This window comes from Silanimonas algicola, assembly GCF_054777375.1.
Genome location: NZ_BAAHAS010000004.1, coordinates 1 through 53,032, shown reverse-complemented (window position 1 = coordinate 53,032; position 53,032 = coordinate 1). Strand labels below are relative to the sequence as shown.

Annotated in this window: 64 protein-coding genes (1 of these 64 cut by a window edge); 28 read left to right on the top strand and 36 right to left on the bottom strand. The window is 63.0% G+C overall.

Going from position 1 to position 53,032, the window contains the following annotated elements:
- Positions 1–938, bottom strand: the 5' portion of a protein-coding gene (locus ACYVAK_RS14575) for a tetratricopeptide repeat protein (protein WP_461062289.1). Its footprint begins 448 nt before the window's first position; 938 of the gene's 1,386 nt are visible here — the first part of the coding sequence; the start codon lies at positions 936–938; its stop codon lies off the left edge, out of view.
- A 57-nt stretch (positions 939–995) separates the two neighbouring features.
- Entirely contained in the window at positions 996–1,877 is an 882-nt protein-coding gene (locus tag ACYVAK_RS14570) for a DUF6694 family lipoprotein (protein ID WP_461062287.1), read from the bottom strand.
- Between the two features lie 270 nt (positions 1,878–2,147).
- Here ACYVAK_RS14570 and ACYVAK_RS14565 point away from each other — a divergent pair, with 270 nt between their 5' ends.
- From ACYVAK_RS14565 to ACYVAK_RS14550, 4 genes are all read left to right on the top strand, one after another.
- Complete coding sequence (locus ACYVAK_RS14565) at positions 2,148–2,336, top strand: hypothetical protein (protein WP_461062285.1); 189 nt, start codon at positions 2,148–2,150, stop codon at positions 2,334–2,336.
- Positions 2,337–2,459: 123 nt separating this feature from the next.
- A complete protein-coding gene (locus tag ACYVAK_RS14560; RefSeq protein ID WP_461062283.1) occupies positions 2,460–2,918 on the top strand; it encodes a hypothetical protein in 459 nt (152 codons plus the stop codon).
- Between the two features lie 599 nt (positions 2,919–3,517).
- Positions 3,518–3,937: a hypothetical protein gene (locus tag ACYVAK_RS14555; protein ID WP_461062282.1), complete on the top strand. Its 420-nt coding sequence runs from the start codon at positions 3,518–3,520 to the stop codon at positions 3,935–3,937.
- Between the two features lie 211 nt (positions 3,938–4,148).
- A complete protein-coding gene (locus ACYVAK_RS14550; protein ID WP_461062280.1) occupies positions 4,149–4,637 on the top strand; it encodes a hypothetical protein in 489 nt (162 codons plus the stop codon).
- A 12-nt stretch (positions 4,638–4,649) separates the two neighbouring features.
- Here the strand turns inward: ACYVAK_RS14550 and ACYVAK_RS14545 are convergent, their stop codons facing one another.
- The 5 genes from ACYVAK_RS14545 to ACYVAK_RS14525 form a co-directional block, all read right to left on the bottom strand.
- Positions 4,650–5,372, bottom strand: a complete 723-nt coding sequence (locus ACYVAK_RS14545; protein ID WP_461062278.1) for a hypothetical protein — start codon at positions 5,370–5,372, stop codon at positions 4,650–4,652.
- A gap of 99 nt (positions 5,373–5,471) precedes the next feature.
- Positions 5,472–5,774 carry a DUF6166 domain-containing protein gene (locus tag ACYVAK_RS14540; RefSeq protein ID WP_461062305.1) on the bottom strand — a complete coding sequence of 101 codons (303 nt, stop codon included), beginning with the start codon at positions 5,772–5,774 and terminating at the stop codon, positions 5,472–5,474.
- 151 nt (positions 5,775–5,925) lie between these two features.
- Positions 5,926–6,831, bottom strand: a complete 906-nt coding sequence (locus tag ACYVAK_RS14535; RefSeq protein WP_461062276.1) for a hypothetical protein — start codon at positions 6,829–6,831, stop codon at positions 5,926–5,928.
- A gap of 205 nt (positions 6,832–7,036) precedes the next feature.
- The gene (locus ACYVAK_RS14530) at positions 7,037–7,315 is read right to left on the bottom strand and encodes a hypothetical protein (RefSeq protein ID WP_461062274.1); all 279 of its coding nucleotides are present in this window, start codon (positions 7,313–7,315) and stop codon (positions 7,037–7,039) included.
- Between the two features lie 42 nt (positions 7,316–7,357).
- Complete coding sequence (locus tag ACYVAK_RS14525) at positions 7,358–7,528, bottom strand: hypothetical protein (protein WP_461062272.1); 171 nt, start codon at positions 7,526–7,528, stop codon at positions 7,358–7,360.
- 602 nt (positions 7,529–8,130) lie between these two features.
- Between ACYVAK_RS14525 and ACYVAK_RS14520 the strand changes: the two genes are divergently transcribed.
- From ACYVAK_RS14520 to ACYVAK_RS14460, 13 genes are all read left to right on the top strand, one after another.
- Positions 8,131–8,481 carry a hypothetical protein gene (locus ACYVAK_RS14520; protein WP_461062270.1) on the top strand — a complete coding sequence of 117 codons (351 nt, stop codon included), beginning with the start codon at positions 8,131–8,133 and terminating at the stop codon, positions 8,479–8,481.
- A 27-nt stretch (positions 8,482–8,508) separates the two neighbouring features.
- Complete coding sequence (locus ACYVAK_RS14515) at positions 8,509–9,372, top strand: DUF3560 domain-containing protein (RefSeq protein WP_461062268.1); 864 nt, start codon at positions 8,509–8,511, stop codon at positions 9,370–9,372.
- A 69-nt stretch (positions 9,373–9,441) separates the two neighbouring features.
- Positions 9,442–9,840 (top strand): plasmid mobilization protein, encoded by a 399-nt coding sequence (locus ACYVAK_RS14510; RefSeq protein ID WP_461062266.1) that lies wholly within the window; start codon positions 9,442–9,444, stop codon positions 9,838–9,840.
- Positions 9,840–10,040 carry a hypothetical protein gene (locus tag ACYVAK_RS14505; RefSeq protein ID WP_461062264.1) on the top strand — a complete coding sequence of 67 codons (201 nt, stop codon included), beginning with the start codon at positions 9,840–9,842 and terminating at the stop codon, positions 10,038–10,040. Before ACYVAK_RS14510 ends, ACYVAK_RS14505 begins: the two co-directional genes overlap by 1 nt.
- An 11-nt stretch (positions 10,041–10,051) precedes the next feature.
- Positions 10,052–10,813, top strand: coding sequence for a plasmid replication initiator TrfA (trfA, locus tag ACYVAK_RS14500; RefSeq protein WP_461062262.1), 762 nt, complete (start codon positions 10,052–10,054; stop codon positions 10,811–10,813).
- A 1,412-nt stretch (positions 10,814–12,225) separates the two neighbouring features.
- Entirely contained in the window at positions 12,226–12,513 is a 288-nt protein-coding gene (locus tag ACYVAK_RS14495; RefSeq protein ID WP_461062260.1) for a hypothetical protein, read from the top strand.
- Position 12,514: 1 nt separating this feature from the next.
- A complete protein-coding gene (locus ACYVAK_RS14490) occupies positions 12,515–12,709 on the top strand; it encodes a hypothetical protein (protein WP_461062258.1) in 195 nt (64 codons plus the stop codon).
- Positions 12,706–13,464: a ParA family protein gene (locus ACYVAK_RS14485; RefSeq protein ID WP_461062256.1), complete on the top strand. Its 759-nt coding sequence runs from the start codon at positions 12,706–12,708 to the stop codon at positions 13,462–13,464. The genes ACYVAK_RS14490 and ACYVAK_RS14485 overlap by 4 nt, the downstream gene beginning before the upstream one ends.
- A gap of 6 nt (positions 13,465–13,470) precedes the next feature.
- On the top strand, positions 13,471–14,415 hold the full coding sequence (locus ACYVAK_RS14480; protein ID WP_461062254.1) for a ParB/RepB/Spo0J family partition protein: 945 nt from the start codon (positions 13,471–13,473) through the stop codon (positions 14,413–14,415).
- A gap of 384 nt (positions 14,416–14,799) precedes the next feature.
- Positions 14,800–15,315: a hypothetical protein gene (locus ACYVAK_RS14475; protein WP_461062252.1), complete on the top strand. Its 516-nt coding sequence runs from the start codon at positions 14,800–14,802 to the stop codon at positions 15,313–15,315.
- Positions 15,312–16,322 carry a relaxase/mobilization nuclease domain-containing protein gene (locus ACYVAK_RS14470; protein ID WP_461062250.1) on the top strand — a complete coding sequence of 337 codons (1,011 nt, stop codon included), beginning with the start codon at positions 15,312–15,314 and terminating at the stop codon, positions 16,320–16,322. Before ACYVAK_RS14475 ends, ACYVAK_RS14470 begins: the two co-directional genes overlap by 4 nt.
- Complete coding sequence (locus ACYVAK_RS14465; protein ID WP_461062248.1) at positions 16,312–16,881, top strand: antitoxin Xre/MbcA/ParS toxin-binding domain-containing protein; 570 nt, start codon at positions 16,312–16,314, stop codon at positions 16,879–16,881. Before ACYVAK_RS14470 ends, ACYVAK_RS14465 begins: the two co-directional genes overlap by 11 nt.
- A gap of 173 nt (positions 16,882–17,054) precedes the next feature.
- The gene (locus tag ACYVAK_RS14460) at positions 17,055–20,576 is read left to right on the top strand and encodes a class I SAM-dependent DNA methyltransferase (RefSeq protein ID WP_461062246.1); all 3,522 of its coding nucleotides are present in this window, start codon (positions 17,055–17,057) and stop codon (positions 20,574–20,576) included.
- A gap of 15 nt (positions 20,577–20,591) precedes the next feature.
- Here the strand turns inward: ACYVAK_RS14460 and ACYVAK_RS14455 are convergent, their stop codons facing one another.
- The 28 genes from ACYVAK_RS14455 to ACYVAK_RS14320 form a co-directional block, all read right to left on the bottom strand.
- Complete coding sequence (locus ACYVAK_RS14455; protein WP_461062244.1) at positions 20,592–20,795, bottom strand: DUF1737 domain-containing protein; 204 nt, start codon at positions 20,793–20,795, stop codon at positions 20,592–20,594.
- Between the two features lie 13 nt (positions 20,796–20,808).
- Positions 20,809–22,146 carry a hypothetical protein gene (locus ACYVAK_RS14450; protein WP_461062242.1) on the bottom strand — a complete coding sequence of 446 codons (1,338 nt, stop codon included), beginning with the start codon at positions 22,144–22,146 and terminating at the stop codon, positions 20,809–20,811.
- Complete coding sequence (locus ACYVAK_RS14445) at positions 22,143–23,564, bottom strand: ATP-binding protein (RefSeq protein WP_461062240.1); 1,422 nt, start codon at positions 23,562–23,564, stop codon at positions 22,143–22,145. Before ACYVAK_RS14445 ends, ACYVAK_RS14450 begins: the two co-directional genes overlap by 4 nt.
- A 77-nt stretch (positions 23,565–23,641) precedes the next feature.
- Positions 23,642–24,784 (bottom strand): zeta toxin family protein, encoded by a 1,143-nt coding sequence (locus tag ACYVAK_RS14440; protein ID WP_461062238.1) that lies wholly within the window; start codon positions 24,782–24,784, stop codon positions 23,642–23,644.
- A complete protein-coding gene (locus ACYVAK_RS14435) occupies positions 24,771–25,025 on the bottom strand; it encodes a hypothetical protein (RefSeq protein WP_461062236.1) in 255 nt (84 codons plus the stop codon). Before ACYVAK_RS14435 ends, ACYVAK_RS14440 begins: the two co-directional genes overlap by 14 nt.
- A 68-nt stretch (positions 25,026–25,093) precedes the next feature.
- Positions 25,094–26,302, bottom strand: coding sequence for an LPD7 domain-containing protein (locus tag ACYVAK_RS14430; RefSeq protein ID WP_461062234.1), 1,209 nt, complete (start codon positions 26,300–26,302; stop codon positions 25,094–25,096).
- Between the two features lie 48 nt (positions 26,303–26,350).
- Positions 26,351–26,998: an LPD7 domain-containing protein gene (locus tag ACYVAK_RS14425; protein WP_461062232.1), complete on the bottom strand. Its 648-nt coding sequence runs from the start codon at positions 26,996–26,998 to the stop codon at positions 26,351–26,353.
- 74 nt (positions 26,999–27,072) lie between these two features.
- Positions 27,073–28,932, bottom strand: coding sequence for a type IV secretory system conjugative DNA transfer family protein (locus tag ACYVAK_RS14420; RefSeq protein WP_461062230.1), 1,860 nt, complete (start codon positions 28,930–28,932; stop codon positions 27,073–27,075).
- 16 nt (positions 28,933–28,948) lie between these two features.
- Positions 28,949–30,061: a P-type DNA transfer ATPase VirB11 gene (virB11, locus tag ACYVAK_RS14415; protein ID WP_461062228.1), complete on the bottom strand. Its 1,113-nt coding sequence runs from the start codon at positions 30,059–30,061 to the stop codon at positions 28,949–28,951.
- Positions 30,058–31,227, bottom strand: coding sequence for a type IV secretion system protein VirB10 (gene virB10 / locus ACYVAK_RS14410; RefSeq protein ID WP_461062226.1), 1,170 nt, complete (start codon positions 31,225–31,227; stop codon positions 30,058–30,060). The genes virB11 and virB10 overlap by 4 nt, the downstream gene beginning before the upstream one ends.
- Complete coding sequence (gene virB9, locus ACYVAK_RS14405) at positions 31,220–32,125, bottom strand: P-type conjugative transfer protein VirB9 (protein ID WP_461062224.1); 906 nt, start codon at positions 32,123–32,125, stop codon at positions 31,220–31,222. The genes virB10 and virB9 overlap by 8 nt, the downstream gene beginning before the upstream one ends.
- Positions 32,125–32,805 (bottom strand): VirB8 family type IV secretion system protein, encoded by a 681-nt coding sequence (locus tag ACYVAK_RS14400; RefSeq protein ID WP_461062222.1) that lies wholly within the window; start codon positions 32,803–32,805, stop codon positions 32,125–32,127. Before ACYVAK_RS14400 ends, virB9 begins: the two co-directional genes overlap by 1 nt.
- Before the next feature lie 137 nt (positions 32,806–32,942).
- The gene (locus ACYVAK_RS14395; RefSeq protein WP_461062220.1) at positions 32,943–34,085 is read right to left on the bottom strand and encodes a TrbL/VirB6 family protein; all 1,143 of its coding nucleotides are present in this window, start codon (positions 34,083–34,085) and stop codon (positions 32,943–32,945) included.
- A gap of 20 nt (positions 34,086–34,105) precedes the next feature.
- Positions 34,106–34,390 (bottom strand): hypothetical protein, encoded by a 285-nt coding sequence (locus ACYVAK_RS14390; RefSeq protein ID WP_461062218.1) that lies wholly within the window; start codon positions 34,388–34,390, stop codon positions 34,106–34,108.
- A gap of 50 nt (positions 34,391–34,440) precedes the next feature.
- Positions 34,441–35,163: a type IV secretion system protein gene (locus ACYVAK_RS14385; protein ID WP_461062216.1), complete on the bottom strand. Its 723-nt coding sequence runs from the start codon at positions 35,161–35,163 to the stop codon at positions 34,441–34,443.
- Entirely contained in the window at positions 35,160–37,553 is a 2,394-nt protein-coding gene (locus ACYVAK_RS14380; RefSeq protein ID WP_461062214.1) for a VirB4 family type IV secretion/conjugal transfer ATPase, read from the bottom strand. The genes ACYVAK_RS14385 and ACYVAK_RS14380 overlap by 4 nt, the downstream gene beginning before the upstream one ends.
- Positions 37,537–37,866, bottom strand: a complete 330-nt coding sequence (locus tag ACYVAK_RS14375) for a VirB3 family type IV secretion system protein (protein WP_461062212.1) — start codon at positions 37,864–37,866, stop codon at positions 37,537–37,539. The genes ACYVAK_RS14380 and ACYVAK_RS14375 overlap by 17 nt, the downstream gene beginning before the upstream one ends.
- A gap of 2 nt (positions 37,867–37,868) precedes the next feature.
- A complete protein-coding gene (locus ACYVAK_RS14370) occupies positions 37,869–38,174 on the bottom strand; it encodes a TrbC/VirB2 family protein (protein ID WP_461062210.1) in 306 nt (101 codons plus the stop codon).
- On the bottom strand, positions 38,171–38,479 hold the full coding sequence (locus ACYVAK_RS14365; protein WP_461062208.1) for a hypothetical protein: 309 nt from the start codon (positions 38,477–38,479) through the stop codon (positions 38,171–38,173). Before ACYVAK_RS14365 ends, ACYVAK_RS14370 begins: the two co-directional genes overlap by 4 nt.
- 674 nt (positions 38,480–39,153) lie before the next feature.
- Complete coding sequence (locus tag ACYVAK_RS14360; protein ID WP_461062206.1) at positions 39,154–39,678, bottom strand: M48 family metalloprotease; 525 nt, start codon at positions 39,676–39,678, stop codon at positions 39,154–39,156.
- An 88-nt stretch (positions 39,679–39,766) separates the two neighbouring features.
- Complete coding sequence (locus ACYVAK_RS14355; protein WP_461062204.1) at positions 39,767–40,195, bottom strand: hypothetical protein; 429 nt, start codon at positions 40,193–40,195, stop codon at positions 39,767–39,769.
- Positions 40,192–40,707 carry a TIR domain-containing protein gene (locus ACYVAK_RS14350; RefSeq protein WP_461062202.1) on the bottom strand — a complete coding sequence of 172 codons (516 nt, stop codon included), beginning with the start codon at positions 40,705–40,707 and terminating at the stop codon, positions 40,192–40,194. The genes ACYVAK_RS14355 and ACYVAK_RS14350 overlap by 4 nt, the downstream gene beginning before the upstream one ends.
- Positions 40,708–40,722: 15 nt before the next feature.
- Positions 40,723–41,202 (bottom strand): hypothetical protein, encoded by a 480-nt coding sequence (locus tag ACYVAK_RS14345; RefSeq protein WP_461062200.1) that lies wholly within the window; start codon positions 41,200–41,202, stop codon positions 40,723–40,725.
- Positions 41,203–41,225: 23 nt separating this feature from the next.
- Positions 41,226–41,939, bottom strand: a complete 714-nt coding sequence (locus ACYVAK_RS14340) for a hypothetical protein (protein WP_461062198.1) — start codon at positions 41,937–41,939, stop codon at positions 41,226–41,228.
- Positions 41,940–42,068: 129 nt separating this feature from the next.
- Complete coding sequence (locus tag ACYVAK_RS14335; RefSeq protein ID WP_461062196.1) at positions 42,069–43,298, bottom strand: DUF1173 family protein; 1,230 nt, start codon at positions 43,296–43,298, stop codon at positions 42,069–42,071.
- A gap of 51 nt (positions 43,299–43,349) precedes the next feature.
- Positions 43,350–43,769, bottom strand: coding sequence for a hypothetical protein (locus ACYVAK_RS14330; RefSeq protein ID WP_461062194.1), 420 nt, complete (start codon positions 43,767–43,769; stop codon positions 43,350–43,352).
- A gap of 63 nt (positions 43,770–43,832) precedes the next feature.
- Entirely contained in the window at positions 43,833–44,132 is a 300-nt protein-coding gene (locus ACYVAK_RS14325; RefSeq protein ID WP_461062192.1) for a hypothetical protein, read from the bottom strand.
- Positions 44,133–44,387: 255 nt separating this feature from the next.
- The gene (locus ACYVAK_RS14320; RefSeq protein ID WP_461062190.1) at positions 44,388–44,534 is read right to left on the bottom strand and encodes a hypothetical protein; all 147 of its coding nucleotides are present in this window, start codon (positions 44,532–44,534) and stop codon (positions 44,388–44,390) included.
- A gap of 929 nt (positions 44,535–45,463) precedes the next feature.
- On the opposite strand from ACYVAK_RS14320, the gene ACYVAK_RS14315 reads away from it, so the two are divergent.
- The 11 genes from ACYVAK_RS14315 (at position 45,464) to ACYVAK_RS14265 (ending at position 52,491) form a co-directional block, all read left to right on the top strand.
- Entirely contained in the window at positions 45,464–45,670 is a 207-nt protein-coding gene (locus tag ACYVAK_RS14315; RefSeq protein WP_461062188.1) for a hypothetical protein, read from the top strand.
- Positions 45,667–45,921 (top strand): hypothetical protein, encoded by a 255-nt coding sequence (locus ACYVAK_RS14310; RefSeq protein ID WP_461062186.1) that lies wholly within the window; start codon positions 45,667–45,669, stop codon positions 45,919–45,921. The genes ACYVAK_RS14315 and ACYVAK_RS14310 overlap by 4 nt, the downstream gene beginning before the upstream one ends.
- 28 nt (positions 45,922–45,949) lie before the next feature.
- On the top strand, positions 45,950–47,902 hold the full coding sequence (locus tag ACYVAK_RS14305; protein WP_461062184.1) for a ParB/RepB/Spo0J family partition protein: 1,953 nt from the start codon (positions 45,950–45,952) through the stop codon (positions 47,900–47,902).
- 54 nt (positions 47,903–47,956) lie between these two features.
- On the top strand, positions 47,957–48,265 hold the full coding sequence (locus tag ACYVAK_RS14300; RefSeq protein ID WP_461062182.1) for a carbon storage regulator: 309 nt from the start codon (positions 47,957–47,959) through the stop codon (positions 48,263–48,265).
- 39 nt (positions 48,266–48,304) lie between these two features.
- Positions 48,305–48,568: a hypothetical protein gene (locus tag ACYVAK_RS14295; protein ID WP_461062180.1), complete on the top strand. Its 264-nt coding sequence runs from the start codon at positions 48,305–48,307 to the stop codon at positions 48,566–48,568.
- An 84-nt stretch (positions 48,569–48,652) separates the two neighbouring features.
- Positions 48,653–48,862, top strand: coding sequence for a carbon storage regulator CsrA (gene csrA, locus ACYVAK_RS14290; protein WP_461062178.1), 210 nt, complete (start codon positions 48,653–48,655; stop codon positions 48,860–48,862).
- 4 nt (positions 48,863–48,866) lie between these two features.
- On the top strand, positions 48,867–49,283 hold the full coding sequence (locus ACYVAK_RS14285; RefSeq protein ID WP_461062176.1) for a hypothetical protein: 417 nt from the start codon (positions 48,867–48,869) through the stop codon (positions 49,281–49,283).
- A gap of 33 nt (positions 49,284–49,316) precedes the next feature.
- On the top strand, positions 49,317–49,748 hold the full coding sequence (locus tag ACYVAK_RS14280; RefSeq protein WP_461062174.1) for a hypothetical protein: 432 nt from the start codon (positions 49,317–49,319) through the stop codon (positions 49,746–49,748).
- Positions 49,749–49,812: 64 nt separating this feature from the next.
- A complete protein-coding gene (locus tag ACYVAK_RS14275) occupies positions 49,813–50,298 on the top strand; it encodes a hypothetical protein (RefSeq protein ID WP_461062172.1) in 486 nt (161 codons plus the stop codon).
- A 57-nt stretch (positions 50,299–50,355) separates the two neighbouring features.
- On the top strand, positions 50,356–51,699 hold the full coding sequence (locus ACYVAK_RS14270; RefSeq protein ID WP_461062170.1) for a DUF6035 family protein: 1,344 nt from the start codon (positions 50,356–50,358) through the stop codon (positions 51,697–51,699).
- A gap of 309 nt (positions 51,700–52,008) precedes the next feature.
- Positions 52,009–52,491 carry a JAB domain-containing protein gene (locus ACYVAK_RS14265; RefSeq protein WP_461062168.1) on the top strand — a complete coding sequence of 161 codons (483 nt, stop codon included), beginning with the start codon at positions 52,009–52,011 and terminating at the stop codon, positions 52,489–52,491.
- Between the two features lie 58 nt (positions 52,492–52,549).
- On the opposite strand, the gene ACYVAK_RS14260 is transcribed toward ACYVAK_RS14265, so the two are convergent.
- Positions 52,550–52,864 (bottom strand): hypothetical protein, encoded by a 315-nt coding sequence (locus ACYVAK_RS14260; RefSeq protein WP_461062166.1) that lies wholly within the window; start codon positions 52,862–52,864, stop codon positions 52,550–52,552.
- Positions 52,865–53,032 lie beyond the last annotated feature (168 nt).

Sequence of the window (53,032 nt, the reverse complement as noted above, 5' to 3'; positions counted from 1 at the left end):
TGCTCGCCATCTAGCCTGCTCGCTTCGACGATGCCTCCATCGTTCTGCGGAAAGTATTCGTATCGGCGGATGTTCTCTGGGGCGTTCCCGTTAGGCGTGGAAACGCGAGCAATCCTGCCCGCGACATACTCGTAGTTCTCGAAATTCCTGAGTGACACACGTCCCGAGCCATCTCTGGCAACTTCGATGGCTTCCCAACGCTTGAGCTTGCAGTCGCTGCTGTAGATGAAGCGATGCTCCATGCTGCCCGTTCCGAAGTCGGTTCGGAGCAGATAGCCGCCCTTGCTGAAGTAATGACTGTCGCCAGAGAAGCCGTTCTTAACGGCTCTCGCTGGCCCATTCAATTCATGCTGGCGGATTGATTCACGGACAAGCGTATCAAGCGGTGGACGAGCTTCCGCGTTAAGTGCGCACTTCAATGTGCCAATTAGCCCATCCATGTTCGGCCGCCCTTCGGCTGCCGCTTGCTGGGCTCGCGCAAGAGACTTGGCAAGGACTTGTTCCGTGAAGGACTCCGCATCGGCCATGAATGGAAACTCTGCAGAGTTGACCATTGCATAGGCATCTCCTTGCTCCGCTGCAGACTCGAAAAGTTCATATGCGCGCTGGAAGTTCGGGAATACCCCCTGCCCGTGAAGGAACATGAGTCCGAGTTCGTTCTTCGCTGACGAGTGCCCTGCATCGGCAGCGCGCTCGAAGTATGTGATGGCCTTTGCGGGGTCGGCTTGAATCCCGATGCCGCGGCGATAGACGAACCCCAGCGCGTAGGTCGCGCGAGCGTCGCCCTTTGCATCGAGCGCTTCAAAGATTGTACGTGCTTCCGCGTGTTTGCTGGCTTCGTGAAGCTGAACTGCTTCCTCGAAGGTTCCAGTTTCGGCAGCAGTTAATGCTGGGGTAGAAAGAGTGGCGAGTAGGATGAAGATTGCTTTCGCGTTCATGGTCGTCGATAGATTTCAGAAGAATGGATAGAGCGTTCGCGTCTTTGTGCTTTCGCCCTATCGCTCGTTCCCCTCGTACTTCTCGCGAAGCTGCGCAAGTCGCCGCGCGTCGTCCTCGGTGAAGTCCTGCGATGAGAAGACCGCCTCGCCGTCCGGCCCATCAAGGCGAGTGGTCACCACAGTGAAGACCGCGTCGCTCGGGGCATCGACCTCGCCCCACTTAGAGAACCGATTCGGGGCCAGATTCCAGCTCACCGTCTCGCCCGGCTCGACGCCGCCCGAAATCTGGTAGTTGAACTGTTCCTTGATCCACGGCACCGCACGGCCAGGACTCGCGACGGTGCCCTCGAAGTAGGCGCGTGAGACCGATACGTTGGTTCCATTTCTCACTGTCAGCTCGATGGCCGGCTCGTCACCGATGTAGCCGCGCTGCTTGTAGAAGCGGGAGCGGATGACTTCAAACTTCGCTAGCTCAGCTTTCGCCGCTTCGGCGGCCAAACGCTTCGCGGCGAGCTCTGCAATCTCATCGATCGCTTGCTGGCGTTCCTTGGCTTCACGTTCGGCCTTGATGCGCGCCGCTTCGGCGATCAGCTCTTGAGCGGTCTTGCCGTTCATGGCCAGCATCATGTCGCTGGCCATGGTCTCGGCGGTTGCCGTTCCGCTCATCATCGCGGAGAAGTCGATCCTGCTCATCATGAGCAGCTGCAGCGCTTCGTCGAACTGCTTGCGCTCGTCTTCGTCCAGGGACTCGCGTACCTCAACGAGCGACTTCTTGTAGGCGTCTTCCGACGAGCCGTCGACCTTCGGACTGCCGCACCCAGTAAGGGCCAAGGCAAGGGTCACCAATCCAGCGCTGAGCGCTCCTCTCATCACGTTCTCCCATTCCTTGAGTGGTGTGATGGCACGGGCCCACGCGGTGTCGGCGTCGATCCAGGCCAAGCCCAGTCTAGCCGGCGCTTCGGGGGAGGCGCGACAGGTCCGTACGCTACCCGGCGGTGTCTGGCGGAGGGGCCGCGTGTCGATGGCTGGCGGGAATGCCTGCGGGCTGCTTGGGGTGGCGGTTGCTGATTCGGGCCATTGAACACCCGCCTGGCTCGGACGCAACGGCGTTGCCGTCCTCCACTGCGTTGCGGCCTGCGGTGCGTCCGACCCCGATCGGCAGGTGTTTTGCTGCCCCGCGCAATCGCGCCCACCCCAAAGGAGCACATCATGTCCGCCAAGCACCTCAACGTCTTCACCGTCCGCCAGTACGAAGTCGCCGGCGAAAAGCGCAGCGAATGGACCAAGGTCGGCGTCGCCTTCCCGAATCGCGACGGCAAGGGTTTCAACCTCCAGCTGCACGCCCTGCCCCTCAGTGGCGAGCTCGTCGTCCGGGAGCCCCAGGCCGACGAGGAGTAAACCCCTCAACCAGGGCGCCCGCCGCGGCGGGCGCCCTGGGCTGTTGCATTAAGTGAGACGCCCACGCGTTATCCACACGTTTGTCTGCAACGGCGCCCATGGCCTCGCCGATAGACTGCGTGCATGCCGATCAAGAAGCTCATCCACGTCCTGCCGCGAGAGCCGGACCCGCATACGAAGCTCAAGATGCCGGACGGCAGTGAGTGCTGGGGCTACGTGGATATCACGAGGAAGCCGATGCCAAGCGGGCCAATCTACTTCCAGTACGGTTGGGTGAGTGCCAACGACAGAGGATGGGGGCTCAAGAAGATTTGGAAGAAGCGGCACGATCATCACGCCACTTACGAGGCGGCGCTGCTCGAAATTGGCCCCATGCTGCTCGCCGTTCTGTCGTCAGGTACGGGGGTGTGGTTCGAAGAACAGGGAAAGGTAGCTGCTGTGTCTAGTCGGAGTGGGACCGTGATCCTTCGTCTCCACCCCGAAGACGCTTCACTGAGTGACGACCACGACTGGTGGTATAGCGTCACCTCGTTCTTTCCGAGGACGAAATCGCACGGCCTGAAGGTTGGACAAATCCGATAGCTGAAAAGCGGAAGGCCCGCTTTCGCGGGCCTTCGAGCTTGTTGAGCTGCCTGTGACGAGGCCCTGCGTCTGCAGGACCAGGCACGTTTCGCGTGCCGGCACTCAGGGGGGAAGGTTGATTCGGGCAACCCGCGCCGAGATGACCACTCCGAGAGCCACTGCCGGAAAATTCCCGAATCCGACGTGGCAACGCCTTTGCGCATCCCCACCCAACGTTCGCAAATTACTACCGTGGGTAGCAGGGGTCAACATTCCCGGCGTGTGTATTCAGGGGGGTTTCACGGCGAATTCAAACGCGCGTTTGTGCGGCTCGGGTTTCCGGCGCTCTTTCCCGACGTGAAGGGCGACCGTTTTCTAGGGGGGGGCGCGTGGCCATCGATGGCCGGATCTCGGTCCACCTGGGCCTCGCCGCCGCTGATTCCGGGGCGCCGGCGCTAGGGCCGATGACCGTCACATCGGACCGTCATCTTCAAAGTGAGTCAAAACCCGCTCACGAGCGAGCATCAGGGCCTAACCCTTCCCCTGCGTGGGGGGGGTTGGCATCGGATCGAAGATCGATTCGACGGGATCATGGTGGAACTCCACCGCTCGAGGCCTCAATGAACATCAACCGCCAGACGCTTCGCTTGTACGACTGTCTCGACCTCGTGCTTCGAATCGAAATCGAATCGCGCCGCTCCATTCTTGACATGTCCTCGGCCCGCTTCCTGGCACTCGCACGTGAGGGGGAAGACGCGCTCTATGCTCGTGCTGACGCGGTTCGCGCCGGTGTCGCGACAGCTGAGAAGATCGCACGCGAAACGCGCGAGTTCCTGACATCCAGTGGCGCCGAGGCCTCGGAAGCGCTCGATGATCTCTGTACTCGTCTCGAAGACGCGCTCGATGATTTAGAGGACCGAGCTGTTTACGCGCCTTATCGCGCCCGTGAGAGCGTCACCGTGTTCCCCGTGGCTCAGTCACTATCGGATGCCGAGTGTGAAGCGGCATGGACCTCGGCCGAAAGTGGGGATCGGGATTAGCCCCGTCGATGTTCGGGCCGCCCCTTCGGGGCCGCCGCCCTGGGCGCTCCGCGCTCGAGCCCCTGCGGGTCTCGCCCCAGTGGGCCTGGTCGGCTTCGGCCTGCGCGCTCCGCTTGCCCTCCGGCATCATGGCCGGATGACGCGCCCCCCATCGTCACCCCCCTCCCCTCCCCCGCTTCTGTTCGGGCCCTACCACCCGCCGGCCTTCGACATGCACGGCTGGCTGGTCGACGAACGGCTTGGCCTCGTCCGGGTCAACGGCTGGACCCATGCGCCCATCGGTTGGCCACGACTCAAGCAACCGGGGCCGGCCGTTCCCGTCGTCACCGCCGAATTGGCCCGGGCCATCCGAACAGAGAGCGCGATCGCCGTGGCTCACTGGTGGGGCGTTTCGCGGGATCGCGTGCAGCGTTGGCGCCGCGAGCTTGACGTCGGGCAGTACACGGAGGGCACGAAGCGGCTCCTCAGGGACAACGTCGTGAGCGCGCCGGAGCCGCTGAAAGCTCAACGCCTTGAGGCACTCCAGCGGCCGGAAAGCCATGCCAAAGCCGGTGCCGCGCGGCGGGGGAAGCCGGCCAGCCCGGCGCTGCGCGCCGCGCTTCTCAAGGGGGCCAAGAAGCCCAAGTCGGCCGAGTGGGCGACCAAGGCGAACGCATGGATGCTCGAGGGCAAGCGCCGAAAGAAGATCGCCGGGTCCTGAGCGCCGCCGCGGTCAGGTCGGAAGCATGCACAGCACGCGTTGGTAGCGTTGCCCGTGAAGTTCGCTCTCGAGAAGCACCAGGCCATCAGTGCCGATTCGCACCGCGTGACTCGCCCCCGCGGCGCTCGCCACCTCGGAATCACCGGATAGCGCCGCAAGCGAGCAGCGCACAACGTAACGCTCAGCCTCGTCGTGCATCTTTCGGGCACCGTCGAGCACCATTCGCGACCAGAGCTCATTGCGGCGGCTTTCGGGAATGCGATCCGGCACGCGTTTGATCGCCTCGGCTCGAAAGGCCTCTAGCTCATTCGGAAAGTAGGCTTCGCTGATCGACGCTCGGCTCGAACCCGCGAGATGGAGATGGACCCGGACGATCGCAGCGGCCTGGGCACCCAGCCCTCGCAACCACGCCAAGCAACGTGCCCGAGCGATCAGCAGCGAAACAACATAGAGGGGCGCCTGAAACATGGCCCACACGATCAGGGCGACTCCGACGATCTCTGCCACCTTGCGGGCATCGCCCCTCAGCAGTTCCGACCCGAGCATGGCCGTCAGAAAGCCAGCCGTGGCGTAGCCCGCCATCCAGAGCAGGAACGTCGAATCGAAGGGGACGGTCTGCCTCGCGACAGCATGCGCACCCTCTTGCTCCACCGTCGCTGAAAAGGCGGCAAGCTGCGCCGCGTCCTTAGAACGCGGCGGGGACCACGTCACAAATCGAAAGACCATCCTAGACATTCACCACTCCTTATCCGCTGTCATCGATCGGCGAGACGCAAGCCGCCGTATGGAATCTTTCGCGAACACGACCAACGCAAAGCTGGGATTTCAGGAACCTCAACGGTGTCGGCTTGCGACGTGTGCCAAGAGCGTATCGACCGGCACATCGTGGGAATCATCTTCCGATAGGGAGCTGATGAACTGCAGTAGGGAGTCCTTCCGAAGAGCCAGTTCATCCTTGGGCAACTCCGGGAAGAAACGCGCGGCGAGGGCCCACGCAAGGCTCTGCGGTCCGCTACCGGCATACCCCCAAGCGAAGCCGCCCGGGTGCGGGAACAAGTCATAGCGGGCGGGAATGCCATCGCCTGGACCACGAGGGCCATCGTGCTTGTAGATGGCCACGCCCGTCCCTTCCACCATCCGCAAACAGATGTATCGATTCGCAGTGAGCATTTCAGTCTTCCGGGTCAACGGTCCGAGTGTGCCACTGGCGCCAGCCGTCCATCGTCAAATGCCGTGACGACCGATCGAGTCGATAACCGGCGTGGTTTGGTGAACACAAGAAGCAAGATCAGTCGCCGCGACGCAGGTCGCCAACCCGCTGCTTTAGCTCACCGTCAGAACGAGCGTAGAACGCCATGCCAACGGAAGGAGGCAGGCTCTCGTCCAACGACGAGCAGAAGATTTCGCCGGGACGCTGAGCGCGCAGCGTAGTGGGCCCTTGGGCTTTGCAAATGGCGATGTACTCGTCGTAGAACGTCTGTGCGGCCAAAGCGAACTCAGGGGTCAGCTCTGCATCGATGGCGCCGGAATACTTCCCGTGAGACGCCAAGACTTCCTTGAACGTGGCGATCTGGACGGGACCGAGCGTTTCCACATCGACCGCCATGTCCGGGCGAAGTCCCGGAACCCTGTCGGTCAGTGGCTGCAAGTCGCGGCCGCACGAGGCGAGGACTTTCGCGATCTTCTCTGCCCCACCCTCAAGCGTGAATTTGGCCCTATAGGACACATCCCGATAGTTGTCGGCCTCGAAGATCAACTGCCGTGACGAAGCGACCGCTCGCAAAAAGTCTGCGACCTCGCGCCATTCCACGAAAACGGATGCGCCTGTGGTCGAAACGCCCCACGAGCGCTCAGTCAGGGGGCCCTTATCGAACCGGTAGCGAACAGGCACCGGATCATCGCTGTTGAGGAATTCATCCAGATCGATGAACGCCTCAAGGTCACCGTCCGTGCAGCGTGCGAAGAGGAGCGGCGGATCACCGACACCCGTCTCGCGCTCCCCACGGTTCGTCGCAACGACAATCGACTCGTCGGTAAGTTCGTCCTTTCGCTCCGTCAATGTCCATGTTGAAGCGGTCTCTGCTTCTTTTGCAGAACCCTGTTCGTTCGTGGAGCTGTCGCTCGATTGCGCCTGATGATCGGGAGAGCTGCAGGCAGTGAGAAGCGCCAAAGCGCTAAGCACAAAGATTCGCATTGGTTAGATCCTGATAAGCACAGTACGAACCACAATCCGTCAACGGGTTCGCGAGAGGCGCAAGCCGAGGCTCGGGAGGATTACCTCAGGGCAGAACGACCAACGAACGGACGTGGAGAATGGGCGAGTCGCATCCATAGCTGGAGCGACAAAGGACGAACCGCCGCCCATTGGCAAGCGCATCGGCCGCGCCATCCTTCAACACTCAAGGAATGGCGGACCCGGAAAGCGGTGCACGGTCCATCGATGGATGCAGCTCGCCGGCGAGAATGGCCGAGATCGTGGCTGAGTCGTCGACGCGAAGCGCCTTTCGAGTTCGCTGTATTGATCGCAAATGGTCAGCCCAAGACTCCGTTGGCTCGCCAGCACGCTTCGCCTGCATGTACGACTGGAACACCTCTCCGTAACGCCCGGCCAAGATTTCGATGGCGCGCTCGAAATCGAGGCCTCGGTTGATCGGGGTGTTGTCGAGCGTTCGCGTCATCGAGGGGATGCTCCAGGCTTCCGGCTGACTCAAGGGAACTGCTTAGGAGCCCTTCGGCTTGGTCGGCGAGCTGCCCTTGGCTTTCGCCGCGGAGGCTTGCTCCCACTTACGGTTGCGGCGGGCGTCTTCGTCGACACGCGCTTGGCGCAGGGCTTCGCGTTCGCTCCGCTCCAGCTCGTCCTGTTCCATTTGGTACTCGGCATCGTCACCCATGACACCCTCTCCCTTCCGTAGCGTCGGGCGACATTGCCGCGACTCGGAAAATTGAACCACAACTCGCGCTTTACGTCTGGCCACGCGGTTTACGTAAGTGCCACACGGGCGCGGACAGCTTGTCCCCGCCGTCCACGGCCGGCGGTAGCCGCCGGCGAGTCGCGGGGCCGCCTAAAGGCCCCCAGCGAGCCGGGCAGCGGTGGGCGGAGGTGGGCAAGCCTTGGCGGGAGATCCAGAGGTACCGCTTCACGCCGGCGAGGCCGGCGAGAGCTTGCCGATCGTGCACAGGACGCCGAGGGCGTCGTCAGTGGCGTAGTGCCCCGCCCGCTTTGCGGGCGGTCGTGGTCTTCAGGCCTGCGGGCGTTGCTTCGCGCCGCCCGCTGTTGGCCACCGCGTTCCTTCCGTGGTGCCGGGGCTGTTGCTGCTTGCTGGTGCCTTGCCGATCGGCCAATTCCCTAGCGCGGGCTCGCTCGCGTTCAAGGGTTCGCTGTCGCCGGCTTCGCCGCCCTTGATCGCTCGCTATTCCGCCCGCGCAGCGGGGGCCTTACGGCGACGGCACTCAGCGAAGCATGGCCCCTAACAGCACACCACGGAGGTTTGCGATGTCCCACTCAGCAGCAGGTAGCAAGAGCAACGGCCTCAGGCCCCAAGAGCCGGCTCGAGCATCTAGCAAAGCATGGCCGGGCCGTCCTTCGGACGAGAGCGAAGCCCGAGCGGTCGAATGCGCGTGCATCGAGGCGCTGGCGTCTACCGAGGGCGATTTGCTCGGACTCGCTGCGGCAATGGGATTGAACCCTTTCGAGGCCATCGCCCTGCCCGCCGTCGTGGAGGTTGCGGCCAAGAAGTCCGAAACCAGCGTGCGCGCTGTGATCGCGAAAGGGCTGACCAATGCCGCACTTCGCCGAATCCTGCGCGATGCATGTCGCATCGCCGCCCCGACCCTCAAGCCCTGATTAACCCCCGAAGACCCGAGGACTGTTATGGACAGCAACGAGAACAGCAGCACCACCAGCAACGAGGAAGGCACGACCGGGCCGCGCGTGAGCGCTCGCCGTGAGGCCTACGCGGAGCACCAGGAAGCGCGGCGCGAGCGTCTGGAATCCCGCGCGGTCAATCTGAAAAGCTTGGCCAGCGCCTCTTTCGTGGCCTCGCGTCGGGCCGTCGCCCACATTCCATTCGGTCAGCCGATCCTCGTCGGTCACCACAGCGAGCGCCGGCATCGGCGCGACCTCGAGAACAGCGAGCGCGCCATGCGCCGCGCCTGCGAGCTGAGCGATGCCGCCAAGACGGCCGAGCGTCGAGCAGCGGCCGTCGGCGGCGGTGGCGTTTCCAGCGACGATCCCGAAGCCGTCCAGAAGCTCAAGGCGCAGCTTGCCAGCCTGAAAGCGACGCAGGAGCGGATGCGTGCCGCCAACGCGGCCATCCGTCGCGGCAAGGATGAACCCAAGCGCATCGCCTTGCTGGTCGAGCTGGGTTTCAGCGAGACGGAGGCCCGGACCCTGCTCACCCCGGACTTTTGCCAGCGGATCGGCTTTGCCTCGTACCAGCTGAGCAACAACAACGCGAACATCCGCCGGATCGAGCAGCGCATCGCGCAGCTTGAAGCTGCGTCCGAGCGCGAGGATGTGACCATCGAAGGGCGCGGTTACACCTACCGCGAGGACGTCGCGGATAACCGCGCGTGCTTCGCCTTCCCCGGCAAGCCGAGTGATGGCGTTCGCGACCTGTTGCGTCGCCACGCGTTCAAGTGGTCGCCGACCCGAGGCCTCTGGGTGCGTCAGCTCACCGGCTCGGCGCGGTGGGCGGCAAAGAGCGTCCGCGATGCGCTCGACGCCGCGGAGTGACCCCTTGAGGGCCCCGGCTTCGACTGTGGCCGGGGCGCCTGCAGCAGCGAAACCATCGTGATAACGTCCATGATAACGATCGCCGACGAACCCCCCCGCATGGCCTCCGCTGAGCGCATCACGTTCCTGGTCTCCCCCGAAGAAAAGCGGCGGCTCGCCCGTGAGGCGAAAAAGGCCCAAGTCACCGTCTCGGATCTGATCCGGGGACGCCTCTTCACCGGCCCCACCGATGACGAGGCCCAGGTGCGCGCTCTGTTGGCGGAAGTGCTCGCCTCTACGAAGCGCGCCCATGCCGCAGCCGACCGGATGCTCGAGCGCGCCGGTACGTTTGAGGCGAGGGCCCGCGAACGGGAGCAGGCCGCCCGTCGGGCGGCCGAGCGTGAGCTGTCCGGTCTTGATCCGATCGCGCTGGCCGCAGGGTTGGCGCTCACGCCGGCGGCAGCCCGCCGGCGGAAGGGTGGCCGCTGATGTCGATCGCTGCCGATGTGCTCAGCACCCTGAAGCAAGTGGTGCTGATGAACGACAAGATCGAGCGGCTGGAGAAGGCCGCCGACAAGCAGGAAGAAACCACCCTCGACCTCAGGGAGCGGGTCATCCGCCTTGAGGCCTTCATCGAAGTCGCCCGAGCTGCCGCCCAAGCCCGAGCCCTACCCCCTGCTGGCGGTTGACCGGAGCCCCCATGGATCAAGGCGTCCTTCCCTTCTGGACCGAGAACGTCCGCGCCGTACCCAAGGCGGCGGTCTATTCGGCACTGTTCGCGCCGCTGATGAAGGGCAGTCGGACGCACGTGAAGCGCCAAGAGCTCGCCGTCGTCGGCCGCTATCGCCTGATCTACAGCGGCGAGCGCTTGGATCAATCCGATCTCGACGTCTTCCTTTGGATGCTCCACCGCAACCGGAAGTCCCGTGCGGAAAAGCCCATCACGTTCAGCGCGAACGCGCTGATCCGTGACCTCGGCTTGGCGAAGAGCAAGGGCAATCGCGAGTGGCTGATCCAGGCCCTGACGCGCTTGCAGGCCTGCAGTGTCGAGGTGAAGTACGAGGCAAAAGCCTATTCAGGGGCCTTGGTCAGTTCGCTGATCCGAAACGAGGACACCGGCGAGTACACCGCAGTGCTCAATGCCCGGCTCGCTGAGCTGATGGACCCCGGCGAGTTCGGGGGATATGCCCAGGTGCATTTCGAGCAGCGCCGAAAGCTCAAGGGACGGGGGCTCGCTCGCTGGCTTCACGCTTTTGCCGCCGGTGCCAGCCACAAGCCCCTGACCTATCGTCTCGACGCTCTGCATGACTTGGCGGGCGGCGGCTACAGCCGCCTACGCGATTTCCGCGCCAAGCTCGATGCCGCCGCAGAGGAAGTGCGCGCCGCAGGGTGCCCCTTGGAGTTGTCGTGGTCGCAAGAAGGCGACAGCGTGACGCTCCAGATCATCCGGCCAACGCCCTAGGCCGGCGTTGCCGGGCTCTCTCGCCTAAAGCACGGTTTTGGGCCGCTGCACATTGCCTGCCTCGTTCGGCAGGACTTGGCGATCGGGGCGCGGCATTCCGTGCAAGGAACAAGACGCATCGTGAGCTCCTTTAGAGCCTGAGCAGAGGGTAGCGCCTCCCCTGCCCTGTCCAGGATGCCAGCACGCGCGCAGGGTTCTCCCATCCGGGATGGGGGGACGTAGCGGTCGCGCTTGGCGGCCCTCAACAGCCCTGTCAGGGGGGACGTAGCGGTCGCGCGAGGTGGCATTTCGGGCGAGGGTTGGTGGGGGGGACGTAGCGGTCGCACCGATCTGCCTGCCTTTTCCCGCCAAGGCATGGGGGGACGCAGCGGTCGCGCCCCCCGCCCTGCCCTACCTCGATTTAGGGGGCCCAGGGGACGTAGCGGTCGCGAAATGGCATGAAATTGCCCTTGAGGGACGCAGCGGTCGCGCCCAGACGCACGTCATCGCGTGGTCTGATTCGCCGCCGCTCTGCCCGAAACACGCAGCGCCGCACGGTTTCCGTCGAAACTGCAGGGGGACGTAGCGGTCGCGCCCTCGCGGCGCGGGTTATCCACAGAGGGGAGATCGAATCCGCTGGCATCCAAGACCCCGGGGGGGACGCAGCGGTCGCGCAGAGGGACGTAGCGGTCGCGCCCCTCCGAATCACGACCATGAGAGAGGGACGTAGCGGTCGCGGCGCTCGGGACGCAGCGGTCGCGCCAAGGGGACGTAGCGGTCGCGCAAAATGCTCGGAAAACCGCACCAGTGCTGCGTTTCAGCGACTTCCTTAGCTTTACTTAGGCTTATGACTTAACAGCACTCCACGGCACACATGGAACTAGCTGCAAGCTCGGAAAAGTCTTCCGGCTCTTAGGGGGGCTCCGCCCCCCTGCCGCCTCGGACCCGCCCAGGTTCACGCCGGGCACCGGCGCCGTTGGCGCCTCTCCCGGCGCTCACCTTTCCCGGCATACCCCCCGCGGCTGCTTCGCAGCCTTAACAGGCCTCGGCGCTACGCGCCGAGAGATTAGCTTGTCTACGCTGCGGGGCGCTGCGCGCCCCCTGTCCTCGCGCGGCTGATCGCCGCGCTCGCAGCGTCGACCCCCCAGTGGAGGGGCTGCGCCCCTCCCCCGGCGCGTACCGCGCCGGCTCCCCCTCCGCTTGGTTTAGCAAGAAGCGAAGTCGTCGACCTTCGACCCTTGATGGCGTTACCGGCTTCGGCAACTCCTCGACAGCGCTCCCAGCGCAAGAGCAAGCGGGGCTCCTGCCCCTTAACCGTGGGGCTGCGCCCCACACCCCAGGTGCGGAACTAATCGATCAGCGCTGAACACTTGAACACTTGCAATCATTTTCTATTTTGATAGTGTATTCATAACCCCCGAAGGAGCCCCCCGATGACGTTGTGGATCTTCTACAGCCCTGGTAACGACGAGCAGACCTTGGCGGCCTGCGAGACCGCACTGGAGGTCCTGAAAAGCCGAGGCGTGTCCCCCAGCGTGGCGGCCAACGCTTCGCTCGACATGGCCAGCTCCGAAGACACCGCCGGCATGGATGCCTACGTCCAGGACGCAGTCGCAGCGTGGTACGCCGCGGAAGATGCGGCCTTCCACAAGCTGTTCGAACTCACCGGGCAATGGCCCGAACAAGCGGCACTGATCTGGTCGACCGGAACCGGAGGCTGAAATGGCAACAAGCAAAGCGACCAAGACCCCGAAGCCGACGCGCAACGCGATCATGCGGCTGAGCGATGACGACCACACGCGGCTCAAGGTCTTGAGCGCGAAATCAGGCGTTTCGCTCCAGCGAATGATGGAAGAAGGGATGAACCTGTACCTGCGCGAGAAGGGAGAGAAGCCCTTGAAGGCCAGGACGAAATGAAGACCCTGACCGTTGCGAACCAGAAGGGTGGCGTGGGCAAGACGGCCGTGGCCGTCCACTTGGCGTTCTACTTCGCGGAGGCGAAGAAGCGCGTGCTTTTCATCGATCTCGATCCGCAGGGCAACGCGAGCAAGACGCTGAAAGCCCACCACTGCGGCCTGACCGCGTCGGCGTTGTTCACTGGAAAGGACGTCCCGGTCCCCTCCCCTAACGCAGACGGCTTCGCCGTTGTCGCCGCAGACGACGCTCTGCACAACCTCGAGCGTGCCGACCCGAACGTGGCAGTGAAGTCCTTCTTGGCCTTCCTTGGTGCCGCCGGATCGTCGTTCGATGTCGCGATTCTGGATACCTCCCCTACCCTCTCGATCCGCATGACGGCCGCCTTGATCGGGTCGGACTACGCGCTGGCTCCCGTTGAAATGGAGGCCTACTCCATTGACGGCATCACCAAGCTGCTGCAGTCGATCAAGGGCGTGACGGACAAGTACAACCAGAAGCTTCAGTTCCTCGGGATGCTGCCCAATCGTCTGAACGCGCACAGCCCGACGCAAAAAGCGAACCTGGCCGCACTGATCAAGGATTACTCGCGTTTCCTGTTGCCAGCGAAGGTGTCGCTGCGCACCTCGATCGGTGAAGCGCTGGGCGAAGGCCTTCCGGTGTGGAAGATGAAAAAGTCGTCGGCTAAGGAAGCCGGCATCGAGATGCGCGAGGCCATGAGCAAGGTGGCGCAGCGCATGGGCTTGGAAGCGAGGTAACCCCCCATGATTGATTTCAGCGGTCTAGACCAACTCGACAAGCTGCCGACCACCCCCGTGGTCGAAGGCAAAGCCAAGGAGATCCCCCTCTCCGACATCGACGAAGATCCGAACCAGCCGCGACGCGAGTTCGACCCCGAGGCCCATGCGGATATGGTCGCTTCGATTCAGAAGCGCGGCATCCTGCAGCCGGTCTCGGTTCGCCCTCATCCGACGCAGCCGAACCGGTACATCCTGAACTTCGGGGCCCGCCGCTATCGCGGCGCCAAGGCTGCGGGGCTGGAGACGATTCCGGCGTTCATCGACGAGAAGTGCGACGAGTACGACCAGGTCATCGAGAACGAGCAGCGCTCGAATCTCAGCCCGATGGAACTGGCGATGTTCATCCATTCCCGTATCCAACAGGGGCACAAGAAGGGCGACATCGCGAAGCGCTTGGGAAAGCGTGACCCCATGTTCGTGACGCGGCACCTCGCCCTGATCGACGCGCCTGGGGTGATCGAAGCGCTTTACCGTGAGGGACGGTGCCGCGACATCAGCACGCTCTATAACCTGCGCCGACTGATGGAGAGCCACACCGAGGAAGTAACGGCTTGGCTGGCCACCGAGATCGAGATCACCCGTTCCACTGTTTCTGCCATGGAGAAAGACCTTGGCAAGGGTGGCGCCCTGTCAGCGGACGCAGGGAACGGGGAGGGTAGTGGGGCAGGAGAGCCGTCAGGTACCTCCTCGGCGGTTCAGCCGGATTCCGGCCCGAAGGGTGAGCGGCGCGGCTCCTCCCTCAAGCCGACTCATGCTCTGGGCAAGGCGAAACTCATCGCGGAAGCGGGCGGGGTCCGTGGCTATCTCACTCCCGCGGGCGCAGGCACCGGAACGCTCACGCCCCTTGATGGGGGCGAGGGCATCGAGGTTGCCTTGGGCGAAGTCCGCCTGGTGGAGTGGGTGACTTAGCCCGATCTCACCCAAGACGCTGCACGAAGAACCCCGGCACGTCCGGGGTTTTTCTTTGGTCACGAATTAGCGCATGCGCTAATCGGAGCAGGGTGGGGGTGTGGGGCGCAGCCCCACGGTCAAGGGGCAGGAGCCCCGCTTGCTCTTGCGCTGGGAGCGCCGCGAGGGGTTAGGGCAGGGCCGAGACGCCCGGTGGTGGGGTCCGAGGACCCGCTCCCCACCTGCCGAACCGTGGGCGGCGTCAGCCGCCCAGCTCTTGTAGCCGCGAACCGCGGACTAGCGCATGCGCTAGGATTTGCAAGGTGTTTGGGACTAGTGCAGGATAGGGGTTATGGGACGATTTGTTACAACCGAGAACGCGCTACCGCGCTTTGAGCCTCCTGGATGACACGAAAAGCCCTACATGCCCTGATCGACTCCGCCGACTTCGAGCGCTTTGAGTCGCGAGCCTCGGCTGCGGGGCTGAGCGTCGCGGGGCTCGTCCGCCGACTCGCCTACGCCTTTCTGGACAACAATCCCGCGGCAGCGCTGGCGACGGAACGCCCCTCCGGAAAGAGTCGGGAGAGGAAAGTTCGACTGACGGTTGAGGAGATGGCAGCGCTGGAGCACCGCGCGACGGTTGAGGGGGTCAGTCCGGGCGCTTGGATCGTCCGTGTCCTGAGAGCGAACCTGTTGGCCAAGGCGCAGCCGACGCCAGCGGAGCTGGATGGCTTGCGAGCAGCGACAGAGCAGTTGGCCGCAGTGGGACGGAACCTCAACGCCGCCATCCACCGAATGCATCGCGAGGGGCGTGAGCAGGCTCTGCCTGTCCTGGAGCTGAGAGAGGCTGTGGCCAGCCTTAGAGAGGAGGCGGCAGCAGTCATCGTCGCGGCGACAAGCCGGTATCGGGGTGATCGATGACGACATGGAATGACGACTTCATGGGGCCTGCCGGGCTCGTCTTCAGGACGCCGGTGAAGCCGAAGCGGCGTAGATCGGCCGATGCCAGCGGGGGCAAGAAGCGGAAGCCGCCTGAGCGCGAAATGCTGGCCCGTGTGATCCGAACCGTTCGCCGCGTGCCGCAGGTGATGGTGAAGGTGTCTGGCAAAGCTGGAGGCTTGCGTCACGTTTCGGAGCACTTGGCCTACATCACCAGAAACGGAAAGCTCGTTGGAGAGAGGGGTGATGGGGAGGAACTGCGCGGAGCTGCTGCTGTTCGCGATCTGGCCAGGCAGTGGACCGAGGCTGGCCACGATCGACGTAACGCAAGGGACACCATCAACCTCGTTCTCTCAATGCCCAAGGGAAGTGATCGAACCATAGTTGCGGAGGCGGCGCGTGCGTTCGCCCGATCCCAGTTCGGGCAGACCAACGACTACTTGATGGCCGTGCACGACGACACAGACCAACCGCATGCGCACATCACCGTCAAGGCAAGGGGGTTTGACGGAGTCATGCTGGACCCCAAAAAAGACGATCTGCAGGCATGGCGAGAGGCGTTCGCGGAAGAGCTTCGAGCGCGAGGAATGGAGTGCGAGGCGACACCCCGCGCTTCTCGCGGTCAGGTGCTGAAGGGCGAAGCACAAGCGGTGAGGCACATGCGCGATCGAGGGGCAGAGTTGCGCGTGGACGCAGAGCGGATGCGGAAGGCTCTCGAGGTCGTGAACCGGGGTCTTGGGCGGCTCGAGCGCTTGGAGCCGTGGGAGGCCGCGGTGAAGCGACGCAACGCGGAAGTGCGTCGAGCTTGGCTTCAGATCGCAAAGGTCCTCGAAGGGCAGGGTGGCCCCGACTTCGTGGGTTTGGCCGACGAAATCAAGCGATTCGCGGCGGAGATGCCTGACGCGAAGACGCGAAATGAGCTTTTGGCCGAACGCGTGCGGGGCGTAATCGAGTCGAGTAAGGCTGGCGAGGCAACGCGTGGCGGTTGAGCTTGGCTCTGATGGCCCGTTGATGATCGAGGACGGTCATGACCCGCTGATCTACGTGCGTGCGGAGGCGGTCATCGCCAAGATTGTCGCGTCACTAGCTCGGCGTGATCCGGTTGAGCCTCGATCACTGTGGGTCGAGGCGTGTGATGAGCTCGGGGAAGACTTGGACCTTAGAGTGGCCGTCGTCACGCTGGGATTGCCGGCGAGCGTTCTGGGCGAGCTGGCACAGGCCATGGGGCTGAAGAAAGCCGTCCTGATCCGCGAGCTGGATGTAAGCCCGCGGATGGTCAGCAGTCGCGAACGGGAAGATAGGCGATTGCCGAAGAACGAAACGATCGCGGTGTTATCGCTTTACCGATGGGTCGGTGAAGTGGAAAGGTGGCGTTGCCGAGGTGTGTTGAAGGGGCACGTAGACAGCGCGGAATGGCTTGGGCGTTGGCTCAACTCTCCGCAAGCATCATTGAAGGGCAATGCGCCTAAAGCGTATCTCGACACATCCGAGGGGATGTCCGCAGTGGGGCATCTGCTCGCGAAATCGATCGATTCGAAGCACGATTAACTCGCCTGGTTGAGCGGCTTCTGGTCGCGTTCGGCGCCAAGGTGCGCGGTAGGTGCCGCCGCCTTTCTGTCGTCGGATACTCTGGCGTGCGATCCCTCAAGCGATGTCTTCGGCGCATGAGGAAGTAGGGCAGAGCACACCGAAGCAAGAACGCGAAGCGAGGAATCACAACGGTGTCGAATGAGCGCATGGATGCATCAGTTTTCATCGCGAAATGGAAGGATGTTCGCGCGTCGGAGCTGTCGACATCGCAGAGCTTCCTGATCGACCTGTGTGCGCTGCTTGGCGTTGAGACTCCGCACCCGACGCCGGCGATGGACTACATGTTTGAGCGTCCTGTGACGTTCATGCACGGCGATGGAAGCACGAGTGCAGGGCGCATTGATCTCTATCGCCGCGGGCATTTCGTGCTCGAGTCCAAGAAAATCAAAGCGGGCTCGCATACGAAGGGATTTGACGAAGCGATGCTGCGCGCTCGAAGCCAGGCTGAAGCCTACGCGCGAGCGATCCCTGGTGATGAGGGACGCCCACCATTTCTTCTCGTTGTCGACGTCGGACAGCGCATCGAGCTGTACGCAGAGTTTTCGAGGTCGGGCGGGACGTATACCCCGTATCCCGATCCTCGAGCACATCGAATTGCGCTGGAAGATCTAGCGCGTCAGGACATCCGCGAGAGGCTGAAGCGGATCTGGACAGACCCGATGTCGCTCGACCCGGCCCGCATGTCGGCGAAGGTGACGCGAGAGATCGCCGCGAAGCTGGCAGAGCTCGCGAAGAGCCTAGAGGGCGCTGGGCATCCTGCAGACGCAGTCGCACAGTTCTTGATGCGCTGCCTATTCACTATGTTCGCCGAGGACGTGCGACTTCTCCCGGAGGAGAGCTTTCGGAAGCTCCTCGTGCGGCATGCGGCTGAGCCAGAAGTCGCCATGCAGATGCTCGCGCAGTTGTGGCGTGACATGGATCAGGGTGGATTCTCTGCCGTACTGGCCGGGCGTGTGCTTCGGTTCAACGGGAAGCTATTCAAGCAGCCGGAGACGTTGCCGTTGAATGCCGAGCAGGTTGCTCTGCTCATCGAAGCAGCACGAGCGGACTGGAGGCACGTTGAACCAGCAATCTTCGGAACCCTGCTGGAGAGAGCGCTTAATCCGACTGAACGGCACAAGTTAGGAGCGCACTACACGCCCAGGTCGTATGTCGAGCGCCTGGTGATACCGACGGTCATCGAGCCGCTGCGCGAGGAATGGACAGACGCACAAGCCGCTGCGCTAACGTTGGCCGCTGAGGGTGATGTCCAATCGGCGGTCGATGAGATTCTGAAGTTTCACCATCGCTTGTGCACAGTACGAGTCTTGGACCCGGCATGCGGCAGTGCGAACTTCCTTTACGTGACGCTTGAACACCTAAAGCGTCTCGAAGGTGAAGTGCTGAATGCACTCGACGAGTTGGGGCACCGACAGACCGATCTTGCGCTCGGAAGTGAGCGTGCAGATGCGGCAGCAGGCGAGACCGTTGACCCCCATAACCTGTTAGGCATCGAAATCAACCCTCGTGCTGCTGCAATCGCGGAGGTGGTGCTGTGGATCGGCTATCTCCAGTGGCACTTCCGAACGCGGGGCGATGTAAGCCCCCCCATCCCGGTTATCCGCGATTTCCGGAACATCGAATGCCGCGATGCGTTGCTGGACTACGAACGCTTGCAGTCCGTTACAGATGAAGGTGGCGTGCCGCTGACGCGCTGGGACGGCAAGACAATGAAGCGCTCTCCCGTAACGGGGGAGGACATTCCGGATGACAGCGCACGAGTGCCAGTGGTGCGTTACATGGAGCCGCGAAAGGCGGAGTGGCCGTCAGCCGAGTTCATTGTTGGGAATCCGCCCTTTATCGGGAACAAGCGCATGCGTTCTGTGCTGGACGACGGCTACGTTGACGCACTGCGTGCAGTTTGGAGTGATGTCCCGGAATCGGCTGACTTTGTAATGTACTGGTGGCATCGAGCCGCCAGCTTGGTGCGAGATGGTGAGGTAAGGCGTTTTGGCTTCATCACTACAAACTCAATACGCCAGACTTTCAATCGTCGCGTTCTGGAAGGACACCTGTTCGACAAAACGCAACCGCTTTCCTTGGTCTTCGCAATTCCAGATCACCCCTGGGTTGATACCGCTGAAGGGGCGGCTGTGAGGATTGCAATGACGGCGGGAGAGAGTGGAGGACGCGACGGTCTGTTGCGCCACGTGACGTCAGAGGAAGGTTCCCAAGATGGTGAGATTGTCGTAGATCTCGCGGACCGCCGTGCGGTGATCAACAGCGACCTCACGTCAGGAGCGAATGTCGCAGGCGCGATCAGGCTAAAAGCCAACGCTTCGATCTGCGGGCAGGGAGTGAAGGTTGTCGGTGACGGGTTCTACGTTGACTCAAACAGTGAGCCAATGGGTCAAGGCATCAGTCGAATCATCAACGCTCGTGATGTTCTTGATGGGAGCTTGTCCGGAAGGCCCATCATCGATTTCTTTGAGCTGACCGAGGAGCAAGCGAGAAGTAGAAACCCTGCCGCGTACCAGCAAGTGCTGACCCGCGTAAAGCCACTGCGCGACCAGAACAAGCGGAAGTCGATCAGAGAGCTCTGGTGGCGATTCGCGTGGGAGCGGCCTGTGATCAGAAAAGCAGTAAGGGGCTTGAATCGATACTTCGTGACTCTGTCTACGGCAAAGCATGGCCTCTTCGTTGCTGTAGAGGGCCATCTTGTCTGGGATGGGGCTCTTTTTGCGATCGCGACTGACGACTGGCGCGTTCTCGGAGTCTTGTCGAGCACCATCCATCGCATTTGGGCTCTAGCGGCAGGTGGAACCTTAGAGGATCGCCCAACCTGGACGAATTCAACGTGCTTTGAGCCTTTTCCATTCCCCGATTGGGTGACCGCGGACAAGTTTGGCAGCGACATTGTCAGCAAAGGTGCTGAGTACCCGTCCGAAGCTGTTAGTCGCCTAGCGCAGAGCCTCGATCTTCACAGGAAGCGCCAGCAGGCCGCGCATCCGGGGCTAACCCTGACTGGCATCTACAACGTGCTCGAGAAGCTCCGAAGCGGAGACGTGCTGTCTGCAAAAGAGCGCAGCATTCACGACCAAGGACTGGTATCGGTGCTGCGGCAGATCCACGATGAACTCGACGAAGCAGTGATGCATGCGTACGGCTGGGGAGATTTGGTGCCGCTGCTGCGTGTCGTGAACGGCACCGACGCTCCCGCTGAGGGCCAGACCAAAGGAGACGCCAGACACCACATCGAAAGCTACGTCTTGGAGCGCTTGGTGGCGCTGAACGCAGAGCGAGCCGCGCGGGAGGCCCGTGGCGATGTTCTATGGCTTCGTCCTGAGTACCAGAACCCAAGTGCCGATAGCCGTCCGGAACAGACAGAGATCGATGCGACTAACGGCGGCCATGATTCCGAGAGCGAAGACGAGGGTGGTTTCTCAGTGAAGGTGGTTAAGCCTATGGCTTGGCCAAAAGAGCCGGTGGCGCAAGTGCGGGCGGTCGCTGAGGTCTTGGCCGATAGCCGGACTCCAATGACATTGGACGACATCGCCGCGCGCTTTACGGCACGAGGGCCCTGGAAGAAGCGACTGCCTCAGCTCCTCGCTATGGTCTCGGCGCTGGGTCGTGTCGAGGCCACGGATGATGGACGGTGGAGGAGCAAGACATAGAGCTCGCCACCAGATTCAGTCTTGCCACGTCGGGTGGCGGACGACGGCCTGAGACCAGCGCTGCCACCAAGGTTCCAACCTGTGGCCATCAGTGGGTACCACAGCATGAGCGACGCCTCCTGCTGTCTCCCAGCCATCGGCAAGGTGCTCGACCACGCGCCGCTGCAGGGCAATGGGGTCGTCAGCAGTCAGGATCTTGTAGTCGGGCAGGGTCGGCATGGCGGTTCTCGGGTTACTCCCGTTCGCCCATGCTCCACTGCCGCACTTGAGCCTGCGCTGACTGTTCGCGGAGCAGGGTGGGCGGGAGGTCGTCACCGCGTCGGATGGACTCCGCGATGCGCGCATCGAGGCTGGCTTGAGCCTGCGCTTGTGCAGCTGGGGGCAAGCGTTCGACGATGAACTTGGCCGCGGTGGCGCGGGCGGCGACAGCGTTGACCAATGAAAGATCGACGGCGGCGGTTGGGTCGTTCAGGAACGCTGAGGCCAAGCGCTCGCCGTGCGCGAGGGCGAGGCGTTTGCTCCGATCGACGATGCCAGCATCAAAGCGGGACGCAAAGGCGTGCAATTGCTCGGGGTCACGACGGAGCGCGTAATGCGCGGCTTCCAAAGCCTCGCGATCGCTCAGAACTGCTCGCGGGCCACCCGGCAGCGCTCTTCCTCGCTCGCGGCCATCCGCGTCGATGCCTGGTCCGCTTCGTCGAGCCACGTCAGGAATGCCTTGCTCGGGCGTGGGTTCGCTCCGGGCTTGGCGTCGACCGGCGTCGGTGACGGTTCCGGCGGCGATGTGCTGTTCGAGTCGGCGGTCGAGGCGGGTGCGGATTTCGTTGACATTGCCGAACTCCCGTAGCTTGTCGAGGTTATCCCAGCCGAGGAGGCGCTTGGGCTGGAAGGGGTCACTGAGGTCTCGAATGGAGAATTGCACCTGGTCTCCGAACGTCGACCGAATGGCGGCGAGTCCGTCAGCCTGACCGCCCTGGATGGCCGCCATGGTTTCAATGCTGGCGCCGCGACCGTACTCGTGGAACCGCCGAAGTGTGTTGTCCATGGCGCGCTCCGGTGGAACGTGGACAGCGACGACGTGAACCACTAGCCCGGCGTCTATAGCTGTTTGGATCTTCGCTATGCCCGTGGACGGTCTTGCGAGTTGCCCTTCGTAGACGACAGCGGCGTCTGCGGGGAGGGCAGGGAGCAGAGCTCCTGGGCGCGTTTGGAGTACGGAGGAGGTCTTGCCAGCCCCGGGCACGCCGGTCAGGAAGTACGCCGTGTCTTGTGCGCTCTCGCGAGTCGACGCCAGAGCCTCGCGGAACGCGGCCGATGCGAGGACGGCCGCGGCATTGTGGATGGGACCGTTGAATCGATTCCGACTGTCCGGATCACGAGCAAACACCGGGAACAGCTCTTTGGCAGAGTCGGCGCAGACATATCGGCCACCGAGGGTGTGGGGATGCTTTCGATAACGATCGAGGAATCCAGCGGGGTCACGCTCGAGGTCGACCGCTGCTTGAACAGCGGCCGCCTGGCGGTCGGGCTCAGGGTAGCTGTTGACGTGGATGACCTCGAGGCGGATCACCTCTCGTGGTCCTCGTCCCTGCCACGGATCGGCTCGATCATTGGCGGCTTGTCGCGATCGAGGAGTCGCCCGGCATTGACGATGCGATCAGCTGCTTCTGCTTTGAGGCGCTGCATGGTCTTGAAAACGTCGTTGAGATCGGTGCCCTTTTGCAGAAGCTCGGTGGCGTGCGTCTTGATCCGATCCTCAAAGGTCTGCATGACCTTGGCGAAGGTCGGGAACTCGACCTTGGCAGCGTCTTGGTCTTCGAGCCACCGATTCATGGCAGCGCGTGCAACGCTAGTCGCGCTAGGTGCCTTCGGGGCGAGATCTTCGAGTTCGTTCACTACAGCGGCTGCGACTTCCTCGTCCTCGATGACGTATTGACCGTGTCCGACCTTGGTCACGAGGTTCGCGTTTCGCAGCTTCGTTACCGCATCGTTGATGCTCTTGTTGTTGAGCGCGGTTCCGACGCGATCCATATAGTCCTGTTGTGCTTCCTTGCTGAACAGGGACTTCGCATCGGCAATGCGCTGGATAATGACCTTCTCGATCGGGCGTAGACGGGCAAGTTCTACTCGCACGTCGGCTGCGGCGCGAAGCTCACCAATCTGCATGTGCAGGTACTTGTCGACGTCTGCGCTGCGATCTGTGGCCATGGCCACCACCATCGACTTCAGCGGACCGGGCTTGCGCTCTAGCTCCTCAAAGGCAGCGAGGAGTTTGGTCTCATTGACGTCGACGCCGGCGGACTCACGAAGACGCTTCGCCATGAAATGCGCAATCCCGTCGTCCGGTGACGGGAAGTCCGGCATGGCGCCGTACTGGTAGAAAGCGGCCTTGCTGTCGTTGACCAAGCGTTGAATGCCGTCACGCGAGGAGCCGGTGAAGATCGGCTGGACTTTGCCGGAACGGGCCGCGGGACTTTGAAGGAAGGCACGGAGTGCGCTTGCTGTGTCTACCGCATTCTTGCCGGTGGCCAGCGCCTGTACCTCGTCGATCATCAGGACGATCGGCTTGTCAGTCGCCCTCGCCATGCGCTCGCCCCAATAGCTGATGGCCAGGGTGGGGTCAGTGGGCGCCTCTGGAGTAGGGCGATCCTTGAACGACAAGCTCTGGCCAGCGAGCCCCACGCTCGTTACTTCGGTACGGCCGATCCGTTGGAGAAACCCCTTCGGTTGCTCAAGGGTGAGGGTGGCCATTCGCAGCTGCTCCGCGAGTGCTGGACCAGGGTCTAGGCGACCCTTCCATAGGTCGACGAAAACAGGTACTCGGCCCATGGCTTGGGCCGCGTCTGCGATGTCGTTTGCGAGGAATGCGGTCTTTCCGGTGCGGCGCTGGCTGAAGAGGGTAATGGCCTCGGCTGGTCCGGGGCTCATCAGCTCGAGGTACTTGCGCGCCAGTTCGGGGCGGGGGTAGTGCCAAGGATCGGCGGACATGGCAGGCCTCACCAAAATGGGGGGGGGGAGGCTGGAAAGTTACCCTTTGTTACCTCGAAGTAACAAGGGGTAAAGGGTCACCGCTCGGCCGCTTCCGCGGTCCGGGATTGGGTGGGCGTCACTCGGAGATCGAGCTGGATGCCCGCACCGCTTCGGGCAGCGTCGGCCAAGCGCTCGGTGACGCGTGCTTCGGCCGCCAGGCGGCCGGCGTCCGGGGCGTTCTCGAAGGCCTTTAGCAGGACGGCGCGGGTGGCCACAAGCTGCTGCAGCTCTGGGCTTCTGGCCGCGAGAGCCGGCGGGGGCTTGGGGGCTGCGATGGCCGAGGCCAGCTCGGCACCATAGGACGCCGCCAGACGCTCGCTGGCTCGCTCGGCCGAGGCGGATGTGGCGAAGGCCTCGGCGTACTCCCGACGGGCTTCTGGAGTGCTCTGGAGAGCGTAATGAGCGCGGGCGCGCAGCTGACCAATCGCCTCAAGTTCCGCGGGCGGGGCATTGCGCTCGGCCGCCGCCTCGGCCGCATTGTCGAGCGCAGCGGCAATCTGCGCCTTCAAGGGGGCCGACAGAGTGCTCCGATGCGCCTTGAGAGCGTCGGACGCACCCGCCGGGCCGTCTCGCCCGGGCACGGAAGTGACCTCGGCCAGACCAACGTCCCGAACAGTAATGCGATCGACCGTTCGCGACGCCTCAATGCGCGTCATCGCCTCGGCGACGCCGCGGTACTCCGCGAGCGCGCCGACGGCGTCGCCGGCGCGGGCATCAACGCGCTCACGCCGCGAGGCCTCAACAACGACATGGCTGCGCGTCTGGCTGTAAAGCTCATTCACCGCGAGGGCTTCGACCCGCGTGCGATAGCCCGCCTTGTGGAGCGCGGCGGCCATGGCTTCGATGGCAGCCGGATCACGGCCCGTGGTCTGGATGATCAGATCGCGACGGTGGAAGGCGACACCGTCGGCGATGCGAGACGTTGAGCTAGCAGCTTGAAGAGCGGCTTCGGCGGGAGGCAGCTTGAGGTTATCGGCGTAGGAGCGGGCGATCATCGATTCACTGATGATCGCCGCACCGCGAAGTTCTTTCTGAAACTCCGCGGCGAGCGCGTGTGTCGCGGTTCCTGACTGCCCGAGGACGATGACAGCGCGGGGCGATTCTGTTGGCTGTGTCTGATGACGCAGCTGGTTGACGCGCATCGCCTCAAATGAGGCGGCGAACTCACGCGGGTCCATGGCGATGCTCCTCGATGATCTTCGACAGGGCGTCCTTGTTGGACGGGTCGAGATTGAGGAACTGACGCTGCAGGGCGCAGCCACGCTCGAACGCCGCAGCGACCGCGTTGGCGTCAGCGCCAGTGCGAATCAGCTCCATGTACTCGCCATCGTTGCGGGAAATCGCAGAGGAGAGGGCCTGAAACGCCGTTTCAAAGAGGGTTTTGTCCAGGACAGGATTCTGGTTGGTGATCGTGTTCATGGGGGGCTCCTGATTTGGGACGCTCAGGCTCGGCGCCGCTGCATGACGCCGAGCTGAGCCAAATGCGATTAGCGCTCTTGCGCCTCTCGAGCCATCTGGCGCTCCTGCGTCTTGGGCTCTCGCAGGCGGACCGAAGGCAGAGAAATGCCCGCCTCAAGATCACGGGCGATGTTGGCCCGCGAACGCTCGAGGAATGCCGCTGCGGCAGCTCGGCCCATGGATCGGGACGCGAAAGCCTCCATCGCCGCTTCGAGCGCGAATGCGCTCTTGAGGGTCGGATGGCGCTCTGCCGCGGCGACCCGCTGGGCTGGTGTTTTGGCATCTAGAAACGCAACTGCAGCAGGAGCCCTGGTGCGACGCTCGCCGTCGCGCTCAATGGCGTTCGGCTCCTTCGGAGCCTGCTTCTGAGCGGGGGCGCGCTCCGCCTGAAGGGCGCTGAGGCGTGCCTTGTCTTCGGGCGTGGGCGTGAATCCGCGGACGTCCATACCGCGAAGGCTGGCCTCCAACCACATGGCTCGACGGAACTCTTCGGTGCCGGTCAGCTTAATCGAAGACCAACCGCGAGCTTCGGCGACATCGACCAGGGCGCTGATGTCCGCGGGACGGAAGGTCTCCGCCACCTCGAGACGAGCGCCCTTGTCGCGGAACACGAACTGGGGCTGCTTATCCGCAGCCTGGTCCTTCGTGAAAAAGCGCGTGCCAACAGCGATGAACCGGGAATCGAAGCCTGGGGGGTAGGGCGCAACAACGGTGATCTTGTCCGTGGCTGATGCGCGTGACTCTTGAAGGTCAGGCTGCTCTCGGTCGACTCGAATGTTCGACGCCGCGATGGCGACCGACACCGGGGCTCGATCGACGACCTCCTCAATGGCATTGATCACGGGGTTCGCTGGACGATCGCTCCGGCCGTTGCGAAGGTCATCCATCGCCAGGTCGATCGCTCGGCGGGCGTCATCATCGCCCTTGTCCGCCTGTGAAATGAGTGTGGCGAACTGAGCCGCAGCAGCGGAGGCCTTGGACTGCGCAGATAGATCGAGCGCGAGTTGATCCGTAGCCTTGTCGAGGCTTTCGCGGGCTGTTTCGGCCGCGCTGATCGCCGACGCAATCTCGGCAGTCACGCGCGGATCGGCGTTCCCTACCTGATCTTGCAAACGGCGAGCGTCCGCTATCGCAGCTTCGTTCTCGCGACGCTCGGCTTGGATGGCTTGGGCGCGCAACACTGCGGCGCGGGCGAGTTCAATCTCTTCGGGCGTAAGCCCTTCAAACGGGGACTTCATGGCGGGGGGCTCCAAAGGCGAAAAGGGCCGCGAGGCGGCCCTTTTGGATCAACGCTCGGCGTCGCGCTCAGCGCTCTGCTGCTTGTCCGGGGCTTGACGAACATCGACGGAGATCTCCTTCCCGGTATGGAGGGAGACACTGATGTTGTCGCGAACCCGTGCGACGAACGCAGCGTGGGCCTTGCGGGAATCGATGTTCTGGTCGGCGTACTTGACCGCGGCCGCTTCGGCAGCGAAGGCTTGCGCCAGCTGCGGGAACGCCTTGGTCGCCGCCTTGCGATCCTTGTCGGTCGAAGCAGATTGGAACGCCTGAACGAGCGGATTTTCCTTGGCGGCGGCCCTGATGGCCCGGCCTTCAAGAATCTCGACGTCCTTCGCCGTCGGGTCGTAGCCGCGCGTTTGGATGCCGCGAGACTGCAGTTCGACATACGCCGACTGCTTGAACACCTTGTCGCCGGTCAGCTCGACTTCCTTCCAGCCGCGGAGCTCGGCGGTCTCCGCCATCGTGCGAACAACGAACGTCGTGATCGGCCGATAGGCATGAATGCGGTTGCCGCGATCAACCATTTCGAGGCGCTTGCTCTCGAGGTTGGCGGAGAAGTACGCGTTGTCCTGCTTGATGAAGTGTTTGGCTACGGACTCAGGCATCTCACGAGTGGGCAATTGGCCCTTCGGAGACGGGTCTTTGCGGATCATTTCATTGAGTGCGCGCCCGCCCGTATAGGGGGATTGGGTCGTGCTCGACATAGTGGGAAACCTCTCAAAGGTTGCTATGCACGTTTGGTTGTAAGCTGAGCAAACATGGCGTCAGCCAACGCCTCGGCATCTTCCTGGCTCAGGTCTCCGGTCGGGACCGTAATCCCCGAGAAATCCAAGTCGAAATCCGATAGGTCGCGAGTATAGAGCGAATCGATGTCGCTCACATCGACCGGGCGGGTCGTGACGGGTGGGGCCTGCGGAACGATGGACTCCACCTGGACCGGCTGCACCTCGGGAATCGGTGGTGGAGGCAGGATTCGACCCGTGAACCGGGGATCTTTGTAGTACCGAATCTTCTCGCCCTTGATCGGCTTCATCCCCCGTACCAGGACGATCACCTCGTCATCGGGCATTTCGAGCAGTTCTTGAGGCATGCGGAGAGCGCGGGCCGCCTCGCTGATGTTCATGCTGCGGGACCCGGAGCTGAAGCCGCTGGGCCTTGAGCGGGACACGCTTTTCACCGTCTTGTTGCCCAAGCGCTCGGACAGTTCCTTGGCGGTGGCCAAACTGCCGGGCGTATACGTGACCTCGATGCGGTGGTTCTCCTGAAAAGTGCGGGCAGCCTGCTCGCCGTATACCTCGTTCACCTGCGACCACGACTGGAACACGGGTAGCAGGTGCAGCCAGTAACCTCGAAGAAAGGCAATCGCGTCGACGATCACCTTCAGCTTGCCAAGCGAACGGAACTCGTCGAGAAGCAGCGCCACGTGGTACCTGATGGTCGGATCTTCATCAGGGCGGGTCCGGACGTTCACGTCGACCAACTGCTGGAAGAACAGGTTCAGCAACGGCGCTAGGCGCCCCAGGTTGTCCGGGCTTATTCCAAGATAGATCGTCATCCGCTTGCGGCGAAGATCGGCGAAATCGAAGTCGTTCCCAGACGTCGCGGCGTCGACGAAGGGATTGAAGTAGATCTCGAAAGCGCTGGTGAAGGTCTTGAGGATCGAGCCGCGAGTCTTGTCCGGCGTCCGCATGAAATCCTCGAGCATGCGAACGCAAGTGTCGCTATAGGGCGTGCCGGCGCGCTTAGCGTCATCGAAAAATTTCCGGAATCGCTCCGGGTCGCCGCCGTAGGCCTCGCGAGCCATTTGACCGAGGGTGCGGAGCTTCCCGGGCGTCTCGAACAAGTAGAGGCCGAGACCGAGGAAGAGGCTTCGAGCACTGGCGGCCCAGATCGGATCACCACTGTCCGGGTCCGGGAATAGGATGCTGGCGATCTTCTGGAGGTCGTCCACCCGGAATGCGGGATCATCGCGAACGTAGTGAAGAGCGTTCCATCGATGGGTGCGGCGGGTTGGGGAGGCGGGATCGAACAGGAAGACTTCGTGCCCGTGCGCTGCTCGGAAGCCGGCGGTGAGCTCGAAGTTCTCCTTTTTCATGTCCAGAACGACAAAGCTACCGTCGTAGTTGAGCAAGTTGGGGACGACAAAGCCCACGCCCTTGCCGCTGCCCGAGGGGGCGGCAAGGACGATGTGAGGATTCTCGTTGAGGGACGCGATGAGAAACTTGCCGCCCTCCTGGCCAACGATGATGCCGTCAGTGCCGCGGAGGCCCGCGCGGCGGATCTCTTGGCCAGTCGCCCAGCGGGCGTCCCCGTGCAGCGACTCTTTCTTTGGGATGATCAGAATCAGGAGCGGCAGGTAGAGCACGGCGCCGCAGGCGGCGGCGCTAATCAAGCCGTACTTCTGAACTACCTCGTTGGTCGGGTAGAGCCACGCGAGTTCCGCGAGCGAGTACCACTCAACCGCGTTCGGATCGCCCATGGCAAGCAGCCCGAACAAGAACGACGACATCGCCAGCCAGGCAGGCGAAAGCAACAGCGCCATGACGCCGACAACCGCGATAACGCGGGACTTGCTGGGTCCTGCCACTCGAAAACTCCTGGGATTAGGCGCTGAGAGAACGCTTGTGGTCGGGGTCGTAGTAGATCCCGGTGATACGACGGCGTCCGTCGACGCGGGAGAATTGCAGAACGACGTCGACCGTCATCGTCACCATCTCCTTGAGATCAGCGCGACTGAATCCAGCACCTTCAGGAGATGCCTTCAACATCTGCGTCAAAGTTTCCAGCGCTTGGCGTGGCGAGTTCGCATGAAGCGACGTGATAACGCCGGGGTGCCCGGAGCTGACGGAGCGGAGGAAGTAATAAGCTTCGTCCGAGCGAATCTCGGTGGGAAGAATCCGGTCCGGCTTCATTCGCAAGCAGCTCTCGAATAGCTGCTTTGGGGTCGCCTTGCTAAGGCCCTGCCCGTCCTTCGAGTAGTAGAGCCGAACATGGTTCGGCTGCGTCGGTTGTAGCTCGTCGGAGTCCTCGATCGTAACCAAGCGCTGATCACTGGGAATCATGTCGCATAGCGCCTTCACCAGTGTCGTCTTGCCGCTTCCGGTTGCGCCGCTGATGATGATGTTCTGATGCGAGCGAACAGCCAGTTCGAGGAACCGCTTGATCTCGCCGGACGTGAGAAGGCCCTTCAACTCGCGCTCGACGTCTGTCTCTTCGCCGTTATCGATGCGAACATGCTCGAAGGCGCCCTGGGCCTCGTAATCCGAAAGGGCGAGACGCTTGTTGGAGGGCTTGCGGATCGTGTAGGAAACGCACCCGGAGGTGGTGGCTGGAGGAATTACGATCTGAACACGTTCGCCAGAGGGCAGGGCGGTGCTGAGGATAGGTTGCTGGTCCGAAAGCTTCTGCTTGCTGGAATTGGCGATGAGATCCGCAAGCGTCTTCAGGCGCTCGTAGGGCATATCGAGCGCGTGCCGCTCCCAGCCCGACGCGCCTTCGATCCATGCCTCGCCAGGTCGATTGATGCAAACCTCGGTGACGCCAGGTCTCTCGAGAAGAGGCCGGATGGGCGAGAAGTAGAACGCCAAAGAGGACGGCGGGGTCTGCATGTGCAGCCCCGGGGTAGCTGACGTAGCGCCGGGGGGCGGCGGATTCTCGAAGAACTTCTCGACAGCCGCGTCGGAACCGAGCTCGATGGTGCCGTTATGCGGGTTCATTGTGTTGTGGCCGGCGTGAGTGAGTAGACGGAGCCGAAGTCCAAATCGCGGGCGACGGTGATGTTGATCAGCTCACCCGGATTCTTGGTCAACGTTGGCGGCATGTTGACCGTGTTCTCGACGATGATCGATGCCGCGTCCTGAGTTGCATCGCCCGTACTCTCGAATCGGATGCTGTCGCTGTTGGACTGACGATCAGCTGCATATTGAGCGACGTCATCGACCACAGAAATCAGCATTGCCGAGCCAAAGCGTTGCCAGAAGTGGTTGTTGACATGGCCATCCATGCCCGAGCGACCAAGGCTATCCGTGCCGGGCGAATCGAGCTGGATGACGACACCGGACGGCGTTTCGACGCGTGTCCACAGCACAAAGATGCGGTTCATGCCCTGCCGAAGCTGGCCAGACTGGTACTGGCCGACGACGCGGGACCCGCGCTCGAGGAGCAGCACCGCGCCGTTGGTCGAATACACGTTGTTGGCCAGCACGCACGTGGTCAGCCCGGGGACCACGGACGAAATTGCTGTCTGGAGCGTGCAGTCCAAGAACATGCCCTGAGTGATCATCATGTTCGGATCACGCAAGCGCGACGCGCTAACGCCGCTAGTGACGGACGAGGAAAGCGCTTGTTCCAGCGACGATCTGACGGGCTGCTGGGGCTGACCGCCAGCCAGCGAAGCCTGGAGCGCCGCCATCATCGGATCGTTCTCGGCGGGACGCGGCGGGGAGGGGGGTGGCGGGAAGCCGGAGGCGTCGGCACCGTTGCCTACAATCACTTCACCAGAGCGACGGCGCTGCTTGATGGCAAGCGCGGCCTGTTCCTCTGGCGTGAGTTGCTGTGGGTTGCTCCGGGCTTGGGGTGGCGGCGGCGGAGGGGTGCCGGTACCCGGTGCCGAGGCATCGGGGCGCTCCGCTGGAGGGGTCGCTGCAATGATGTCCGAGCGCTTGAGATCGGGAGCCGCTGCGCGAACCGCCTCCTCCTCTACGGGCTGTGCGACGCGGGCCGCGCGCTGGGCTTGAATGACGCTGGAAAGCCAGAAAAGTCCGCCAGCGACGATGGCGACCGTGATCAGACCCCCGATCAGGAAGACCCATTTGTTGTTGCCCCCGCGGCGCTTCTCCGTGCTGATGGAGGGGATGCCGCGCTCTTGCGTGGTATCAGTCATGGCGGGTCGACTCACTCGGAGTGTCGGCAGGGGGGTTGAGGGAGGACGCCGGGGAACCGATAGGCTCGCCGGCGGTGGGGCCGACACGCTTCACTTGGTCGCTGCGGGTGGCGTTCGTGTTTTCGACACCGATGGCGTCAAACGATCGATTTTCCAAGCAAGCAACAGAGCGGCCACGACGAAGAACAAGCTTCCGGCCGACACCCTGGATGACGAACTCATCGCCGCGCATCGTGCCGTTGATCAGCGACTCCGTGCCGTCAGCATTCACGGTGTAAATGGCCGGGACCTGCTGAGCGCCGGGGAAGCGTAGGTAGGTAAAGCGCCCGTCGTCACAGACCTCGGTCGGCAGAAGCGAGCTTTCTCCGGCTGCCCAATAGTTTGTGTTGTTGCAGGCGGGCTCCTCGAATAGGGCATCCCGGGCCCTCGCGGCCTCGGCGCGTGCAGCGGCGTCCGCCGCGGCCTGTGCGACGCGGGCCGCTTCCTCATCCGGGTAACGGAACCGGATATGGAAAGCCATGTCTGCCGCGCGAGGCGACTGAGGTTCGTGGGCGGTGAGGAAGAAGTGGTAAACCCGGCGATTCGTCACCACCGTAAGGTTGGTGTCTGCTTTGTCGCCTTTCGGCTTGATGAAGAGATGGTGGGCGCTGTCGACGATGTCCCATGCTTCCGAGTCGCCGGAGGCGAGATCAGTGACTTCCTCTCCGTCAGCGAACTGAACGTGAGTGGCGTAGCCAAAATGACCGTTGAGACGGATCACATCGTCAGGGTTGTAGACGATGAACCGAACGCGATGGTCGGCCGAAATTCGCTGAGGAACGGATTCGGCATAGGCAGCCGAAGGAACTGCGACCAAAAGAGCGCCGATGGCGAAGGCAAGCGGGGTGGCGGAGCGCATTAGCGAACGCTCCCCGAGACCACGGCCTCATCGTCGATTCGGTAATCCGAAACCTGAAAGCCAATCGGGTTAATGCGACGGTCGGCCTCGTCGAGCGGCGGAGCGAGATAATCGAACGTGATCGTGGCGATGTGACGGGTAGTGCGGCCGTCGCCACCCGCATCGCGCTGAGTCCGCTCGAAGCGGACGACGCCGACGTTGTGGGCGAGGAAGGAGATCGACGTTATGCGAGCCTCAATCGTCCCTTGGCCGATGACCTTAATCGGGCTGCGGGGATTCTCAGGTCGAACGTACTCGTACACCGCCTTTCCGATGGGTGCGGTGCTCATCAGCCGCACTTTCTGGTAATTGTCATAGACCAACGCGAGGGAATACTCCTCGCGGGCATTGACGTATTGGGAGAGCCAATACTTGTCCAGAACTTCGTTCGTGCCTGCGACGACGGGTTGGTTCGTCACAACCGTATCGACAACGCCCGTCGTGTCATTCACACGCAGGATGACGGTCTGAATCTCTTTGAGCGGAGTGAGAAGCGCAACCGCCGTAATGGCTGCGACGAGCAAGACCGCGAGAATCCAGACCGTGAGCCACGCGCGACGCTCAGAACGCCTAGCCCGCAGTGCAGTGTCGACTTCCCAGGAAACGCCGCGATCGAGGATTGCGTCAACGTCCTTACTCATGGGCTTCACCGTGGGGGTGGGTGTTCGAGGGCAGGGGAGTGAAGTCGCCAGTGCAGCGCGGCGGCTTCTTGGCCGCGCAGCCGGCGAGGAGAGCCACCAAGGCGATGGCTGCAAAGACGCGTAGACGCATGGGGGGATTACCTCGAGGACGCAGAGTTGGGACGACGGAAGGTGTTTCTGGCAGCGCGGAGGGCGCGAGCGGCACCGCCGGAGGCGAGGCGATCAGCGACGCGATCGCCAACGCCGGCTTTGCCAGTGGTGAAGCGATCGCGGCGGGCCTGGCTGAGGCCCTTGTTGTCCGATCCGCGGCCACGTTGATTCGAGCTTCCGCTACCCGCTACCGCTCCGGCGGCCCCGGAAACACCGGCCATGCCAGCGCGAGCGGCCATGCCGGCGACACCACCCATCGACGCGGCGACGCCGCCGGCGAGACCAGACGCAAGCATCGACGACATGGTGAATACGCCACCGCAGAGGATGGTGAAGCCGAGCAGCTTCACGGAACTCCAGAGTGCTTCACCGATCTGGGCGGAAGATCCGAGATCACCAGCCGCAGCGGCGACCAGATCGGCATACTGGTTGTAGAACGAGAAGGTGATTGCGAGAACGCAGCCGACGATGACGAACAAAAGCATGAAGTTCGCCGTCTGTGCGACCCAAGACTCGAAGAACTTGGTAGTGCTCTCCCAAATCGCCAGCATGATGAACAGTGGGCCGAGCGCCAGGAGAATGCTAAGGGCGATCTGTGTCGTGAAGAGGAGTGCCGCGGCGATGCCCGTGAAGAGCAAAGAGATGATCAGAACGAAGATGCCGATGAGCGCAAACGGTATTGCCTTGATCGATGCTTCGATTCCGCTCGCGTTTGCATAGATCTGGAACAGCTTGAAGCCTGCGTCCCAACCCTTCCCGAGAGCCTCATCAAGCATGTTTGGAACGCTGCTTGGCGTTCCGAACGAGGCTCCTGCGGGCGCCCCGGCGGTGATGACGGCCGTCGCGAGTTCGGATGGGGCGTTGAGTGCAAACGGGACTATGTTGTTGAGGTAGTAGCCGCCGGTAAACGCGATCGTGATGATGATCGCCATCCTAAACAGGCGAATGATCCCGTCTTGTAGGGGCTCAGAGATACGGTCGAGAGCAACGCCGACGGCCCACCAAACGACGTATACCGCCGTGAAGGTCATTCCAATTGGACGGACAATATCCATTACGGCGTTCGCGCCGCCAGTAATGAAGTTGGTAAGGATCGGATCAACCCCGTCCCATAGGAACTGGTAGATCATCGGCGCTGACATGGGTTACCTCACTGAGCGTTCTTGTAGGCTTCCCACTCGCGAAGCCGGGCTGCGTAGAGCTGTTCAGCCTCGGCGTTGTTCCGAACCATGATTGGATTGGCGAGAAAGCATGAGGGGAGTGGAATCCCCTTCATGAAGTCGCCGTGCTTGGTGCAATTCGCCTTGATGTCCGCTTTTTGTTCGGCCGTCATGGCTTGGTACTCCGCGTATGTTCGTGGCCAAATCTCGGGAACTCCGCGCTGGCAAGCGGTAAGGGCCAGGAGGGCGAGCGTGACGGCAATCAGATTCTTCATGTGGAGCTCCAAGGAGTTGGGCCGCCTTGGGACTGGGCGGCCCCAATTGATCAGCCGGCGGGCGCGTAACTGCCGCCGTAAGCGTTGATCATTTCTTGCCGCGACTTCGCAGATTCGGCCTTCTCTTTCTGCTCGATCAACAACATCATCGACTGCATCCTGAGAACTTCCGACTGAAGGAAAGCGTTCTCGGCGCTGATGCGAGCATTGAGGTCCGCAATCGCCTTGGCGTCGTCGGCATCGCCGATCTTCTGGACCAGCTCGTCGATATTGTCGAACCGGTCTTCAAGTGCGTTGTGGATAGACTCGGCTTCTGCAATGCCGGCGGCGATCAGATCGGCGTCGTCGCTGTAGGACTCGCGAAGACCTGCTGCGACGCCGTCATTCCATTCCATCGAGTTCGCCGACCAGAGGCCCTGCTGCTCCTTGATCGCATCGACCGACGCTCGGATGTCCTCGAGCGACTCGACAAGATTCCACACGTCGTGGGCATCGGCAGGGATGTAGTCGCGGACGGCCTGGTTAAGAAGCATCTCCATGCCACGGCCGCCAGTGATGGCGTCAACCTGTTCCTTTGCTTTCCCATAGATCTGACGCGCCTGCTCAAGCTGCGCTTGGAGCTCTTGGATCTGCTGGACGGCCTTGGACACTTGAGCGACGTTCTGCGCCAGGTTGGTCGGATCGATGACCGTCATGGCCACCGCGTCGTTTTGGGGAGCGCCGATGGCGAATGCGAGGAGCACGCCAACGGAGAGGGCTTTCAGCTTGGTCATACGGATCGCCTCATGGATTGGAAGACCGGGAGCCACGTGGAGGGGTCGTCGCTCGTCTGACGGATCGCTCGCTGAGCGAGCTCAACCGTCGTTGCAGTAGACGACAGCACTGCAAGTTCATCGTCGAAGCCGCGAAGATTGAGCTCGCAGATGCAGGCGTTGGCGCCCTGCTTTGCGAGAAAACCTCGGATGTTGTCGCGAACCATGTCCTCGCGGACGATCTGGTACTCGCGACGCGAAAGCTTGAACCCGTCGATGTAGTCCTCGGTTCGCGCCTTCGGATTCGGGAGGTACAGCTGCGTGACACACTGCTCGATCAGAGCGCTGCTGATGTCGCTGCTTAGAACATCCTGCGGGCTCTGCGTTCCGAACATCGCCAGCGCGTTGCGCTTACGCCAAGTCTTCACTGCGTCGAGCGCTTTGGTTTTGAAGTATTCGTCGAGCAATAGCTTCCAGAATTCGTCCATGTTCCCGATGAAGCGGCGGCCGTCGATCAGCTCCTCCATGCGATGGAAGAGGTACATGACGGCCGGAGACCGGACATCGTCATTGTCGAGGAAGGCCGTCATGTCGAAGCCGAAGTAGCGGTTCCCCGACAACGAAATCCGATCGCTCGGATTGTCGAAGACGAATGCCAGCGATCCCTCGCCCCGCCGTGTCCACTTGTTCAGCCGAGCCGCGAGTCCGTCCGGGTCGGTCACATCGAGGAAATCGAGAAGTGAGCCGAACTGGCGCTGGTCCTGCGGGAGGCCGAAAAGTCCGGCGACGGCGCGAGTCAACTCCGCTTCCCGGGAGGCGGATAGGGGGCCGCCCCCGGCGCAGCGCTTCACTAGCGCTTCCACCATGAGCCTCTGAGCGGGGGTATCGGGTGCATCGAACGGGTTGAAGCCCGTCGGCTCACCCATCTTCAAGTTGAAGTAGCGCCCCCCCATCGCCCGGATGAAGATCTCCTGGCCTTGGTCCTTGTCGAAGGAGAAAACGGTGGGCTTGTACTTCTCGGCCTGCGCCAGGAGGAACGTCTGAACCACCGTCTTGCCCGCGCCAGTCGGGCCGAGCATGAGTGTGTGGCCAGCGACCCGGTCATCCACCTCGTCCTCGTTCACCTTCTTGCGGGTGGGGAGGTGGAGGTTGAAGTAGAAGGGGGTGCCGCTGTTGGTCTTCAGGAGGGTAAGAGCATCACCCCACTGATTGCCCTTCGCCTTCCCGCTCGGATAGTTGTGCATGCTCGCCAGTCCCGCGTAGTTGCGGTTGGTGAGCGGGCTCTTCCTGGGGCGGAGGTTGAAGACGCCCGGAAGCTGAGCCCAATAGGCTGCCTCGAGGCACAGGTCTTCGCGCAGGGCCTTGAAGCCCTCCTCAGTGAGCGCCGCGACTGCCATCGCCGCGTTCTTGCCGAGCTGAGCGCGGTCGTCGGCGATGACGAAAAGGTTGAGGTGGTGCTCGCCGAGGGTGATTCGACCTGAAATCAGGTCATCGAGCGCCGAGTTGATGTCGTCAATCTGGGACTCGCCGGCGTCCTTCGTGTTGAGCAGACGGCGCTGCTGCGCCTTCATGGCCGCTTCGGCCTTGGATTTGCTCAAGCAGGAGAACGACTGCACCAGGACGAACGGGAAGGGCTGGGTCAGCAGGATGTTGAGCTTGCCCGGCTCGGTAGATTCGGGGTCTTCATTGACGCCGACCGCGGCCAAGTAGCGGGAATGGTTGGCGTGCCTTAGCTCGGCCGACTCGATGCCAAAGAACGGGCGGCAGGCCATCATCCCGTATCGGAGCGGGCCTCGCGGGATGGGGACCGGGGTGTGCTCGCCGTTGAGCAGGAGCGCGAAAAACTCCGCGACCTCGCTGTAGCGAACATTGCCCTTGGTGTAGATGCCGAGTCGGCTTGGGGACCAACGATCGAGCGACGCCATCAGCTGGGAGGCCAGATCGTCGATGTTCTTGTTCTTCTCGCGAATCTCCTCACGGGCCGCCTCTTCGGAAGCGCGTCCCTTGATGAGCTGTGAGGGGTGGCGATAGACGAGGGTGACGTAGTGCTCGTTGACGAGCATCTGTGTGCCGGCAAGGGACTTGCGGTACCGCTCATTCAAGCGATCAGCGAACGTGCCAGCCTCGAAGTCGCCGTCGGGATAGGCGGATTCAAACTTCCGGACGGTGTGCGACCAAATGGCCACCTGATCGCTGCCGATGCCGCGGATGAATCCCGACAGGATTTCATGCCAAGTCAGAAGATCTTCGTCGTCCGCGGCTTCGTGGCTTACGCCCACGAGCTTGAAGACCGTAACGACGTCGCCCTTGTCGGTGCTGACGTTGTGCGGAGAAAGATGCGCTCCGTAGGGGATGCGATCGCCGGCGAAACGATCGGCCATCGCCTGCTTGAGGTTAGTCAGCAAGGTCATAGCGCTTCCGGTTCTTCAGGGGGGAGTAGGTCGCCGCCTTCCAGAAGCGGCGACCACGGTTGGCGCCTGTGGTCTGAAACCACAGGCCCCAATACTCGAAGATCCGAGCGTCCTGCGCGGCGGCGATTCGCGCCCCAAGGGCCGCGAGCGCGGTCAGCATCAGCACCGCGAAACCGGCCACGAGGCCCATGCGGAAGCTGATCGTGAGGATGAAGGAGAACGAACCCAGCATCATGATCAAGAGCAATGCTGGAACCGGAATTCCCCACACGGTGCCGGGGCGGCGAAGGCCGCCGAACAGGGGATCGCTCATGGTTAGGTCGTCGGGTTGCCCCAGACGGCGTTGACGATCTCGGTCGCAGCACCCGCGACGAGAACGCCGACGAACGCCTTACCAGCCGTCGTCCAGTCGGTCTTGTCGAGAGCGATCATGCCGCCGATGACGACGATCGCGAGGATGCAGACGATGCGCAGGCCCCAGATGAGGAAGTTGAACATCGCGGTGCCCTGGGCCTGGGCATTCGCGAAGCCGCCTTGCGCGAGGACGGCTTCGGGGAGGAAGAGCAGGGCGGCCGCGATGACCGCCGAAATCAGGAACGACAGGGATTGCGTGGACTTCATGGTGGAGGCTCCGTAATGAGGAGGGTGGGGGGTAGGGTGTTGCTGGGTGCTAGTGCTCGGTACAAGCGATCAAGGTTCTTGTAATGCCGCTCCTCCTTGTGACGCGTGCCGATCAGCACCACGAACGAGGTGCTGAACTTCGGAAGGGCGCGGACTGAGAACCCGCGAGGACTCGCGACGATCACGAGCTGCGTGATCAGGTTGTCGCGGAGCATCGTCACGAGCTCCGATTCGAAGATCGTCCCGTCGCGACGCAGGAGGGAAACCGGCAGCTTGAGCTGCACGGTCTTGGTGGGGTTGGCCATGGTTCTCGGGCAATCCGTAAGCCTCGGTGCCGTCGAGTTTGGCAGGCTCCGGGCGGGTCTCGGCCCCGCTGTCACGGTCCCAGACGCTGCGTGTTTCGCGGTTCGAGCCAAAGACGTGGCTGGCGGGGAGCACTGGGGTTGGCGCAATACCCAGTGCCCGCATACGCGCAAAAAGGGCTTTTTCTACGTCTTCGGCGGACTCGCCGGCAGCGATTCTGGCGTTCGCTTCTGCAATTGCCTCGTCCACCGCGCGATCTACAGCACTGGTCTGCGCGGAAAGGCTGCCGCTGGAAAGGAGCGGGATCAGCAAGAAGAGGCTGGATAGAAGGCGCCGGGGGGCGGGGCCTTGGGGGGGTGTAAAAGTGTGCATTTGTGCAGTCTGGGGGGCTTCCATGTCACAGTCAAACGTAGGCGGGGGCTCCCACGTCGCTGCCGACCTGCGCATCCTCTCACAGTTTTCTAACGTTCAGGTGTAGGCCGAGGCCTTTTTCGCCTCTGAGCGTTCACGTTTGTCAAGTGCCGCAGCGCACAACTGTGCATCAAAGGATGTCACAGTTCGCATAATCGTTCTTATGTTGCGGCGCACCAAATACAAGAAAAGTAAAAATGGACATTTTGTAGGCCCGGCCGGCCGGCAAACTGGTGCACAAAGCCTGTTTTGGTGCGCAGGGCAATTACTGGAGCGCCGGGGCCTCGAGCACCGCCAGACGCCTTGATGCCAGCGGGCTGGGCGGCTCCGAGCCGATTGACCACCGAAGCGCCCTGGCGACTGCCTCCCTTCCGACGATCGTGGCTGCGTAGCGATCCGCCTCGAACTCTCGTGCCGGGCGAGTTGCCCAAAGAGCGAATGCGCCCAGGGCGCACAACAAGGCGCAATTGACGAGCACCCAGACAGGCGTGGGTGGATTCAGAATGGAGGAAGCGGCGTACAGCGCGGCGGCGACGAAAGCCGAACTCATTGCCGCGGTGTGGCCAAGGCGAATGTGCCCCAGCTCATGAGCCAGAACCGCTTGCCTAACGTCGACTGGTGCGGTGAGTAGGCTTCCATCGACCACAATCAGCGACGCGATCGCAATGGCCCCGCCGGACCTATCGGTGCCGTTGCACCTTCGGACGATGAGGCGGGGGGTGACTGCTTTTCGGCTTGCTTCACCGTCCAAACCGAGAACGACGCGCAGGTCTTCGTTTAGTTGCGACATGACACCGGTGGGGGGGCCGGGGGGGGGGGGGGCAGGACACACTACCAGCGACTGATCGGCCGGACTATGTGTAGTGGTGGGAGGCCGACTACGAGACTACCGAGCGAACTATGGCAACGAGAATTGCGAGCGGAGCGTAGAAGCCCCAGATGGAGAAGGACGAAATAGCCTCCATTTGAAGCCACCTGACGTCCTTCGATGGGCTAATGCAGTAGATGTCCTCGGTACGCAATGTGCCAGCGCAATGGCGACTCACAAACGTGTTGTACGAGTCCCTGAAACCTCGTTCGAGCCCGAGGTAGTAGACGTCGAGAATCAGGAATGCAGGTATCGGGACGAAGGCAATAAGAAGCAGCTCTTCATTCGGCTTGTCGGCGACGGCCACGATGACGGCACTGACAATGGTGATGCACCACGTCTTGCAAGCGGCGGAGTTGGCTGCCATCCGCTGGACCACAGACTGAAGCATCGTCAGGTGGGCCTGGACGGCTGACTCAGAGGGCTGCTGATCACTCATGCTCGCTTCTCTTGAATCGCTAGATCAATCCAGCGGCTCATGTTTTGGGCGATGGTGTTGTAAGCATCGACGCCTGGATCGTAGCAGCGAACCCGCTCCGACAAGCGCTGTCCGTTCCTCAACAGGACGCTCTCGAAGGGATTGGGGCCCTTCATGCATCGGCCTTGACGAGGGCAGTTGAGATTATGGATGTAGATGCCGAAAAGACCCCTACTCTCGTCCCACGCCTTGCGAATTTCGTAGTCAACCCATTTGCGTGTTGCGGTCTCTGAGCCAATGAGCACGACGACACAGCTTCGGTAATTCATTGCATCATCGATCCATCTCTGGATCGAAGCGTCGCCCGACCTCTTCACGCTCTCCCAATCGTTAGATGAGCAGGGGGCGTTTCCATCGATGGCGCCGATGTTTCGAATCTGCTGCACGCGAAATGCGTCGTTCGCATAGTGGAAGCTGTAGAAAACTTGGCGGCGAACTGTCGGAACGGCGAGTCGGCTGAGGATTGAGTTCATGGATGCGATTAGGTACTACAGGCGCGAAGCGCCGTCATTGAGGGCTTGAGCAATCTTCTCGATCTCATCCAGATCCAGGCCAATCCACGCGTAGTCGATGGCGTGTTGATCCGCGAAGCTAACGCTGGGATAGCGACCGCTCGCAACAGTGATCTTGAAGACGCCTCCGCGACCTCGAAACACCAAGACCTCGCGGAGGCCCTTATCGGTGCTCGTCTCGCCCGTCTCGCGAATCTTCTGTACTACTGATGTGATCTGCCCCGCCAGTCGCGTGGCCTCGCCCTTGGACAGCTCGATGCGAACGAAGTTGACCACGTGCTCGTCCGCGCCGTGCAGGCCAAGAAGCTTCCGCCCTCCCCTCTCCTCATAGGTGACCGATACGACCCCGGAGCTGTCGTGAATGCGGGCAATGTCCTCCTGATAAGCCCCTTGCGCCGTCGCCGAGGGGGAGGCCATGAACCCCATTAGCAGGGCGAACACTCGAGCAATCTTCATTCGACTCACCTGGTTGTGCAGTCTCAGAAGATCTGCCGGCAGATGCCGGACCAGCATTCGATCTTCATGGGGCCGCTCGGGCAGGCCGTTTCGTACACCTCACGGTCTCCCTCTTTGGACTCGAGCTTCAAGTCGGAGCTGCACGTGTATTGATTGGCGAAAGCGCGAGCGGCACCAAGGTAGCCGTCGCTACTCGTGACCACGGAGGCCGGCTTGGGCGCTGGCGCCGTTTGGTTGGGTGCCGGCACCGCGGAGGCTGCCGGCAACGGCGCATCAACGGACGTCGTCGCTTTGGCGGCCTCGAGCTTTGACTTCAGTTCATCTAGGGTGCGCTGGGTGTCAGCTGCAGATTGGCCATTCTGGATCGGCTGGACGTTCTTTTGGCCGTATGCGGTCTCGAACTCGTAGTAGAAGTCCGTCACCACGATCAGGTCGGAACCCATCCTTGCCATGTTGAAGCGGACCTGGACCAACGGGTTAGTTGAATACTGCGGGGTGGCGAGGGCGCGGAACATCAACGACCCCATGCTGTCGTCCATCGGCTTGGCGCAAACCAGCTGACTTTCGGTATTGACCGTCGGAGTTGCGCCGTTTCTGACGCAGCGCTGGATCATCTCAGCGCGGAATTCATCGGAGGTGACGCCACGGAACGTCGCGGTCGGTGGCACGTAGGCGACGCGAGGCGTCGAAGCACAGCCAGCGAGGGTCAGCAGAACGAGGATGACAGCAAAGCGCATGTGAACTCTTCCCTGTGAATGAGGACACCTGGCGGTGTTCGAGAGCCAGGTCCTTGGCATAGTCGACAGCACACGTCGCATAGGCTGCGACGCAGCCATCAAGGTACGCCGCTCGGTCCTACGCTGCAATCAGCGCGGATCGCCCACTTGATTCCATGGTTCCCGGGATGAGGCGGGCGGAATCGGTGGCATCGGCTCGGTTGACTCCCAAACCCATGACGGGATCTCTGACTCCGCAATGAGGCCTTCGAGCCTAGGTCGATAGTGTTCGTCGGCGTCCCTCGGGACGAGGTACATCGCCAGTGACCCCGCAACGTCCGTGAGTTGCAGCGTCGCCATGGGTGTCGATCGCGCCAAGTTGTAACGGAGGCCCTTCACGAAGCGACGGCCGCCCGCGACCAGTGCCGATGTGAGATCAGCGTCCTCGAAGCTATCCACGGGCAGGAAGTGCTTGTCGACCAACATCATCGCGACAGTGTCGGCGTTCAGTACCCCGCTCTCTGCCTGTTGGACGGTAGCGATGACCAAGATCTGCGACCCCTCGAGCGCCTGCGCCAGTTGCATCATCCCCGTGTAGCGCTTGGTAAGGGCTTCCCCTGCCTTCGCGCTGAGGTACAGGGGTTCCTGCTTACCGGGCATGTGCTTGAGCACCAGCTTCATGCCGAACTGCGATGGGGAGAGTTCCTTGAAAGGGGCAACGACGAGGAACAAGCTGTTCTTCTCGGGTCGCAGCTCGGCGAAACGCCGACGACGCTTCGCGTAAATCTCGTCGGCGTGGTCCACCGAGAAAGGCTCAGGGACGAAAAGGACGTCCGACAGGTTGCGGCGCTTTGCTTGCTTTCCTGCGGCCGCCTCGAGCAGGTACTTGTGAATCGTCCCCCAGCGACGTTTGCCCTCGAACGTCGGCTGCCAGCGGTTGAATCCCGCTTGCTCCCACAGGTAGTGGAGCGTCGCTTGCAGGCTCAGCTTCCCCTTTTCGACGACGACATCGCCCTCAGTCTTCTCCGTGCCGCTCGGTGCCGGCGGCGCTCTCCCTGCCACCTTGGAGAGAGGAAAGCCGAGCCGAAGTTCGGTGGTACCCTCCTCCGCGTTCTCCTTGATCGCGCTCCCCTCCACTTCGCCGCGGCCCGACAGCTCGGGCGGGGCCTCGTAGTGCTCGCACTCGGGATCGTGCTTTGCGCCGGTGTTCGGCATGCGCTTCACGATGATGGCTTCACCGATCTTCGCGAGGTAACACGGCGCCGGAGGGTCGGTGCACAGGCACTCGACACGCTGCTTCTTCGCATACGCTGCCTTCAGCGCGGACATGGCCGCGATAGGGTCCGTTGGTACGTCTTTGCTGTTGATCCGGTATCGCATCGGGGCGGCGGGCTCAGCAGTAGCGTTGGGGGGGGGCGAACGTCGTAATGACTAGGGCACTTGGGCTGCTAGCGCCTGCATCTCAGGCGTCACGGGGCGCCATTGGGGCTTAGCGACGACCGTCCTCTTGGCTCGGGGTTTGCGAGCGAAAGCTAAGGCCGTGTCGAGCACTTTCTCTACGAAGCCTCGATCATCGACAAGCTCAGCGATCTCGAACGTCACACGTTGCCACTGTGCGATCGGATTGAGCTGGGGATTGTAGTGCTCGATAACGATGATCGTCTTTGGATCGACTCCCTTGAAATGGGCGTTCATTGCATATGTGGACAGATCTTCGATGACGTTGGTGATGCTGGTCCCGGTCAGGTTGGTCTGGTGAAAAACAATCGCAGGCTGGCCGTTGATCTGGCCAAAGCAAATATTGCACTGCGAGGGTTGTCCGTGAATGCCGGCATAGTGATGGGTGTACATCTGTGTGCCCTCGTGATGACAGGAGAGTGGGACGGCGGAACGTCGTTCGGAGAAAGCTGTGCCCTACATGCGCCGCCACCACTTGACCTGCAGTGCCCATCGCGTGATCAGGTACAGCGCGAGCCCGCCGACGCCCAGCACGCCGAGGAAACCCAGCGCGTCCTTGGCTGTGAAATCTTGAATAAGGCCATTGAGCAAGAGCCCAGAGACGATGAGCCAAGCCACCCAGGCGAAAGCCAGCGTGCCGCTCAAGCGCTTGGCGCGAGCAATGTTCGACTTGAAGGCGTGGCAGCCCGCACAGACGACGGCGCCAGCCGGAACGGGGGTGTGGCAGAAGGGACAGGCTTCGGCTTGGGTGTTCATTGGTCGAATCGATGGTGGGTGAAGTGGCTAGTCAACCTGATCTCTTGGGACGCAACGCGGGCTAACCGTGCGCGAATTAGAGTGGGTTGCACGTTTCTGCGTTAGGGGCGCCCTTCGGGCCGACGCTCGGTCGGGGCCGATCGAGCCGCGAGGCGTCTCGACCCTTCGGGCCTGAGCGTCTTCGCCCTCCGCGTCGGCCGAGGCCGACGCTGCGCGCTCCGCTTGCCGGCCCTGCGGGACCACGCTGAGGGTCGGCTACTTCGTGCCGGCGGTGTCTCGGATGGCCGATGCGATATCGGACAAGCCGCTTCGAAGGGCATCGGCGAGTCGCGTGATCGCCTGGGCGATGACCCACATCGTTACAGCAAAGACAAACAAGCCAATGAGCGTGATCAACGCCATGTCGGGACTCCATGTCGGGGGTTTCCAGCTTACCGCCTGCCTCAGGGTTCGGAAGGCTGCGCCGGAAAGCCTGTTGCACTCGATTGGCAGGGATAGGCCAGATTTTCACCTACAAGTCGCGTAAGCCCCTGACGGTGCGACGTTTTTCATTGGTCTCTATGTCGTCGCCCGAGCTGGGCCGCTGGCTGCATGGCTTGTCCCCGCCGTCCACGGCCGGCGGTAGCCGCCGGCCGTGGACGGCGGTGGGCGGAGGTGGGCAAGCCAGGGATGGGGTCGCATCGAAGCGGTCTCACGCCGGCGAGGCCGGCGAGATCTTCGACGCGTTGCAGGGGACGCCGACGGCGTCGGATGCAGGGGTAGTGCCCTGCCCGCTTTGCGGGCGGACGTGGTCCTCAGGCCTGCGGGCGTTGCTTCGCGCCGCCCGCTGTTGGCCACCGCGTTCCTTCCGTGGTGCCGGGGCTGTTCTTGCTTGCTGGTGCCTTGCCGATCGGCCGATTCCCTAGCGCGGGCTCGCTCGCGTTCAAGGGTTCGCTGTCGCCGGCTTCGCCGCCCTTGATCGCTCGCTGATCCGCCCGCGCAGCGGGGGCCTTACGGCGACGGCACTCAGCGAAGCATGGCCCCTAACAGCACACCACGGAGGTTTGCGATGTCCCACTCAGCAGCAGGTAGCAAGAGCAACGGCCTCAGGCCCCAAGAGCCGGCTCGAGCATCTAGCAAAGCATGGGTGGAGCAGCGCGAAACCGTGTGGATGGTGCTGCTGGAAGGGGCTACGGCCGAGAGCCAGAGGCTCTTTCGGGTGAAAGCGGAATGCCCGGAAGAAGCGGGTTCCGTCGCCTTGGACAACGCCCGTCGAGGGTGTGCGTCCGATCCGTCGAAAGGGCCGTGGACGGTCCGTTCGATTCGCCGCTCCCACTGAAATGGAGAACCCCATGCGCCAGATCGCGTTCTACCAGCACATCCAGACCGGGGCCTTGAAAGGCTCGGTCATCAAGACCAGCCAGAAGCACGACGCCGACACGTGGCCGCGCGTCCTGGCCGACCTGTTCCTCGCGCAGTTCACCGGCGAGTGCATCACCAACACCCGCCAAGAGCGCATCCGCGTTTCCGGCCTTGCCCTTGAGCCGGTGGCCGCATGAGCACGACCCACCCCATCGCCCTGCCTGCGGGCTACGTGATGCGTCACCAGCATCGCGTGATCGCCAAGCCTGTCCGCGAAACCACCAAGCACGACGCCGAAATGCTGCGACTCGCCGTCACCGACTTCGGCTTCCTCCTCACCCGCAACCACCTGACGAGCCTCGCAACGTTCGCCGCACAGATCGAACTGCACTGCCGCCACCCGAAAGCCCGTCAAGTCGCGTCCTCCCTTCACCACCTCAGCGCTTAACCCCCCTTCCCATCTACGGAGAGTCCCCATGAACCGCATCACTACCCCGATCCGCACCCTCGTTCTCTCGTCCGCCAACGTCCGCAAGATCGCCCCGGACGCCGAAGCGATTTCCGCGCTGTCCGACAGCATTTGCGTGGTGGGCCTGATCAACCCGCTGACCGTCGAAGCCAACGACGATGGCACCTATGGCGTCGTCGCCGGTGGCCGTCGCCTTCGCGCCCTCCAACTCGCCGTGGAAGACGGCCGAATGGATGCCGAGGATGAAGTCGAATGCAACCTGATTTCCCGCGAAGCCGCTGCCGCACTCTCGCTCTCGGAGAACGTGCAGCGTGAGGGCATGCACCCGGCGGACGAGTTCGACGCCTTCGCCCGCCTCGTCGCCCAGGGAAAGACTCTCGATCAGATCGCCTGTGCGTTCGGTTGCACGCCGCGCGATGTGCAGCGCCGCTTGAAGCTGGCTGCCGTCGCCCCGGAAATCATGGCGCTCTACCGCGAGGGTGGCGAGAACGCCCCGTCCCTCGACGCGCTGATGGCGCTGGCCGGCACCGATGACCACGAACGCCAGAAGGCCCTGTGGTTCGATGTTCCCCGCTGGCAGCGCTCTCCTGACGCCATCCGTCGCGCACTGAGCGAAGCAAAGATCAACGCGACCCGTGATCGCCGCACGGCACTGGTGAGCGTCGCGGAGTACGAAGCGGCGGGCGGCGCGGTGGAACGCGACCTATTCAGCGATGCGGTCTACCTGATCGATCCGGCTCTGTTCGAACAGATGGTGATGGAAAAGCTCGAGGCCACGGCTGCCGAGGTGCAAGCCGAGGGGTGGGCGTGGGTGGATGTGGTGACCGATCGCGTCTATGAGCGTCTGAACGCGCTCGGCACGACCCAGCCGGTGTTGCGTGATCCCACCGAGGCGGAGGCCGCGCACGAAGCCGCGCTGGCCGCTGCGCTGGAGCAGGCGGAGGGCGTTCTGGAGGCCTTGGAGAACAGCGACGAAGACAGCGACAACGAGGCGTGGGACACGGCCTCGGCGGCAGTCGATGCGGCCCAGGACGCTCTCAGCGCGGCGATGGAAGCGCGACAGGACTTCACCCCGCAGCAGAAGGCCTACGGCGGTGCCATCGTCACTCTCGGCCATGACGGTGGGCTGGAGATTCGTCGCGGTCTGGTCCGGCGCGAAGATCGCCGCCCGCTTGACGCGGCGGCCCGCGAGCACGGCGGGGTGAGCGTGATGGGCGGGCGTGAGACGGCGGTGGCCGGTCGCAAGTCGGACGGGCTGAGCGAACGCGCCCTGCAGCAGTTGGCGGCGGCCGAAACGGCGGCCCTGCGCGCCGCGATGGTGGGCAATCCGCGCGTGGCCCTCGCCATGCTGCTCTCCCAGCTCACGCAGTCGGAGGTTGAGGGCGGGACGTGCAGCGTTCGCACGGGGACGGTGCCCTTCAACCCAGAGCTGGCCTCCCTCGACACGGACGAGAGCGAGGGCGAGGCTCTGGAGTCGCTGCTCGCGCTGGACACGCCCGCGCTGATCGAACGGATCGTCGCAACGGTTGCCAAGGTCACCACGGTCGACGTAAGCGCCAAGCGTGCCCTATCTCGCAACGAGACCGCGATGGCCGCGTTGGGCATCGACATGGCGCAGCACTTCACCCCGACGGCGGAATGGTTCGGCCTCATCAGCAAGGCGCAGATTCTGGCGGCGATCCAGTCCGCTAACCCGGCGGCGAAAGTCGCGGAGCTGGAAAAGCTCAAGAAGGGAGACCTGTGCGAGGTCGCTGCCCGCGAGTGCGCGGACTGGACGCCGGAGCAGCTGTACCGCTGTCCGATCCCGGTGGCGGACGAGGTTGAGGCGGAAGACGCCCCGGTGAAGCCGCGCCGCGCCCGCGCCGCGAAGAAGGGTACGGCCAAGTCCACCGCCAAGGTGAGCTCCAAGGTCAAGGGCAAGACGACCAAGGGTGCGAGCAAGGGCGCGAGCCAGCGTTGATCGCCCTGCCCCGGCTGCTTCGGCAGCCGGGGCCTACCCCGCAAGGAGCATTCCATGTTGATCCTCAACCGAAAGATCGGGCAGCGCGTCGTCATCGGCGGCGACACGGTTCTGGGCCTGATCCATGTTCAGGGCGGCACCGCTACGCTCGCCCTCTCCAGTCCCCTCGGCCAGTGGCAGGGCGGCTGCGAGACCGGGACGGTGCTCAGCCTCGCGCCGGGCGTCACCGCCGAGGTCCTGCAAGTGAAAGGGCAGTACGTCCGCCTCGGCATCAAGGCCCCGCCCGCCGTCCGCGTCGACCGTGAAGAAATCGCGCAGCTGCGCCTTGGTGGCTCGACCGACCCCCTCGATCGCACTCTCTGAGACCGCCCCAGGGCACCGTTTACGCTGGAAGGAGCACCCATGTACCTCACCCTCGAACATCCCGCGATTGACCTACCGCCTTTCGCGCTGGCCCGTGCCAAGGCGGCAGCGGAGCAATGTCTGGCGGCGGCAGGCCTGACCCTGTCCGAGTTGGCCACCGCGCTGAGCGCTGGCGAGACCCCCGAACCCGCCTTGGCGGCAAATGCCGCGGCCGTCGCCTCGCTGGCAGTGGCCGGAATTGACGGGACCGGTTTGTCCCTGGTGATCCGCGGGCCCGGCTCGGCACCCCCCGACGCGCCGTGATGAAATAGGCCTGCCCCGTCTGGCAGACAGGCGAAACGGCCCGGCTAACGCAGCGGCCGCCCCCCAAAGAACAAGGAGAGTCCCATGCTCATTCTCACGCGCCGCGTCGGCGAAACCCTCGTCATCGGTGACGAGATCACGGTCACCGTACTCGGGGTGAAGGGCAATCAAGTCCGCATCGGCATCAACGCGCCGAAGCATGTGGCCGTGCATCGCGAGGAGATCGCGAATCGCATCGCGGCCGGAGTTCTGCCCTCCTTCGCGAAAGACGCCAACGCCTTCCCAAGGGACTAACCCCATGCGCGACCTCGGCATGAAGCGGTCTTCCGAAGCAGGACGGGTGCGCCATCGGCGCGTGGATTGGGTCCTGTTCCTCTGCCCGTTGCTCCCGTTCCTCGTCGTCAGCCTGATCGGACAGCCTGTCTACCTCGGGGCGGGGATTGCGACCGCCTTCATGGCCGGGATCGGGTACCGAATCACCGGCAGCGCACTGATGCTCCGGCAGCTCTGGGCGGTGGTCATGCTGGTCTTGGCGGCCGTCCTGGGGCTGACCTTTGGCGTACCCCATGCCGGCCCGCTTGCCGTCCCGCTCGCGGCGGCGATCCCGTTCGTGGCGGCTGCAGGCGTAGGGATCAGCTTCGGCATCGTGGTGAAGCTTTTCGGGACCACGCCCCCCAAGGGGACGTCGCGAACGAGCGCACAGGTCCAAGCGTAATTGAACTCGACAGTAAACCCGGAGAGCCAGACCATGCACGACGATAAATTCGAGAGGCTTCACGAAGCCGACGGCGTGTTCGCAGACTGGGTGACGTCACCGCATTACCCCGGAAGCGGATACGCGATCGTGATGGATGAGGGCTACACGGTTCGCATCGCCATTAGCGCGTCGTACGACGGCAAGGTAAGCGCGACCTTCGCGGAGAAGCTGGGTGATCGATTCGGAATCCGCAACAACGATGAGGTGTCGTTGAACTTCGGGCGCAGCGAGATTTCCATTACGGATGAAGGTCACCTTGTCGCGATGGAGCCAACGCGCTACAAGCCGGGCTTGCCGTTCCGGCAGGGGTTTATCGTTGACTTGCCGCCGGCGTTTGTTCCCGCCGTCCGAATCGCGTTGGCCAAAGCGTTCGATGCGGCCGAGGCCGCGCTGCGGGCCGCCGCGGCAGCGGGATCGGAATGACGCAGAGCCCACCCATCCTCGCGCATCACGAGACCACCCCAGGCACCCACTGAAAGGACGCCCGATGATCGACCTCGCCCACCACTTCACCGCCATCGCCGCCGCAGAAAAACTACACGACCAGATTTTACGCGCGATCAGCGACCAAGAAACGATGTCTAACGAGTCGCGCGACGCTGAACCGCCAGCCGCCGCGCTTGCTGGGTCTGTCCATGACGTTTTCAACCAATTCAACAGCGTGTACCACGAAAACACGGCGCTTAGGGAGATCGCCCAAGGTCTTCTCGACAAGGGGTTGCATAAGGGTTACGCGATGCTCTTCTTCAATGCGAACGATCGCCTTTCTACCTCCGTGGCGCTGGTAGGAACTCGCCTTCGCGCCACACTGTCCAATGCTTCGCGCGTCATGCTGAATAGAGAATTGGAGACCGCCCGCGACGTCATTAAGTCAATCGAAGCCGCGCAGTCGGCTCTTCGGTCGGCACATGCCGTTTACGAGTCCATGGCGCAAGACGACAGAGGCACGTCACTCGCCATCGCCTTCCAGTAAGCGCTGCGAGACCACGTGCTGGGGCTGTAGCCTAACGTCGAGTGGTCGGAGCCCCGCATGGACGAACGCCTCATCCAATACGTCCGCCGGGAAAGCACAGGCGTCATCGAGCGGGTGAGCGCGCTGCTCGGCGGTAGCTACGGCGACGCCGTCGAGCTGCGCAACGCGATTTTTCAGGCGAGGGAAGAGGGGCAGGTCATGTTTCGCTGCCCCGCCTGCGGAGCGCCCGTGTGGATTCGCCACGGGCGCCACCGGGCGCCCGGCCCGCGCCAGGCCAACAGCCTGCACTTCGCGCACGCGCTAAACGCGGCTTGCCCGTTATCGATGGAGCGCGGCTGGCCGCCTGAGAAAATCGACGCTGCGCGGTATCACGACCAGCGCGAGAGTCAGGCCCACAAGCAGATGAAGCAGTGGGTGGCTGAGAGCCTGCAACACGACCCCTCGTTCACGGCCGTTGCCATCGAGAAGCGTTGGCGGCACGGCACCGATCCGAGGCAGTGGCGACAGCCCGATGTGTCGGCGGTCCATCGTAGCGGGAGGGTCGCGTTCGAGGTTCAGTTGAGCACGACGTTCCTCAAGGTAATGGCGGCTCGGCGTCACTTCTACCGGGAGCAGGGTGCGCTGCTGATGTGGATCGTGTCGGAGTTTGATCCATGGTTCAGTGCCGCGGCCTTCGATGACATCTTCTACCCCAACAACCGCAATCTGTTCGTCGTTGGCCCCCATACCGTTGCGGCATCGGCCGAGAACAAGGCCTTCATGGTGGAGGTGGTCTACAAGGTGGCGAAGGCGACCAGCAAGGGGTTGGTGGATCACGTTGGCCGCGAGCTGGTTCGATTCGACCAGCTCACGCAGGATCGGGTAAGGCAGCGAGTCTTCTACGTTGACGTGCAGGCGGCCAATGACGCTGCCATGTCTCATGCGAATCGGCAATCCAGCAGCTCGGTGCTGCGCGCCTACGCGGAGAGCGACGCCCAATCCCCAGCGGCATGGGCGGCGGTGGTGGCTCAATGCCAGCGCGACGGCATCCAGCTTCCGCCCGAGTGGCGGAAGGTGCACCCACTCGTCAAGACCATCGAACGCCTCATGGGCCGAGATGGCGATCGCACCTGGCAACACAAGACCCTTTCAGAACTCGGGCATCACCTCTATACGCGCTACCCCGAGCAGATGCTGATCTTCATCGCCGCGATCGAGGGCCTGCAGCTCGGGCCCGTCGTCGCAGAGGAACGGGCCGCTGACTCACTGCGTGAGAAGGTGCGTGCCGTCCTTGACGACGCTCGCTCAGGCGGCCGAGCCTTCTTGCCGCCGCTATGGGCCGTGGACGTCGCGCGGCTGCTGTGCCCCGAGATCCATGGCCCTTTGGAAAGACGGTTGCGGACGCTTCCGCGGTACCCCTGAGGCCTTTCATCCCCTGCGGTTGCAGCCGAGGAGCCGCGTAGTCGCCGAGCGCGAGCGTTCTCAAGGCCTCGCCGGGTCGGGCCATTAGGGTGCGCTGCTGCCTGACCGCATGGGGCCGAGGTCGACCGACGACTCGATGACGTGCTCGCCTCCCCCGAGTCGGTTCTGCCATGCCGTCCATCGTTGCGGCGCTCAGGCGCCGCGCAATGGCGTTGCCATCCTCCACTGCGTTCCGGCCTCCGGTGCGCGCCGCCTCCGGTCGCGCCGCTGCCTTGACGTCACGGCATCCCGCCTACGGAGGAGCGAACCATGCACGTCAGCGAAAACGGCCAGACCTATCACCTCACCCCCGATCCGGACGCGATCATCGTGACCGCCTTGCGCATCCTCGAGGGCCGGTTCCGTCCCGGCGAGGCCTTGAGCACGCCACAGTGCGCCGCGAACTTCGCGACGCTGCGCATCGGCAGCAGCCCGCGCGAGGAATTCCTGGTGGTCTTCCTCGACAACCGGCATCGCGTCCTTGCAGCCGAGGTGCTTTTTCAGGGCACGATCGACGGGGCACCCGTCTACCCGCGCGAAGTCGTGCGGCGCGCACTCGAACTCAACGCCGCGGCGGTAGTGTTGGCCCATAACCACCCGAGCGGCGTCCTCGAGCCCAGCTCAGCGGACCGGCTTCTCACCCAGCAGCTCAAGCAGGCCCTTGGCCTTGTCGATGTCCGGGTGCTGGACCACCTGGTGGTGGGTCCGGGCGGCCAGAAGGCCATCTCCTTCGCAGAACGCGGGCTTCTCTAGCCCGCGTGCCGCAGGGTCGCGATGCGTCGCGACCCTGAGGCTCAGGCCGTTGCCTGTATCAGGTAATGGCCTTCACGTGTACGAAGTTCGGTGTGCAGACGTAGTGCTTGCCGTTTCGGGTGGCTTCCCCCTCAAGCGGCAGCCAACCGTCACGCGGCCAGTGGCGCTCAAGAATGCCATTGCAAGTGCGCAAATGGCGATAGCTCCGAAGCTCCAGACGCTTCGCAGCCTCGACACTTTCCTTCTTCGTCGGCGAGGCGACCACGTCGGGATCGAAGGGGTCATGACGCCATTGCACCTCGTCACCCGGCTTCGCAGCGAAGCGCGGCGGATGCGCGAGGGTTGCCAAGACGTAGCGGATCGAGTCAGCCATCGGTTCGTTCCATGAATGCCAGATCCCGATTGTAGTGCCCTGCCCGCTTTGCGGGCGGTCGTGGTCTTCAGGCCTGCGGGCGTTGCTTCGCGCCGCCCGCTGTTGGCCACCGCGTTCCTTCCGTGGTGCCGGGGCTGTTGCTGCTTGCTGGTGCCTTGCCGATCGGCC

What these genes read in the sequence shown, in the direction of transcription:
- ACYVAK_RS14400 (WP_461062222.1), bottom strand. Translation starts at nt 32,805, where the DNA reads ATGAGTAAGGACGTTGACGCAATCCTCGATCGCGGCGTTTCCTGGGAA.
- ACYVAK_RS14360 (WP_461062206.1), bottom strand. Translation starts at nt 39,678, where the DNA reads ATGTCGCAACTAAACGAAGACCTGCGCGTCGTTCTCGGTTTGGACGGT.
- ACYVAK_RS14340 (WP_461062198.1), bottom strand. Translation starts at nt 41,939, where the DNA reads ATGCGCTTTGCTGTCATCCTCGTTCTGCTGACCCTCGCTGGCTGTGCT.
- virB10 (WP_461062226.1), bottom strand. Translation starts at nt 31,227, where the DNA reads ATGACTGATACCACGCAAGAGCGCGGCATCCCCTCCATCAGCACGGAG.
- ACYVAK_RS14475 (WP_461062252.1), top strand. Translation starts at nt 14,800, where the DNA reads ATGACACGAAAAGCCCTACATGCCCTGATCGACTCCGCCGACTTCGAG.
- virB11 (WP_461062228.1), bottom strand. Translation starts at nt 30,061, where the DNA reads ATGAACCCGCATAACGGCACCATCGAGCTCGGTTCCGACGCGGCTGTC.
- ACYVAK_RS14345 (WP_461062200.1), bottom strand. Translation starts at nt 41,202, where the DNA reads ATGAAGATTGCTCGAGTGTTCGCCCTGCTAATGGGGTTCATGGCCTCC.
- ACYVAK_RS14270 (WP_461062170.1), top strand. Translation starts at nt 50,356, where the DNA reads ATGGACGAACGCCTCATCCAATACGTCCGCCGGGAAAGCACAGGCGTC.
- ACYVAK_RS14370 (WP_461062210.1), bottom strand. Translation starts at nt 38,174, where the DNA reads ATGAAGTCCACGCAATCCCTGTCGTTCCTGATTTCGGCGGTCATCGCG.
- ACYVAK_RS14565 (WP_461062285.1), top strand. Translation starts at nt 2,148, where the DNA reads ATGTCCGCCAAGCACCTCAACGTCTTCACCGTCCGCCAGTACGAAGTC.
- ACYVAK_RS14365 (WP_461062208.1), bottom strand. Translation starts at nt 38,479, where the DNA reads ATGGCCAACCCCACCAAGACCGTGCAGCTCAAGCTGCCGGTTTCCCTC.
- ACYVAK_RS14550 (WP_461062280.1), top strand. Translation starts at nt 4,149, where the DNA reads ATGCACGGCTGGCTGGTCGACGAACGGCTTGGCCTCGTCCGGGTCAAC.
- ACYVAK_RS14395 (WP_461062220.1), bottom strand. Translation starts at nt 34,085, where the DNA reads ATGATCTACCAGTTCCTATGGGACGGGGTTGATCCGATCCTTACCAAC.
- ACYVAK_RS14385 (WP_461062216.1), bottom strand. Translation starts at nt 35,163, where the DNA reads ATGACCAAGCTGAAAGCCCTCTCCGTTGGCGTGCTCCTCGCATTCGCC.
- ACYVAK_RS14295 (WP_461062180.1), top strand. Translation starts at nt 48,305, where the DNA reads ATGTACCTCACCCTCGAACATCCCGCGATTGACCTACCGCCTTTCGCG.
- ACYVAK_RS14485 (WP_461062256.1), top strand. Translation starts at nt 12,706, where the DNA reads ATGAAGACCCTGACCGTTGCGAACCAGAAGGGTGGCGTGGGCAAGACG.
- ACYVAK_RS14470 (WP_461062250.1), top strand. Translation starts at nt 15,312, where the DNA reads ATGACGACATGGAATGACGACTTCATGGGGCCTGCCGGGCTCGTCTTC.
- ACYVAK_RS14555 (WP_461062282.1), top strand. Translation starts at nt 3,518, where the DNA reads ATGAACATCAACCGCCAGACGCTTCGCTTGTACGACTGTCTCGACCTC.
- csrA (WP_461062178.1), top strand. Translation starts at nt 48,653, where the DNA reads ATGCTCATTCTCACGCGCCGCGTCGGCGAAACCCTCGTCATCGGTGAC.
- ACYVAK_RS14310 (WP_461062186.1), top strand. Translation starts at nt 45,667, where the DNA reads ATGAGCACGACCCACCCCATCGCCCTGCCTGCGGGCTACGTGATGCGT.
- ACYVAK_RS14545 (WP_461062278.1), bottom strand. Translation starts at nt 5,372, where the DNA reads ATGTCTAGGATGGTCTTTCGATTTGTGACGTGGTCCCCGCCGCGTTCT.
- ACYVAK_RS14315 (WP_461062188.1), top strand. Translation starts at nt 45,464, where the DNA reads ATGCGCCAGATCGCGTTCTACCAGCACATCCAGACCGGGGCCTTGAAA.
- trfA (WP_461062262.1), top strand. Translation starts at nt 10,052, where the DNA reads ATGGATCAAGGCGTCCTTCCCTTCTGGACCGAGAACGTCCGCGCCGTA.
- ACYVAK_RS14540 (WP_461062305.1), bottom strand. Translation starts at nt 5,774, where the DNA reads ATGGTGGAAGGGACGGGCGTGGCCATCTACAAGCACGATGGCCCTCGT.
- ACYVAK_RS14440 (WP_461062238.1), bottom strand. Translation starts at nt 24,784, where the DNA reads ATGGACCCGCGTGAGTTCGCCGCCTCATTTGAGGCGATGCGCGTCAAC.
- ACYVAK_RS14530 (WP_461062274.1), bottom strand. Translation starts at nt 7,315, where the DNA reads ATGACGCGAACGCTCGACAACACCCCGATCAACCGAGGCCTCGATTTC.
- ACYVAK_RS14520 (WP_461062270.1), top strand. Translation starts at nt 8,131, where the DNA reads ATGTCCCACTCAGCAGCAGGTAGCAAGAGCAACGGCCTCAGGCCCCAA.
- ACYVAK_RS14480 (WP_461062254.1), top strand. Translation starts at nt 13,471, where the DNA reads ATGATTGATTTCAGCGGTCTAGACCAACTCGACAAGCTGCCGACCACC.
- ACYVAK_RS14525 (WP_461062272.1), bottom strand. Translation starts at nt 7,528, where the DNA reads ATGGGTGACGATGCCGAGTACCAAATGGAACAGGACGAGCTGGAGCGG.
- virB9 (WP_461062224.1), bottom strand. Translation starts at nt 32,125, where the DNA reads ATGCGCTCCGCCACCCCGCTTGCCTTCGCCATCGGCGCTCTTTTGGTC.
- ACYVAK_RS14435 (WP_461062236.1), bottom strand. Translation starts at nt 25,025, where the DNA reads ATGAACACGATCACCAACCAGAATCCTGTCCTGGACAAAACCCTCTTT.
- ACYVAK_RS14305 (WP_461062184.1), top strand. Translation starts at nt 45,950, where the DNA reads ATGAACCGCATCACTACCCCGATCCGCACCCTCGTTCTCTCGTCCGCC.
- ACYVAK_RS14265 (WP_461062168.1), top strand. Translation starts at nt 52,009, where the DNA reads ATGCACGTCAGCGAAAACGGCCAGACCTATCACCTCACCCCCGATCCG.
- ACYVAK_RS14285 (WP_461062176.1), top strand. Translation starts at nt 48,867, where the DNA reads ATGCGCGACCTCGGCATGAAGCGGTCTTCCGAAGCAGGACGGGTGCGC.
- ACYVAK_RS14490 (WP_461062258.1), top strand. Translation starts at nt 12,515, where the DNA reads ATGGCAACAAGCAAAGCGACCAAGACCCCGAAGCCGACGCGCAACGCG.
- ACYVAK_RS14335 (WP_461062196.1), bottom strand. Translation starts at nt 43,298, where the DNA reads ATGCGATACCGGATCAACAGCAAAGACGTACCAACGGACCCTATCGCG.
- ACYVAK_RS14350 (WP_461062202.1), bottom strand. Translation starts at nt 40,707, where the DNA reads ATGAACTCAATCCTCAGCCGACTCGCCGTTCCGACAGTTCGCCGCCAA.
- ACYVAK_RS14495 (WP_461062260.1), top strand. Translation starts at nt 12,226, where the DNA reads ATGACGTTGTGGATCTTCTACAGCCCTGGTAACGACGAGCAGACCTTG.
- ACYVAK_RS14300 (WP_461062182.1), top strand. Translation starts at nt 47,957, where the DNA reads ATGTTGATCCTCAACCGAAAGATCGGGCAGCGCGTCGTCATCGGCGGC.
- ACYVAK_RS14275 (WP_461062172.1), top strand. Translation starts at nt 49,813, where the DNA reads ATGATCGACCTCGCCCACCACTTCACCGCCATCGCCGCCGCAGAAAAA.
- ACYVAK_RS14260 (WP_461062166.1), bottom strand. Translation starts at nt 52,864, where the DNA reads ATGGCTGACTCGATCCGCTACGTCTTGGCAACCCTCGCGCATCCGCCG.
- ACYVAK_RS14430 (WP_461062234.1), bottom strand. Translation starts at nt 26,302, where the DNA reads ATGAAGTCCCCGTTTGAAGGGCTTACGCCCGAAGAGATTGAACTCGCC.
- ACYVAK_RS14380 (WP_461062214.1), bottom strand. Translation starts at nt 37,553, where the DNA reads ATGACCTTGCTGACTAACCTCAAGCAGGCGATGGCCGATCGTTTCGCC.
- ACYVAK_RS14320 (WP_461062190.1), bottom strand. Translation starts at nt 44,534, where the DNA reads ATGGCGTTGATCACGCTCATTGGCTTGTTTGTCTTTGCTGTAACGATG.
- ACYVAK_RS14280 (WP_461062174.1), top strand. Translation starts at nt 49,317, where the DNA reads ATGCACGACGATAAATTCGAGAGGCTTCACGAAGCCGACGGCGTGTTC.
- ACYVAK_RS14325 (WP_461062192.1), bottom strand. Translation starts at nt 44,132, where the DNA reads ATGAACACCCAAGCCGAAGCCTGTCCCTTCTGCCACACCCCCGTTCCG.
- ACYVAK_RS14330 (WP_461062194.1), bottom strand. Translation starts at nt 43,769, where the DNA reads ATGTACACCCATCACTATGCCGGCATTCACGGACAACCCTCGCAGTGC.
- ACYVAK_RS14355 (WP_461062204.1), bottom strand. Translation starts at nt 40,195, where the DNA reads ATGAGTGATCAGCAGCCCTCTGAGTCAGCCGTCCAGGCCCACCTGACG.
- ACYVAK_RS14510 (WP_461062266.1), top strand. Translation starts at nt 9,442, where the DNA reads ATGATAACGATCGCCGACGAACCCCCCCGCATGGCCTCCGCTGAGCGC.
- ACYVAK_RS14425 (WP_461062232.1), bottom strand. Translation starts at nt 26,998, where the DNA reads ATGATCCGCAAAGACCCGTCTCCGAAGGGCCAATTGCCCACTCGTGAG.
- ACYVAK_RS14445 (WP_461062240.1), bottom strand. Translation starts at nt 23,564, where the DNA reads ATGTCCGCCGATCCTTGGCACTACCCCCGCCCCGAACTGGCGCGCAAG.
- ACYVAK_RS14560 (WP_461062283.1), top strand. Translation starts at nt 2,460, where the DNA reads ATGCCGATCAAGAAGCTCATCCACGTCCTGCCGCGAGAGCCGGACCCG.
- ACYVAK_RS14535 (WP_461062276.1), bottom strand. Translation starts at nt 6,831, where the DNA reads ATGCGAATCTTTGTGCTTAGCGCTTTGGCGCTTCTCACTGCCTGCAGC.
- ACYVAK_RS14375 (WP_461062212.1), bottom strand. Translation starts at nt 37,866, where the DNA reads ATGAGCGATCCCCTGTTCGGCGGCCTTCGCCGCCCCGGCACCGTGTGG.
- ACYVAK_RS14455 (WP_461062244.1), bottom strand. Translation starts at nt 20,795, where the DNA reads ATGCCGACCCTGCCCGACTACAAGATCCTGACTGCTGACGACCCCATT.
- ACYVAK_RS14505 (WP_461062264.1), top strand. Translation starts at nt 9,840, where the DNA reads ATGTCGATCGCTGCCGATGTGCTCAGCACCCTGAAGCAAGTGGTGCTG.
- ACYVAK_RS14390 (WP_461062218.1), bottom strand. Translation starts at nt 34,390, where the DNA reads ATGAAGAATCTGATTGCCGTCACGCTCGCCCTCCTGGCCCTTACCGCT.
- ACYVAK_RS14515 (WP_461062268.1), top strand. Translation starts at nt 8,509, where the DNA reads ATGGACAGCAACGAGAACAGCAGCACCACCAGCAACGAGGAAGGCACG.